Here is a 47,127-nt window from a genome sequence, read left to right as displayed (position 1 = left end):
GCGACCGCCTGCTACCGGCGGGTCGATCAGATCGCCCAGGGGATCGCCGCGCACCGAACGACCGAGGACACCCGCGGCGGGAACGAGTCGACCGCGCGCGATCACCGACGCGGCCTGCTTCAGTCGCTGGACTCTGATGCTGACCGCGTAGGTGTGGATGCCCGGGATCCGCGCCAGGCGGGATGTCAGGTAGTCCTAGAAATCCTCGACGCCGCGACAGATCGCGATGGCCATCAGGTTGTCGCGCCCGCTTGTGGCGCCCACGACGCCCGGGTCATGACCGCGCTGGGAGACTCCTTTCTCGACGGCCTGCACCTGTGCCTGCTGGTAGCCGCGGTGCTCACCCTGATCGCGGCCGTGGTCGCCCTCGTAATGCTGGGTCGCCCGAGCCCCGCGTCGATCGGCACGGCGCAGCGGACAGGCCCCGGCAGCGAACCCGTCCGGGATACCGTGCCGAGCGCGCGTCCCTGATCAACCGACCGGCGCGGAACGGGGGCCGGGGGTGAAGGTGATGGGGAGGTGCAGGGGCGCCCGGGTGAGGGTCGAGTGGAAGTGGATGTCGGCATCCTCGCGGAGGCGGATGTCGTCCATCCGCCGAAGCAGCTCCTCGAGGGCGATCCGCATGTTCAGCCGGGCGACGTTCGAGCCGAGGCAGCGGTGCGGCCCGGCGCCGAACGCGAGATGGCGGTTCGGCGAGCGGTCGATGTCGAAGGTCTTCGGGTTCGGGAACTCGGCGTCGTCGTGGTTGGCGGAGGCCCAGTAGATGAGGACCCGGTCGCCCTTGCTGATCTGCCTGCCGTTGAGCTCGATGTCCCGGGTGGCGGTCCGGGCGATCGCGATGAACGGCCCGTCGAGCCGCAGCAGCTCCTCCACCCCGGCGGGAATCCGCTCGGGGTGCGCGCGCAGGTAGGCGGGGATCTCCGGCTGCCGGCTGAAGCGCAGCAGCATCAGACCGAGCGCTCCGGCCGTCGTCTCGAGCCCGCCCAGGATGACGAGCTGGACGATGCCGACGATCTCCTTCTGGGTCAGCGGGCGGCCCTCGAACTCCGCCTTGAGCAGGGCGTCGACGACGTCACCGCGGGGCGGGCGCTGCCGCCGCTGCTCGATGAAGCCGTTGATCCACTCGGAGAGCCCGGCCCAGCACTCCTTACCCAGCGGATCGTTGGGCAAGGAGGCCTTGGACGCGAGGAAGGAGACTTTGTCGAGATCCTCGGTGGGGGCGTCCAACGCGAACTTGAAGAACGACAGGCTCGGGAACGGGCGGGCGAAGTCGTCCATGAACTCGCACTCGCCGCGCTCGATGAACTCGTCGATCAGGTCGGTGACGAGCGCGCGGGCCGGGGCCTCCCAGCCCGCGATCGCCTTCGGCGTGAAGTGCGAGTTCACCAGCTTCTTGTAGACGCGCTGCTCCGGCGGGTCGACCTCCACCGGGATGTTGCGGACGTGCGTCGTGCTCGGCGGGATCGCCAGGCCGTAGGCGGAGCTGAACGACTCCCAGTCCTGGGCGACGTCGAGGACGTCCCCGTACTTCGTCACCACCCAGAAGCCGCCGTGCTGCCCGGTGTGCGTGACCGGGCATAAGGTCCGCATCCGGTCCATCGTCTCGGGAAAGACGGCCGCGAGGTCAGTGGAGAGGTGGTCGAAATCCTTCAGGCACCATTCGTCGGGCATCGGAGCGGCGGCGGCAGGCGTGGGCATCTGGTTCATCATTTTCTCCGAGACGTTCACGGGTGGTTGTGTCGTTTCCGTAGGCGCCCGCACCCGGCCGCCCGGATCAGGCCATGTCGATCCAGACCGACTTGACGTTGAGGTACTCGTCGAGGGCCTGGTGTCCCATTTCTCGGCCCCAGCCGCTGGTCTTGTATCCGCCGAAGGGGACGGCAGGGTCCATGAGGTTGAAGTTGTTCACCCACACCGTTCCGGCCCGCAGGTCGCGCGCCAGCCGGTGGGCCTTGCCGACGTCCCTGGTCCACACCCCGCCGGCCAGGCCGAACTGGGTGTCGTTGGAGCGGGCCGTCACCTCTTCGATCGAGTCGAAGGGCAGCACGCAGGCGACGGGACCGAAGATCTCCTCCCGGACCACCCGCATCTCGTCGTGCACGTCGGTGAGGACGGTCGGCGCGACGAAGTACCCCCGGGCCAGGTCGTCGGTCTCGATGCGGGCACCGCCGGCGGCGGCCCGCGCGCCCTCCTCCCTGGAGAGGTCGAGGTAGCCGACGACGCGCTCGAGCTGCTCGGCCGAGACCAGCGGCCCGATTCTGGTCTTCGGGTCGAGGCTGTTGCCGACCTGCAGGTTCGCGGCGAACGTGGCGATCCGCTCGACGAACTCGTCGTGGATCGACCGCTCGACGAAGATGCGGGTTCCCGCGCAGCAGATCTGGCCGGAGTTCGTGAACACCGCCATCGCCGCGCCGGGCACCGCCCGATCCAGGTCCGCGTCGGCGAAGACCACATCGGGCGACTTGCCGCCCAGCTCCAGGGAGACCCGCTTCAGGTTGCCGGCCGCCGCCCGCACGATGTGCTGCCCGGTCGTCGTGGACCCGGTGAAGGCCACCTTGTCGACGTCCGGGTGCTCGGACAGGGCCGCGCCGGCCGTCTCCCCGGGGCCGGTCACGATGTTCACCACGCCGGGCGGGATCCCGACCTCGGTGAGCAGCTCACCGAGCCGCAGCGCGGCGAGGCTGGCCTCCTCGGCGGGCTTGAGCACCATCGTGCACCCCGCCGCCAGCACGGGCGCGATCTTCCAGACGGCGTTGCTGACCGGCCGGTTCCAGGGCACGATCGCGGCTACCACCCCGATCGGCTCCTTGAGCGTGTAGCTGAGGACCTGGCGCGGGATCGAGTTGGGGATGGTCTCCCCGTGGATCTTGGTAACCCAGCCGGCGAAGTAGCGCAGGACGCCGGCCTCCCAGGACGAGCCCGGCTTCGTCCCGGGGCGGCGGCGCCCGATCGGCGCGCCCATGTCGAGCGCCTCGAGCAGCTTCAGCTCCTCCTGGTGGGCCGTGACCGCGTCCGCGAACGCCCAGATCAGGTCCTGCCGCTCACTGGGGAGCATGCGCCGCCACGGGCCCTCGAAGGCCGCGCGGGCCGCGGCGACGGCCCGGTCGACGTCCTCGGCGCCGCCCTCGGCCAGTTCGGTCAGCGTCTCGCCGGTGGACGGGTTGATGCTGGGAAAGGTCCGGCCGGAGGCCGCGTCAGTCCATTCGCCGCCGATCAGCAGCTGCCGCGGCCCGCCGTCGAGGAACGGGAGCGCCACCGCGTCGGGGGGCGTGAGTGTCGACACCGGTTCTCCTCTTTACGGCTAGTCGATGAGCTCGTAGAAGGTCCGCAACGGCGGCGGGTCGGTCTGCAGGGAGGTGCTGCGCCGGACGCGACCCTCGTTGGAGCTGGTCCGCAGTGCCTGCAGCGGCGTGGCGAGGTCGTCAGCCTCGATCTCGTAGATGGTGATGTACTCGGGCGTCGCCGGATCGGCCGTCACGTCGCCGGTGTCGTGAACCCGGTAGCGGCGCGCGCCCACAAATCCGGGGATCTTGAGGATGTCGGGCACGTGCTCCTCGGAATACCACTTGTTGTACTCGTCCTCGCGCTCGGCGGAGACGGGACGGGTCTGCACGACCAGAATGCCCTTCGGCACGAGATCCTCCCGGTGTCGTTGGCGGCTGCCCGGGATGGTTCTCCGCGGCGGAAAGCGTTGGCATCCCGGACGAAGTGGATGCTAAGCCGTGCTCTCCCGGCATGAGACGTTTCCCGGACCTGTCGGGGCGGCCCGCCGGAGGCCCCGCCGACGGCGGCACCCCCGGCGGCCCGCACCCGGTGTCACGGGGTCGGCTGGGACGCTGCCACGAGCGCGGCGGGAAGACCGATGCTGCGGGTCTCCAGGAAGCCGGCCAGGCCCTCGGGGCCGAGCTCACGGCCGAGACCGGACTGCTTGAACCCACCGAAGGGCACCAGCGGAAACGGCGGATAGGCGCCGTTGACGGCCACGCTGCCGGTGCGGATGCGCCGGGCGACCTCCACGCCGCGTGCCGGGTCGGCCGACCACACACCGCCGGACAGCCCGTACTGGGAGTCGTTCGCGATGCGGACGGCGTCGTCGAGGTCGTCGTAGGGGAGGAAGCAGAGGACCGGCCCGAAGATCTCCTCCCGGGCGATCCGCATGTTGTTGTCGACGTCGCCGATGATGGTCGGCGCGACATACCAGCCCCGCGGCAGGTGCTCCGGGCGGACGCCGCCGGCGACCACGCGGGCGCCGTCGCGCACCGCGCCATCGATGTAACCCTCGACCCGCGTCCGCTGCCGCTCGGCGACCAGGGGGCCGACGAAGACGGAGGGGTCGTGCGGGTCGCCGACCGAGACGCCCACGGCGGCCGCGGCGGCGATCTCGAGCACCTTCTCGTAGCGCGAGCGCGGCACCAGGACGCGGGTGTGCGCACCGCAGACCTGGCCGGAGAGGTGCATGCCGCCGCGCACGACAGTCGGGACGACGGTGTCGAAGTCGGCGTCGTCGACCAGGATCGAGGCCGACTTGCCGCCCAGCTCGAGGGAGACCCGCCGGACGGCCTCGCCGCACAGGCTCATGATCCGCTGGCCGGCCGCCGTCGACCCGGTGAACGCGACCTTGGCGACGTCCGGGTGGGTGACCAGGTACTCGCCGACCTCGCGGCCGCCGGGGACGACGTTGACCACGCCGGGCGGCACACCCGCCTCGTCCATCGCGTCGGCGAGGATGAAGTTGCTCAGCGGGGCCTCGGGTGCCGGCTTGAGGACGACCGTGCAGCCGGCGGCCAGCGCCGGAGCGGCCTTCCACGCGGCCAGCGTGACCGGCGCGTTCCAGGGAACGATCGCGGCGACCACGCCGACCGGTTCCTGCGTCACCAGGGCGCCGCGGTCACCAGCCACCACGGTCCGCTCGAACTCGTAGCTGCGGGCCAGCTCGCTGTAGTACTCGAAGACGGGGGCGACCAGGCCGGTCTGGGCGGCCTTGGCCTGGCTGGTCGCGCAGCCCATCTCGTCGGTGGTGACCTGGGCGATCTCGGCTTCGTGCTTGCGCAGGGCCTCGGCGGCCCGGGCCAGGACGTCGGCTCGCTCGGCCGCGGACATCCGGGGCCAGGGGCCGTTCTCGAAGGCGTCGCGCGCGGCGCGGACCGCTCTGTCCATGTCCTCGCGGGTGGCTTCGGGTAACGCGCCCACGATCTCTTCGGTCGAGGGCGACATCACGTTCAGAGTCCCGGAGCCGGCCGGCGCGGCCCAGGTGCCGTTGATATAGAACGCATCCCTGTACATCAGCCGGTCACGCACAGTGCCTCCCTGGGGGTGACTCTCGGCGGAGCCTAACACCATGAGCGAGTGCTCGCTAGCTTTAGTTGATCTTCGTTGGTGTGGTCCGCGCTGGTCGTTGACCTTATCAACCATGTGAGTGCTTACTTGCTACCAACGTGCCAGATCGTCGGGCCAGGCGCTGGCCAGGGCGATTCGACGAGCCGGGGTGGCCGTGCCCTCACAGGCCCTCACAGGTATTCCGGGCTGGCGCGGCCGGCCGGCCGGCATCCGACCGTCCGCCGGCGCTCGGAGGCCGGCGCTCGGGGGCCGGCGAGTGAAGCGAGTTGACTCAGCCATCCTCTTGATCGCACACACAGCTCACTTCGGCGCTGACACCGCAGCGGGCGCAGGCGTCAGCTGGGAGGTGGGGCGATCGGCCGGGTGGGGTCAGCGGCCGGGTGGGGTCAGCGGCGGCGGCGGGAGGGCTCGATGACCGGGAAGAAGCCCTTGATCGTGCTCTCGCTGATCAGGGCGACCGCCCGATCGCGGTTGAACAGATCGTTGTGGCGGCTCTCCATGGCCAGGACGAGGGCGATGCCCATCACCGCGCGGGCGGAGAGGTCAGGCGACTCGAACTCGAATCCGTAACGGTCCTCGACATCACGCCAGGCATCGGCGAGCCGGTCCATCGCGACCGCGAAGTGCTTGCGGTAGAACCGCCGGCCGACCTTCGGATCGCCGAAGAGCACCAGGCCCAGCAGCGGGAGGACTTCCTCCAGGGTGGAGATGAGCTGGCGGTAGAGGCCGTTCATCGTCTGCAGCTGCCGCTCGGGGGTCAGCGGCTCCTCGAGATCGACGACCTCGGTCGCGGCGACGAGCTCGTCCACGGCCTCGCGCAGCGGCTCGACCACGGCCTCGTAGAAGAGCTGGTCCTTGCTCTCGAAATGGCGGTAGATCACGCCTTCGCTGATTCCGCCACGCTCGGCGATCGCCTTGATGGTCGTGCCGTTCATGTCGCCCGTCTCGATGAAGGCCTGGCGGGCGGCCTTGAGGATCGAGCGCTTGCGGGCCTCGGCGGTGAGCCGCCGAGGCCGTTGTGACCCGGCGGCGTCGGGGGAGTGGGCTACCTGCTCGGCCATGGTTCCTCCCGGCGCGCCTAGTACCACAGCTAGTGAATGAACGTACACTACTTCAGCTGGGTGAATCGCCGGCGCCGAGAAACGCCGCGTCCTCGCGATTTCGGTGTCATGTGCGTCACTGCCGTCCGTGGCATTGTTGTCCGTGCCACCGCCTGGCGGGCACAGCTCGGCGGTCGTAGATCATACGGGCTGCGGGTCGTCGGCGGCGGGTGCCCGGCTCCGGCGATCCACGAGCGGCGTCCGTGCCGCTTGACGGGACACAGCCAGCCTCCCTAGCATTTTTGATGAATGAGGGCTTACTCATCAGTCGACCGCCCGTCCGGCGGACCGGAGGAACGGATGCCATGCACGACATCGTGATCTATGGCGGCGAGGTGGTCGACGGGACGGGTTCGCCGCCCCGTCGCGCGGACGTGGCGATCGACGGGGAGCGCATCACCGCGGTCGGTGAGGTGAGCGAACCCGGCCGCCGTCGGATCGACGCCCGCGGGCGCCTGGTGACCCCGGGATTCGTCGACATCCACACCCACCTCGACGCGCAGCTCTTCTGGGACCCGGTGGCCAGCCCGTCCTCGTGGCACGGCGTGACCAGCATCGTCCTGGGCAACTGCGGCGTCACGTTCGCGCCCGTGCGGCCCGGCGAGCAGCGTTACCTCGCCGAGATGATGGAGTCCGTCGAGGACATCCCGGCCGACACGATCATGGACGGGATCGACTGGAGCTGGGAGAGCTACGGCGACTACCTGAAGGCGCTCGGCCGCCGGCAGCTCGGCGTCAACGTCGGCGGCATGATCGGCCACTGCGCGCTGCGCTACTACGTCATGGGCCCACGTGGCCTGGACGAGGCCCCCGCCACCGACGAGGACATCGCGAAGATGGCGGCGGTCGTCGGCGAGGCGATCGACGGCGGCGCCCTCGGCTTCTCGACGTCCCGCAGCTTCATGCACACCGTGCCGGACGGCCGCGCCGTCCCGGGCACCTACGCCCTGCAGGCGGAGCTCGCCGCGATCGCCGGGGCCCTCGCCTCGCGCGGGCGCGGCACGATCGAGGTCGTCCCCCGCATCGGCGAGCGGGACGGACCGGAGCGGCAGAACTCCGTCGCCGAGCTGGCCTGGATGGAGGAGGTGAGCCGCGCCTCGGGCCGCCCGCTCACCTTCGCGATCATGCAGAGCGACCGCCGGCCCGGCCTGTGGTCCTGGGTGATGGACGAGGTGGCCGCCGCCCGCGGCCGCGGCGCCGACCTGCGTCCGCAGACCGCGGCCCGGGGCAGCGGCATCCTCTACGGGCTCGTCGGTCGCACCCCCTACGACGCGCTGCCGGGCTGGGCGAAGTTCATGGAGCAGCCGTGGGCGGAGCGGCTGGCGGCGCTCCGCGACGCCGAGGTGCGCCGCGCACTGGTCGAGGAGGCGGAGAACCCGGTCGAGCTGTCGGGCCCGCTGGCGCCGAAGGACCCGTCGAAGCTGTACCTGCTCCCGCCCGGCCCGGCGCGGTACGACGTCGACCCGGGTAACAGCCTGGCGGCCGAGGCGGCTCGCCGCGGGGTCAGCCCGGCGGCGGCGTTCCTCGCCTGCACCCTGGAGACCGACGGCCGCGGGCTGCTCTACTACCCGGTGCTCAACCAGGACCTCGACGCCGTCGCCGCGATGATCACCAACCCGGACGTCGTCGTCGGGGTCGGGGACGCCGGCGCGCACGTGGCCCTCACCATGGACGCGGGCCAGCCCACCTTCCTGCTGCGGCACTGGGTGCGCGACAAGGGCCTGTTGGACGTCGGCACGGCGGTGCGCAAGCTGAGCGCCGAGGGGGCCGAGCTGTTCGGCCTCGCCGACCGGGGCATCCTCACGCCCGGCGCCTTCGCCGACGTCAACGTGATCGATCTGGATCGCCTCGACCTGGACACCCCCGAAATGCTCGCGGACTTCCCGCACGGCGCGAACCGGTTCGTCCAGCGGGCGCGGGGCTACGACTACACCCTCGTCAACGGCCGTGTCCTGATCGAGGGCGATGAGTTGACCGAGGAGCGTCCGGGACGGATCGTGACCGCATGACAGCGGTTCCCGACCAGTTCGGGTTGTTCGACTTGTTCACCCTCAAAGACCGGGTCGCGGTGGTGACCGGGGCGTCGTCCGGCCTGGGCGCGGGCATCGCGCGCGCGCTGGCCGCCGCCGGCGCCCGGGTGGCCGTGGTGGCGCGCCGCCGCGACCGGCTCCTCGCGCTCGCTGACGAGCTGGGCGGCCTGGCCGTCGGCGCCGACCTGCTCGACCCCGCGCAGGTCGACGCCGTGGTGCCGCAGGTCGCCGCCGAGCTCGGTGGCCCGGAGATCCTGGTGAACGCCGCCGGGGCCCGTCTCACCGAGGAACGCGCCGAGAGCGAGCCGATCGACGCCATCAACCGGACCCTGGCGCTGAATCTGGTGGCTCCGCTCCGGCTCAGCCAGGCGGTGTTCCCGCACATGAAGGCGGCCGGGCGGGGCGCGGTGGTCAACATCTCGTCGATCAGCGGCATCGTCGGCATCCCCGGCATCCCGCAGGCGTCGTACGCGGCCAGCAAGGCGGGGCTGTCCGGGCTCACCGCCGAGCTGGCCGTCCAGTGGGCGCGGCACGAGATCCGGGTGAACACCATCGCCCCGGGCTTTTTCCGCAGCGAGATCACCGACAGCCTCTACGACACCGAGAGTGGCCAGAACTGGCTGCGGCGGAACACCCCACTGCCCGGCGACGGCCGGGTGGAGGATTTCCTCGGCGCCGTCCTGTGGCTGGTCAGCGACGCGGGCCGGTACGTGACCGGCCAGACCATCGCGGTGGACGGCGGCTGGACGGCCCGCTGACCGCCCACGCTCGACGTGCTGGCCCGGGCGCGCCGTACCGCCCGGGCTAGACGCGCCAGATGGGGTTCGGGACGGCGTCCGTCTGCCGGGATCTCGCGTCGGTGACGGTGACCACGCTGTCGTCGAACCGGTCGAGGAGGTAGGCCTGTGAGGCGGTGAGGTGGGCGCGGGTGATGCGCTCGGCCGCCGGCGCGCGGCCGGCCGTGATCTCGGTGAGGATCCGCCGGTGCGTACGGACGACCTGCTCGGCCTCGACTTCGGCGGGGTACGCGCCCCTGCTGGCGGCCGACTCCGCCCAGGCCTGCTCCTGGGCGGACCACAGCGCCACCAGGCTGCTCACGATGTGGCGGATCGTGGCGTTCGGGGTGAGCGCGACGACGAGTTCGTGGAACTCGCGGGCGGCGTGCGTGAACGCGCTGCCGGTGCCCACGAACCCGGCCGTGGCCTCGACGTTCGCCCGCAGCACGGGGACGATCCGCTCGTGCCGGTCCGGCGCCGCCGCGCACTGTGCGGCGCACAGCGGCTCGAAGGTCTGCAGCCCGGTGGCCAGGTCGCCCAGCGTGACCCGGCCGGCCTGCAGCGCGAGCCCGAGATGGTAGGCGGCGGACGCCTCGTCGGGGCGGTGCACCTCGGCGCCGCCGACCTTGCCGCGCCGCACGGTGACCAGGCCCTCGGTCTCCAAGATCCGGATGGCCTCCCGCACGGACGGATAGCTCACCCCGAACTCCTGGACGAGCTGGTCCTGGGTCGGGAGCTGGTATCCGTCCGTCCCGTCGCCGGCGAGGATGCGCGCGCGCAGGGCCGCGGCAACGGTCTCGGCGATCCGAACCTGCGAGACGCGCCCGCGGCGGCTGATCGACACCCCGCGAGCATACCGCTCGTTATCCTTATAAGTATTGAAGGTTGACGCGATTCGGACTACTTTTCCGGTCCATGGAGTACGAGATGGGCGAGGGCGTGGCGACCCTGCGCCGGGAGCTTCGTCAGCTGGTCCGCGAGCACGTGCCACCCGACTTCCTCGGTGCCTTCACCGCCGACCCCGCTGACCTCGAGGTCGCCCAGGCGTTCTGCCGGACCCTCGCGGAGCGCGGCCTGCTGTGCATGGCCTGGCCCCGCGAGTTCGGCGGGCGCGAGTCGTCGCCGTGGGAGCAGATGGCCGTCCGCGAGGAGATGTGGGCCCTGCACGAGCCGCGCGGCGCGCAGTACATGGGCGTCAACTGGGTCGGCCCGACGATCATGCGGCACGGCACGGCCGAGCAGCAGGCCCGCCACCTGCCTCCGATCTCCCGCGGAGAGGTCATCTGGTGCCAGGGCTTCAGCGAGCCCGAGGCGGGCTCCGACCTCGCCTCCCTGCGCACCACCGCCCGCCGCGACGGCGACGGCTGGCGGGTCACCGGCCAGAAGGTCTGGACCTCCTACGCCACGATGGCGCAGTGGTGCTTCCTGCTGGCCCGGACGTCCAAGGGTGCCCGCCGCCAGCAGGGCCTCACCGTCTTCCTGGTGCCGATGTCCGACCCGGCGATCGAGGTCCGTCCCATCGCCAGCATGATCGGCCCGCACCATCTCAACGAGGTGTTCTTCGACGAGCTGCGGGTGACCGAGGCGGACGTCCTCGGCACCGTGGACGAGGGCTGGTCGCTCGTCCAGGAGGTGCTGGCCTTCGAGCGGGTGGGTATCGCCCGCTACGCCCGGGTCGAGCGGCTGCTGCACGAGGCTCCCGCCGCCCTCGGTGACCAGTGGGAGAAGCTCCCCGAGGAGCTGCGCGGCCGCTGGGCCCGGATGCTCGTGCACGCCCGCCGGGCCCGGCTGCTCGCCTACCGCGTCGTGGCACTGCAGGCCAGCGGCCGGATCAGGCCCGACGACTCGGCCGCCTACCGGATCGCGGTGACCCGGCTGGACCAGGAGAGCGCGGAGGTGCTCATGGACATCGTCGCCGAGGCGTCCCTGCCCGACGAGGCGGGCCGCCGGTTCCGCCGCGCGGTCGCCGACCACCGGCGCTACTCGGTGTCGGCCACCGTGGCCTCGGGCAGCGTGGAGATGCAGCGGATCCTGATGGCGCGCGCCCTGCTGGCGGCGTCATGACCGCCGTCCTGGGCGCGGCCACGAGCACGGGCATGAACACCGAGCTGAGCGACGAGGCCGCCGAGTACGGCCGGACGGCCCTGCGCGCCTTCGAGGCGGCCGGCGGCGACGAGCTCGTCCAGGCCGCCGAGCGGGAGCCGGAGAAGCGGGCCGGCCTGATCGAGCCGCTGCTGGACGAGATCGGCGCCTGGGAGCTCGACCCGCGTGCCGGCGGCGACGAACTGGAGGCCGCGGCCGCGCTGTGCCGGGCCGCCGGCTGGTGGGCGCTGCCCTACCCGCTGGCCGAGCGGCTGTGCCGGCCGGCGGACGGCTCCACGGCCGGCCTGGTCCTCGCCGCCGGGACCGGAGCCGGCGTCGGCACCGGCCCGACCCCGGCGGCCGCGGGCGCCGGGGTCGGCCAGCGCTGGTCGACGGTCACCCTGGACGGGCGCCGCGGCGTGGCCACCGCCCGCCCGCCGGCGGAGGGGCCCCGCTACGGCGCGTTCATCGCCGAGCTCGACCCCGAGCCGGCTTTGACGTCCGCCGGCACCGGCACTGGGACCGGCACCGAGGAGGGCACCGACGGCGACACTGACGACGGCCGTGCGGATGCCGCGCTCGCGCTGGTGCTGCCGTGCTGGACGCTGCTCGGCATGCTCGACCGGGCGCTCGACCTGACCCGGGCGCACGTCCTCGCCCGCCAGCAGTTCGGCCAGCCGCTCGCCCGGTTCCAGGGCGTGCAGTTCCAGCTGACCGACGCGGAGGTCGAGCGGGTCGGGGTCGAGGAGCTGGCCAAGTTCGCGCTGTGGAGCATCCAGACCGGCCACGATGACGCCGTCGAGGACGCGCTCGCGCTGCGGCTCGCCGCCCTGGAGGCGGCCGACCTGGTGTTCCGGGTGACCCATCAGCTGCACGGCGCGATGGGCTTCTGCGACGAGACCACGCTGTCGTGGATCTCCCGCTACAGCCAGCCCGTGCGCCGCCATCCGCTCAGCCTGTCGGCCACCCGTGACCACCTGACCCGCCGGATCGGCCGGGCGGGCCTGTCCGGCCCGTTCGCCGGGCCCGCGGGAGCCGTGGGAGCCGCGGCCCGTGCCGGCGCGGGTTCCGAAGCGGGTCTCGGCGCGGTCTCCGGTGAGGAGGGACAGCCGCGATGACCACGTCCACCGAGGACCTGGCGGAGTTCCGCGCCGAGGTCCGCCGCTGGTGCCGGGAGCACGTGCCGGCCGACTGGCGGCGCGCGCAGACGCTCGCCGGCGACGCCGAGTTCGTGGCCTTCCAGCAGGCCTGGTTCCAGGAGCTGCGCACGGGCGGCTACGCCGTCCCGCACTGGCCCGCCGAGTGGGGCGGCGGCATGCCGGCCGCCCAGCAGGTGGTGCTCTACCAGGAGCTGGCGGCCCACGACGCGCCGCGGCTGGTGCTCGGCTTCGTCTCCATCCACCACGCCGCCTCGACGCTGCTCGTCGCGGGCACCGACGAGCAACGGGCGCGGCACCTGCCCGCGATCCTCGACGGCGAGATCTGGGTGCAGGGCTTCTCCGAGCCCGAGGCCGGATCCGACCTGGCCGGCCTGCGCACCACCGCGCGCCGTGAGGGCGACGGCTTCGTCGTCGACGGGCAGAAGCTGTGGGCCAGCGGCGCCGCGCACGCCGACTGGTGCCTGCTGCTGGCCCGCACCGATCCCGCCGCGCCCAAGCGGCGCGGGATCTCCTACTTCCTGATGGACATGCGCTCACCCGGGCTGGACGTCCGTCCGGTGCGCAACGCGGCCGGCGAGTCGCACTTCTGCGAGATCTTCCTCAACGGGGTGGTGATCCCGGCCGAGAACCTGGTCGGCCCGGTGAACCAGGGCTGGCAGGTGGCCCAGGCGACGCTCAGCGCCGAGCGGGGGATGACGATGCTCGAACTGGCCGAACGGCTGGGCAACGCCGGGTTCCGCTGGCTGGTCGAGGCGTGCCGGGGGCCGGCACCCGGCGGGGGTCGGCTCGTGGACGATCCCCGGGTGCAGGATCGCCTCGCCGAGCTGGAGACCGAGATCGTCGGCCTGCGGGCGCTGTGCCTGGGGCTGGTCGAGCGGCACGAGGCCGGCACCGCCGGCCCGGCCGACGCCTCGGTCGTCAAGCTCTACTACAGCGAGCTGCTCCAGCGGACGATGGACTTCGCGGTCGAGGTCGCCGGGCTGCCGGCGCATACCGAGCTGCGCAAGCCGGCGTCCAGCGGCTGGGAGTCGGGGGCCTGGGTGCTGGACTTCATCGGTTCCTGGGAGTGGACGATCCCCGGCGGCACGAGCGAGATCCAGCGCACGATCATCGGTGAGCGCGGGCTCGGCCTGCCCCGTGAGCCGGTGGTGCCGGCATGAGCGCCGGTCCGGGCACCGCGGGCGCGGCGGGCACGCCGCAGGATGTTGACGACCTGCGTGAGCTGCACCGCGAGCTGCGTGACGTGGCGCGCGACATGCTCCGCAAGACCACCGGGCGCACCGGCGACGACGAGGCGCCCGTCCCGGTCGACTGGTCGCTGCTGGCCGGCTCGGGCTGGCTGGGGCTGGAGGTGCCCGAGGAGCTCGACGGCGCCGGCGCGACCTTCGCCGAGGTCGCGGTCGTGCTGCACGAGATCGGCCGGGCCGCAGCCAGCAGCGGTTACCTCGGCTCGGCCGTGCTCGGGGTCGGCGCGCTGCGCCTGCTCGAGCCCGGCGCCGGCCGGGACGAACTGCTGGCCGCGGTGGCCGCCGGCGAGCAGCGCCTCGCCGTCGCGCTGCCGGCCGGTGACGACGTCACCATCCCGTTCCACGTCCGCCCGGCGACGCCCGGCGACGTACCCGATGCCGGAGGGGGGGTGCGGGTCGACGGCGTCGCCGGCTTCGTGCTCGACGCGGCCGAGGCCGACCAGCTGCTCCTGGTGGCCCTCGACCCGGCGGGCGTGCCCGTCGTGGTGCGGGTCCGCCCGGACGGCCCCGGGGTCACCGTCACCGGGCAGCCGGTCGTCGACGAGACCCGCAGCCTGGGCATTGTCACCGTGGACGGCGCGGTGGTCGACGCCGGGTCAGTGTGGCAGTTCGGAACGGATCCGCAGGAGTCCGTCCGTCGCCTGCTGGACCGCGCGGCGCTGGCCGTGGCCTGCGACTGCCTCGGCCTGGCCGAGGCGATGCTCGAGGCCACCGTCGACTACGCCGGCACCCGGCGGCAGTTCGGACGTCCGATCGGGTCGTTCCAGGCGGTGAAGCACGCCTGCGCCGACATGTTCGTGCGGATCTCGGTGGGCCGGGAGCTGCTGGCGGCGGGGGTGGCCGCGGTGGCGTCCGACGACCCGCAGGCCGGGGTGGCCGTGTCGCGGGCGAAGTCCTACGTCTGTGTCGCGGCCGTCGACGTCGCCGGTCGGGCCATGCAGCTTCACGGCGGCATCGGGTACACCTGGGAGGGCGGCGTCCACGTCTACCTCAAGCGGGCGCTGCTGGGCCGGGCGCTGTTCGGCGCGCCCGCCGCGCACCGTGCCCGTCTCGCCGCGCGGTTCGCCGAGTCGGCGGACGACCCGCTCACCGAGTAGACCGCTCACCGAGTAGGCGGACTGGCGGGCCTGGCGGCCCGGCCGGCGGGCTGGTCCCCGCGCCGGCCGGGCTCGCCGCCGTGCCCGCCCGCGGCGTTGGCGCAGGTAGCGGACCGTTCGTCGACCAGCCCGGCGGCTTCACTGGTGCTCCGGCCGCGCACTGAGCTACCATATACGTGAGCGTTCGCTTTCTTGCGCCGAAGTCAGGGAGGACTTGTGTCGTTCAGCTGGTTCATTTCGGTCGACGACCACCTCATCGAGCCGGCGCGGCTGTGGCAGGAGCGCCTGCCGCAGCGCTGGCGCGACACCGGGCCCCGCATCGTGCGGGACGGGAAGTCGGAGTTCTGGGTCTACGAGGACCGCCAGATCGTCACCACCGGCCTGAACGCCGTGGCGGGCAAGACGCGCGAGGAGTTCTCGCCGGAGCCGATCTCGTACGACGACATGCGCCCCGGCTGCTACGAGCCCGCGGCCCGGGTGGCCGACATGAACCAGGGCAACGTGCTGTCGTCGATCCTGTTCCCGTCGTTCCCGCGGTACTGCGGCCAGGTCTTCCACGAGGCCAAGGACAAGGAGCTCGGGCTGCTCTGCGTCCAGGCGTGGAACGACTTCATCCTGGAGGAGTTCGGCGCGGCCTACCCCGGCCGCTTCATCCCCATGATGATCATTCCGCTGTGGGACCCGGTGGCCGCGGCGGCCGAGATCCGGCGGACGGCGGCCCGCGGCGGCCGGTCGATCGCCTTCTCGGAGAATCCGACCAAGCTCGGTCTCCCGTCGATCCACACCGACTTCTGGGAGCCGATGTTCGAGGCCTGCAACGAGACCGGCTACGTGATCTCGATGCACGTCGGGTCGTCGTCCAACCTGATCCGCACCTCGCCGGACATGCCGACGCTGGCCTTCATGGCCTACTCGGCGGCGGCGAACCAGGCCGGCACGTTGCTGGACTGGCTGTTCAGTGGCATTTTCGACCGGTTCCCGAACCTCAAGATCGCTCTTTCCGAGGGCTCGATCGGCTGGATTCCGTACTTCCTGGAGCGGGCTGAGCAGGTCATCGACAAGCAGCGGTTCTGGGCGTCGCGGTTCGATATCGACATGAACGCCTCCCACGAGCGCGGTGAGGCCAAGGGCGAGGCGAAGTTCAACCTCGACACCAACATTCGCCAGCTCTTCGCCGACCACGTTTTCGGCACCTTCATCGAGGACCAGGCCGGCGTCCGCCTGCTCGACATCATCGGTGAGGACAATGTGATGCTCGAGTGCGACTACCCGCACTCGGACTCCACCTGGCCGGACACCGTGAAGCTGGCCGGCGGCTGGCTCGGGCACCTTTCCGACGAGGTCCAGCACAAGATCACGATCGGGAACGCGGCCCGCGTCTACAACTTCACGCCTGCTGACCCGGCGACCATCACGCTGTGAGCTCGGTCGGCGTCTCCCGGACGGGAGTCGCCGGCTGGCGGCACCGGCAGGCGGCATCGGCAGGAATCATCACGACCGCGGCCTCGTTCCGGTCACGGGATTCAGCACCCGCGGAGAATCTTTCAGAACGATGGGAGTGACCGTGGACAGAGAGGCTTTTGACCACGAGCTGGTGCGCCGGCTGATCGAGCACATCGAGAACCGGACCACCGACCAGGCCGAGTCGGTCCTCGAGGTGTCCACGGACATCTACTCGGCCGAGCACTACCGCGAGGAGGTCGAGGCGCTCTTCCTCGACCAGCCGCTCGTGCTGGGCCTTTCGGGCGCTCTCGTCGGGCCGGACTCCTACCGGACCGTCGACATCCTCGGGACGCCGATCCTGCTGACCAGGGACGCCAGGGGCCAGGTCCGGGCGCTGACGAACGTCTGCCGCCACCGCGGCGTGCGGCTCGTCGACGGCGCGGGCAAGGCCGCGCGGTTCAGCTGTCCGTTCCACTCCTGGAGCTACGACAACGAGGGCAGGCTGGTCGGGGTGCCCTCGTCGGAGTACTTCGAGGGGATGTGCCTGGAGGACAAGGGCCTCGTCGAGCTCCCGGTCGCCGAGGGCTACGGGCTCATCGTCGGGCGGCTGCGCCCCGGCCAGCCGCTCGACATCGACGACTACCTCGGCCCGGAGCTCGCGGGCGAGCTCGAGATGCTGGACTTCGCCAACTGGGAGCAGCACAGCGAGCCGCACCCGCACGAGGTCGTCGCGAACTGGAAGGTCACCCTCGACACCTTCCGGGAGAACTACCACTTCAACTATCTGCACCGGAAGACGCTGCGCACCTACGCCTATGGCGGGGTGCTGACCTTCGACCCGCTCGGGCGGCACCTGCGCAACGCCTCGGCACTGCGTTCCATCGACGCGCTGCGGGACACCCCGGAGAGCGAGTGGGGCGACGTCACGCAGCACTTCAGCCCGCAGTACTCGCTGTTCCCCAACACCTGCCTGACTTTCGACAGCCGGCACGTCGAGCTGTGGCAGATCCTGCCCGTCGACAGCACCACATCGCGGGTCCTGCACTCGGTCTACCTGCGTCCCGGGCTGTCCCCCGAGGAGCGGGCCAAGGCCGTCGACATGGCGCCGTGGATCTGCGAGACGGTGGTGGACGGTGAGGACTTCTGGGTCGCCGGCCGCACGGAGCCCGGCATCCGGGCCGGGATCGTCGACACGGTGGTGTTCGGGCGTAACGAGCCGGCTCCGCAGCACCTGCACCACGGTTTCACCGAGACGATCCAGGCGTACCGGGAGCGCAGGGCCGCGCAGGCCGGCGAGTCCGCCCCGGCTGGGAAGTGACGTGGGCGCCGAGGACAAGGCGACCGAGGAGAAGGTGACCGAGCCGGAGTTCGACCCCGGGGACTCCGCCGCGCTCGTCGAGGAGCTGGCGCGGCGGTTCCTCTCCGCGGACATGGACGGCGCGTTCGCGCTGTTCGACCCGGAGATCCGGATGCAGCAGCCGGCGTCCCTGCCGCACGGCGGCTGGTACGAGGGCCACGCCGGCGCGCAGCGGATGGGCGCCGAGTTCGGCAGGTACTGGAGTCGCGTCATCAGCCCACCCAGGATCGTCGGGTGCGGTGAGCTGGTCGTCCAGCAGACCACCCAGACCTGGACGGCGAAGTCCACCGGCCGTTCGGCGACGGTGGACGTGGTCGAGCTGTTCACGGTGACGGGCGGACTGGTCCGCGAGATCCGTGTCTTCCAGCAGGACACCCATCTGCTGATGGGGACGCTCGACGCCAGCTGAGGCGGACCCGGCCGGGACCGCGGTCCGCGCAGACCCGAAGAAGCCCGCCGGCACATCACGTGCCGGCGGGCATCTCCGGTCTGGCGACCTCAGTCGCTGACGGTGATCGCACGCTCCGGGCAGTTGCGGGCGGCGTCCGCCGCCTGCTCGGCCAGCTCCGCCGGGACCTCCGGCAGGATGACCGTCCCGTGGCCCTGCTCGTCCAGCTCGAAGACGCTGGGGCTGATGTCCCAGCAGCGAGCGTGCCCCTCGCACCGGTCCGGGTCGACCTCGATACGCACGGGTTCTCCTTCACTCGTGGTCCGGCGGCAGCCCTGCCGCCGGACCGGTCGGAAAGCGTGGTGGTGCTCTCTGATCAGTGGTGTTCTCTGATCAGGTTGTGGTCGCTGGTCAGAACGTGGCGGACAGGGCCCACGGCCCGTCCGGGAACGGCCTGCCAAGGTATTCCATGCTGTAGGTGATCCGCCCGGTCAGCTCCGCGGGGTTCCCGCTGCACAGCAGCAGGGCCGCGTCGGCCATGGCCTCGTCCGGTTCCACCGGGGCGTTGTCCGGAGTGTGCGGCGAGACGGCGGCGACACCGGGCGTCATGACCAGCCCGGACGTCCCGAGTGCGTTCACGGCCACCCCGGTGCCCTCGAGCTCCGCGGCCAGGCCGGTGGTCAGGCGGTCCAGCGCGGCCTTGCACATGCCGTAGGGGACGCACCCGTCGCTGGCCCACTCCGGGTAGGGCGGGCCGATCGGGTGCCGGGCCTGCTTGGACGTGATGTTCACGATCCAGCCCTGCCCGCGGCCGACCATCCCGGGAACCACGAGCTGGCAGAGCCGGAACGGGGTGTGGACCATCATCTGGAACATCAGCCCGTAACGGCGCGGCGGGATGTCGAGCGCGGGTCCGTAGAAATTGACCCCGGCGTTGTTGACCAGAATGTCCGCCGGGCCGACGGCTGCCTCCGCACGTTCGATGATCGTCTCGACGTCGTCGGGCGCGGTGAGATCGGCGGGAATGGCGACGGCGTGACCGCCGCCGGCCTTGATGTTCTCGATCACTTCGGTGATCGAGCCTGGCAGCCGGGAAGTACCGGGGTCGACCGTGCGCGCGACCAGAGCGACCGCCGCTCCTTCCGCGGCCAGGCGCGCGGCAATGCGCGACCCGATACCGCGACTGGCGCCGGTGACGATTGCTACGCGGCCATCCAACGATCCCACGAAAACCTCACGATCGACGTCGTCGCGCCGGGCTCGGCACGCCATGGGACGGATCCGTAGGGCGCCATGCTAACAGGGTGCTCACATACTTACCTGCCTCGTGCGGGGCTGATCGCAATGCAGAACAGAGCTGCTGGTGGACCTCTTGTGGAGTGAGCGGTTACTGAAATACCCTCGGCGTTGCGCGCGGCCCCCCTCACGGTCCCTGGGTCGGCGGTGCTGATGGGAGGTTCGCCAGTGCGGGTCGCTGTCGCGTACGAGGCCGAGAAGCCGCTGGTCGTCGAGGATCTCGACCAGCCCGCCGTGGGCCCGCGGGATGTGCTCGTGCGCATCGCCGCGAGCGGTATCTGCCACACCGACCTCCACGTCATCAACGGGCACTCGCCGCTGCCGCTTCCGATCGTTCCCGGTCACGAGGCATGCGGTGTGGTCGAGGAGGTGGGCTCCGAGGTCCGCCGGGTGAAGGTGGGCCAGCGGGTGCTCGCCGCCGTGTCGCCGGCCTGCGGCACCTGCTGGTGGTGCGTCAACGGCATGTCGAACCACTGCGAGCTCGGCGGGCCGGTCAAGGCGGCGCCGCGGTTCAGACTGGCCGACGGCCGCACGGCGGCCGCCGTGTGCGGCTGCGGCACGTTCGCCGAGGCGATGGTGGTCGACGAGGCCTCGGTCGTGCCGACCAACACCGACCTGGCCGACGAGGAACTGGCGCTGCTCGGCTGCGGGGTGACCACCGGGCTCGGCGCGGCGCTCATCACCGCCGGCGTGACGCCCGGCTCGTCCGTCGCGGTGATCGGCTGTGGCGGGGTCGGGCAGTCGGTGATCCAGGGCGCGCGCATCTCCGGCGCGGCCACCATCATCGGCATCGACCTCGTGCCCGCCCGCCGCGAGGCCAGCCTGCGGGCCGGCGCGACCCATGTGGTCGACCCGGCGGAGGCCGACCCGGTCGAGCAGGTGCGCGCGCTGACCGAGGGGCGCGGGGTGGACTTCAGCTTCGAGGTCGTCGGCCTGCCCAACCTGATGGTGCAGGCCTTCGACATGGCCCGTAAGCAGGGGGCGGTCACGCTGGTCGGTATGCCGACCACGACCGCGACCCTGACCCTGCCGGCCATCTCGGCGATCTTCTCCGGCAAGCGTCTCGCCGGTTCCGTGGTGGGCGGCGCCCAGATCCTGCGCGACATGCCCAGGTTCATCCGGCTGGCCGAGACCGGCCGGCTCGACCTCGGCGGCATGGTGTCCAACCGGATCCGGCTGGACGACATCAACGAGGGCATCGCACTGCTCGACCGTGCCGAGGGCACCCGGACCGTGATCATCTAGCGGTCGTCGGAGGGCGCCGTCCGAAGGTGGCGCTGGGGGCCGGCGGCGGGTGACCCTCGGAACGGGGAAGCCGCCGGGGTCGGCGGACTCACCGCCGACGTGTCGGGAGGGAACGCGAACATGGCCGAGCGCACTCTGATCAGGAACGCGAAGATACTCACCTGCTCCGCGCCGACTCCGCGGGCCGCGCCCACCGCACCCGGCGGCGGTCCCAGTGCCGGGACCAGCGCCGGGACCAACGCCGACTCCGGGCAGGACGTCATCGCCGACGGCGACATCCTGATCGAGGGCGACCGGATCGCGCAGGTGCGGGCGGGGCGGATCGAGGTCGACTCCGGCTCGGCCCGCGTCGTCGACCTGCACGGGGCGGCCGTCTTACCCGGCCTGGCTGACGCGCACGTGCACATGAGCTGGCCGCTCGACTTCGTCTTCGACCACGTCTCCGTCGCCAACGCGCCGGCCGCGCCGCACGCGCTCGACGTCGCCGCCGTGGCCCGGACGTTCCTGGAGAGCGGCTACACGCTGATCATCGGGGCCGGGGTCTCCCAGCCGCTCGACGACGTGCGCACCAGGGACGCGATCGAGCGGGGCCTCATCCCCGGCCCGCGGGTCATCCCGAGCGGCACGATGATCACCGAGCGGGGCGCGATCAGCGCGGACACCGGGATGACCTCGGTCGTCTCCGACGCCCGGGACATCCGCGAGGTCGTCTCCCGCCAGTGCGACACCGGCGTCAGGGCGCTGAAACTGTTCGTCTCCGGGGACGGCATCGTCCCCGAGTACCCCTCCGACGACCTTTACATGAACGACGAGATGCTGTCCGCGGCCGTAGCCGAGGCCGACCGGTACGGGGCGTTCATCACGGTTCACGCCCGCGGGTCGGACAGCGTCGCGATGGCGGCGCGCAACGGGGTCCGGGTCATCCACCACGCCTGCTTCCTCGACGACAAGGCGGTGCACGAGCTCGAGGCCCGCCGCGACGACGTCTGGGTGTGTCCCGGCCTGCACTACCTCTACGCGATGGTCAGCGGCCACGCCGAACCCTGGGGCGTCACCCCGGAGAAGATCGAGCGGTCGGGCTACGAGAAGGAGTTCCGCGCCCAGGTCGAGGGCATCGGCATGCTGCGCGAGGCGGGCATCCGCATCCTGGCCGGCGGCGACTTCGGCCACCAGTGGACCAGGCACGGCACCTACGCGGCTGAGCTGCAGCGTTACGTGGAGCTGGTCCACATGTCGCCACAGGAGGCGATCAACACCGCGACCCGGAACATGGGTCCGCTGGTAGGCCTGGACGTCGGCCAGATCCGCGCGGGCTACCTCGCCGACCTGCTGATCGTCGACGGCGACCCGCTCGCCGACATCACCGTGCTGCAGGACCCCGACCGCCGCCGCGCGGTCGTCAAGGGCGGGCAGTTCGCCTACGTCAACCCGCGGATGTTCCCGTGATCGGGGCTACCGGCGAGCGGGCGGCGTCCGGCGACGTGATCGAGGCGCCCCCGCTGGACGGCCCGCCCGCCGCTGATCCGCCCGCGGCCGGGGCCCCGGTGCCCGCCCCGGCCGCGGCGGCGCTGCTCTCCGGAGTGGAGACCCTGGCGCGCCTGCTCGTCGTGCGCGAGCGGCTGGATGCCAAGGACGGCCTGACCACCGGGACGATGGTGTCGGGCTACCCGGGCTCGCCCCTGGGCACGTTCGACCTGACTCTGGACAGGCTCGGCGACCAGCTGGCCGAGCACCGCATCCTGCACCGGCCGGGGCTGAACGAGGAGCTCGGCGCGGCCGTCGTGTGGGGCAGCCAGATGGGCGCCGTCAACGGCTACGCCGGCGTCGACGGCGTCGTCGGTGCCTGGTACGGCAAGACCCCGGGGCTCGACCGGTGCGGGGATGTCCTGCGGCACGCCAACGCGATGGGCGCCGGCCCGAACGGCGGCGTCGTCATGTTCTGCGGCGACGACCCGACCGCCAAGTCGTCCACCCTGCCCTGCGACAGCCAGTACACGTTCGAGGACGCCTGCGTCCCGGTGCTGTTCCCCGGTGACCAGCAGGAGGTCCTCGACCTGGGCGTGCACGCCTATCGGATGTCCCGGTACTGCGGCTCCTGGGTCGGGATGAAGATCGTCACCGCGGTGGCGGACGGCATCGGCAGCGTCGACCTCGACCTCGACCGGCACACGCCGGAGGACCCCGAGGACATCCTGGTCGAGGGCCTGCCGTGGCGGCACCGGCCGCAGGCCAAGGTCGGCCCGCACGCGGTGCCCGGCCAGGAGGCGCTCGTCGTCGACCACCGGCTGCGCGCCGCGCAGGCCTACGTCCGGCACAACGGCCTCGACCGGGTGGTCGGCGCGCAGGCGGGCGCGCCGCTGGGCATCGTGTGCGCCGGCAAGACGTACTTCGACGTGGTCCAGGCGTTCTCCGATCTCGGTGTCCGCCCCGCCGACCTCGCCGCCGCCGGCGTCCGCGTGCTCAAGCTCGCGATGACGTACCCGGTGGTCGAGAGCACCGTCGTCGAGTTCGCCCGGTCGGTCGAGGAGATCCTCGTCGTCGAGGAGAAGCGGCCGTTCATCGAGACGCAGCTGCGGTCGATCCTGCACCAGGCGGGGATCATGGTGCCCGTCGCGGGCAAGAAGGACCTGGACGGGCGCGCGCTGCTGTCGACGGTCGGCGAGCTGGACCCGGCCGCGGTCGGCAAGGCGCTGACCCGGGTCCGCCCGGCGCTCGCCGCCGGCCGGCGCGACGAACCGCGGCGGACGTCGCTGCCGCTGCTCGCGCTGCCGTCCCGGCCGCCGGGCTTCTGTAGCGGCTGCCCGCACAACCGCTCGACGATCTTCCCGGACGGTGCGCTCGTCGGCGGTGGCGTCGGGTGTCACGGGATCATGTACTTCGAGACCCGGCACCAGGGCATGACCAGCCTGCCGCCCACCCCGATGGGCGCCGAGGGCGTGCCCTGGATCGGGCTGGCGCCGTTCGTCGACGAGCCGCACCTCATCCAGAACCTCGGCGACGGCACGCTGAGCCACTCCGGCATCCTGGCGATCCGGGCGAGCGTCGCCGCCGGCGTCGCCGTCACGTTCAAGATCCTGTACAACACCGCGGTCGCGATGACGGGCGGCCAGGACGTCGTCGGCCTGATGGACGTCCCGGCGATGACCCGGGCGCTGGAGGCCGAGGGCGTGCGCCGCGTCGTGGTGTGCGCCGAGGACCCGAAGCGCTACGGCCGCCGCGCCCGCTGGGCGCCGGGCGTCAGGGTGCTCGGGCGGGACCACCTCCCGGAGGTGCAGGAGGAACTGCGGGGCGTGGCCGGCGTCAGCGTGATCATCTACGACCAGCGTTGCGCGGCGGAGTCGCGGCGGCTGCGCAGGCGCGGGCTGCTGCCCGAGCCGCCCCGGCGGGTCGTCATCAACGAGGCCGTCTGCGAGGGGTGCGGCGACTGCGGCACCAAGAGCAACTGCCTGTCGGTGCTCCCGGTGGAGACCGAGCTCGGCGTGAAGCGGCGCATCGACGACCTGTCCTGCAACCGCGACTACACCTGCCTGGACGGCGACTGCCCGTCCTTCGTCACCGTGCAGCCCCGGTCGCGGACCTGGCCGTGGACGAGGTCCCCGGCGAAGCGCCGGGCCCGCAGGGCGAGCGCCGAGCAGGCCGCGGGTGCGTCCGCCGGGACGGGCGAGTCGGCGCGGCCGACCCTGCCCGCCGGCACCCTGCCGGCGCCCGCCAACCCGGGTGTCGACGGCCAGTACGGCATCTACGTCACCGGCATCGGCGGGACGGGCATCATCACCGCCAGTCGGATCCTCGCGGCCGCGGCCGAGTCGGCCGGGCTCGTCGTCGGCGGCGTGGACCAGACCGGCCTGTCGCAGAAGGCCGGGGCCGTGGTCTCCCACCTGCACCTGGCGGCGACCAGGGCCGAGATCGGCTCGGCGACGGTCGGCCCCGGCGGGGCCGACCTGTACCTCTCCGGCGACATCCTGCAGGCCGCCGGCGGGCCCCAGCTGGAACGGGTCCGCCCCGGGCACACCGTGGCGGTCGTCGAGACCGAGCTGATCCCGACCACGTCGATGCTCCAGGGCGGCGCGACCGCGCCCGCCGACGAGGATCTGCGCAGGGTGATCACCGACCGGGTCGGCCCCGAGCGGGTCGCCTTCATCGCCGGGCGGCAGATCGCCGAGCAGGTGTTCGCCGACCAGCTCCTCGGCAACGTCGTCCTGCTCGGCGCCGCCTTCCAGCTCGGCGGGCTGCCGTTCACGCTGGACGACGTCGAGAACGCGATGCGCCGGCAGGGTAAGGCCGCGGCGAAGAACCGGGAGGCCTTCGAGTGGGGCCGCTGGGCCGCGCACGACCCGGCGGCCGTCGAGGCCAGCCTCGGCGGGCCCGTCGAGGCCACCGGCACCGGCGCGGCGGGCCTGAGTTCGGCGGGTCTGAGTTCGGCGGGCCCGGGTTCGGTGAGTGCCGGGTCCGCGGGCCCGGGTTCGGCGGGTGCCGGGTCCGCGGCCGGCGAGACCATCGGCGCTCGGCCGGCGACGGTTCGGCGGCCCAGCCTGACCGACCCGTCACCGGCGGCGCTGACCCGCGCGGCGGCGCTCGTCGCCGCGCGCCCGCTGCCCCCGGCGCTGCGTGACCTGCTGGTCCGCCGGGCCGCCCAGGTGATCGACTACTCGGGTGACTCTCTGGCGCGGCGCTTCCTCGGCCTGGTCGAGCAGGCGTCCGCGCGGGACGACGAGGCCAGCGGATGGGAGCTCACCCGGGCGGTCGCCGAGTCCTGGCACCGGATCCTGACCTACAAGGACGAGTACGAGGTCGCCCGGCTGCACCTGAAGACGGACTACGACGAGGTCGCGCGTGGCCTCGGCATCGACGGCCCGTACAAGGTGACCTACCACCTCCATCCACCCGCGCTGCGCCGGCTGGGCGTGTCGAGGAAGCTCCCGATGGGCCGGCCCTACGCCGTCGCCTTCCACGGCCTGCGGGCGATGAAGCGGCTGCGCGGGACGCCCTTCGACGTCTTCGGCTACGACCCCGACCGCCGCACCGAGCGCGCGGTGATCGCCGAGTACGAGGCGCTGATCACCGAGCTTGTGCGGCCGGTGCCGGCCGGGTCCGGTGTCTCCTACGAGACGCTGGTCCAGGCCGCCGAGTCCGTCCAGGTGGTCAAGGGCTATGCGGAGATCAAGGAAGCCGCGGTGCGGCGCTGGCGTGCCGAGGTCGCTCAGCTGCGGCGTGAGCTGGTCCCGCCCGCCGCTGGTACCGGTGGCGGCACGGCACCCTGACCTGATGTTCCCTCGCGTCGTGGGGAACCGGGGTGCATGACAGCCCGTTTCGCAAAGATTGATCGACCACGGGGTGTCGTGTCCGGCTCGAGCACCCCCTCCGGTTCGAGCACCCCCAGGGAAACCATGATCGGCCGTGGTCCGTGGTGGCCGTGTCCGGGCGCGCGGGGTGCGCGGGGGATCATCGGGTCCCCAGCACGGTCCGGGCCCGATAGGTATGCGTACCAGGCCGGCCGCTATGCACGGCGGCGCGGAACCGTGGCGGGTGAGGGGCAGCCAGGACTCTCTCACCCGCCGCACATCACCCGATGGCGGAGACTCAGGGTGCATAACCGGCTCGGGGAGGAGGTGCCGGGCCTCGGTCTGGGTCCTGTTCCGCGGGAGGCACCAGCCGGCCACCCCGACCCGGGTCCCGACACGACATCCCACTCCTGATCGATCCACTCCTGGCCGATCTTTGTGAAACGAGTCGTAAGTCGTAGGTCGTGGGGCCCGTCCGCAGGCGTCTCGTGAGCAGTGCCTCGTGAGCAGTGCCTCGCGAACTCGATAAGTGAGCGAGTATTTGCTATCTTCTGGGAACTATCGTTGCCGCGGGCGACCGATCGGAGTTTCGATGGATCTGCTGCTGCGCCACGCCTCGTTGATCGACGGGACGGGTGCCCCGGCCCGCGCCGCGGAGGTCGCCGTCAGCGGTGGCCGCGTGGTCGCCGTCGGCGCCCCCGGCGAGCTCACCCCGACGCCCGACTGCGAGGTCGTCGACCTCGAGGGGCTCACCCTCGCCCCCGGCTTCATCGACGTGCACACCCACTACGACGCCCAGATTCTCTGGGACGGCGACCTCACGCCGTCGAGCTGGCACGGCGTGACCAGCGTGATCATGGGCAACTGCGGCTTCGGGGTGGCGCCGACCAGGCCCGAGCACCGCGACATCATCATGCGCCTCCTGGAGAACGTCGAGGGGATGTCCCTCAGCGCACTCGACGCCGGCATCTCCTGGTCCTTCGAGACCTTCCCGGAGTACCTCTCCGCCCTCGACCAGCGGCCCAAGCGTCTCAACGTCGGCGCCTTCATCGGCCACTCGCCACTGCGCGCGTTCGTGGTCGGCGGTGAGGAGCGCACGGCGACACCGGCCGAGCTCGAGCGGATGCGCGAGATCGTGCGCGAGGCCCTCGAGGCCGGCGCCATCGGGTTCTCCACCTCGCGCCAGCCCGCCCACCAGGGCGCCTACGGCCGTCCGGTGCCGAGCCGCTTCGCCGAGGTCGACGAGGTCTACTCGATGGTCTCGGTGCTCGGCGAGCTCGGGCGCGGCGTCGTCCAGGTCTCCATCGGCCCGGGCCTGTTCGTCGACCAGTTCTCCGAGCTGGCCACCCGCTTCGGCGTCCCGGTGACGTGGACGGCGCTGGTCGCCCGCGCGGACAAGCCAGGCGCGGCGATGCGCACCGTCGAGCGGGGCGGGGCGCTGCCCGGCGAGGTCTACCCGCAGATCGCCTGCCGCCCCATCGTCATGCAGATCACGATGGACGACCCGGTGCCGCTCGCCGAGATCGACGAGTGGAAGGAGGCACTGGCGCGGCCCCGCGAGGAGCGTGCCGACCTCTACCGCGACGCCTCCTGGCGGGAGCGGGCCCGCCCCGCGACGCTGAGCGCGTGGAGCCACCGCTGGTCCAAGATCGATGTCGAGGAGACCGGCGCCCACCACGACGTCGTGGGCATCCCGCTGGACCGGCTGGCGCAGGAGCGGGGTACCACCCCCTTCGACGTCATGCTCGACCTCGCGCTCTCGGACAGCGTCCCCACCCGGTTCCGGGTGGTGCTGGAGAACGACGGTGACGCCGAGATCGCCCAGCTGCTGGCGGACAAGCGCACCCTGCTCGGGCTCTCCGACGCCGGCGCCCACGCCAACCAGCTCTGCGACGCCTGCTACTCCACCCACCTGCTCGGCCACTGGGTGCGCGAGCGCGGCGCGATCTCGCTGGAGGACGCGGTCTGGCGCCTCACCGGTCATCCCCACCAGGCCTTCCGGGTGGACGGCCGCGGGCTGGTCAAGGAGGGCTTCCACGCCGACCTCGTCGCCTTCGACCCGGCCACGGTGGGCACGACCCCGGTCGAGCGGGTGTACGACCAGCCCGGCGGCGCCGACCGCCTGGTGGTGCGCAGCACCGGCATCGAGCACGTGTGGGTCAACGGCGTAGCCACCCGTTCGTACGGTAAGGACATCCCCGGCGTCACGCCCGGCCGCCTGCTGCGCGCCCGGGGCACCGGGGAGGACACCCCGCGGTCCTGACCACCGCACCAACCCCGCGCCCGGGTAGCCATTTCGCGGTGGCCGCCCGGGCGCTTCCGCGTCCACGGGCTCTCTGTCTCTGCCGCTCAGGGCCGAGCCGGGCCCGACCCGGGGGCCGGGGCTGGTGTCCTACGGTGACTATCCATACGCGGACTGTCCTACGCGGACTTGGCGGTCTCCTTGTCGGGGATCCGGAGCAGGTCGGCGGTGTTGCTGCGCAGCACCTTGCGCCGCGTGACCGGGTCGCAGTCGTCGAGGCGCTCGACGTAGTCCATGGGCTGGCGGAGCCCCTCGGGGTGCGGGTAGTCCGAACCGAAGAGGACCTGGTCCGGGCCGAGCACGCTGATGAGGTCGTGCACGTCGTCCTCGGGGAACGGGCAGACCCACAGGTGCTCGGCGAGCATCTCGCTGGGCTTCGCCGAGAGCGTGCCGCCGATCATCGGGCCGCGCCGGCCGAGCGCGGCGGCCTTGTCGACCGTCTTCAGTAGCGGTCGCACCCAGTTGCTGCCGTTCTCGATCGAGATGATCTTGATGTTGGGGTGTCGGCCGAAGAGGTTGTGCAGGGTGAGCGCGCTGAGCGTGTCGACGATCGGCCGCTCGGTGTTGCACAGCGCCCACTGCAGCGGCGACTGCAGGTGTGACGGGTTGCCCTCGTCCTCGGACCAGAGCCGGCCGTACGCCGCGTTGTAACCGCTGTTGGAGACGTGGAACACGACCCCGGCCCCGGCCTCGGCCGCCATCGCCCAGAACCGGTCGAAGTCGGGGTGCGCGGGGGAGCGGCCGCCGACCGGCCCGGGGCGCAGGTGCACCAGGCGCGCGTCGGCGTCCAGCACCCGCTTCAGCTCGGCCACGGCGTGGTCGATGTCGAGCAGGGAGAGCATCGGAACGGCGAAGATCCGGTCCTGCTCGGCGTAGCCCCAGTCCTCCTCGAGCCACCGGTTGAACGCGCGCAGGCTGGCGTAGGTCAGCTCGACGTCGTCCGCCATGTCCTGCTCGACGGCCACGCCGAGGGTGGGCAGCATGATGGTCGCCTCGACACCCTGGTCGTCCATCAGGTCCAGCCGTGCGGGCCGTTCGATGAACGCGGGGTGGTCCTTCGCGTTCAGGACCTCGCGGTGGGTGAAGCCGTCCGCCACCTCGCCGACGAACAGCCCCTGCAGCGCGCCGGGGGCGGACGCGTAGTCCCCGGGCATCACGCTCATGAATGTGCGGCGGTCGCCCAGATAGACCCGGCCCAGGCCGTCGGCCCCGCGCTCGACCCGTACGGTGCGCTCCTTGAAACCGGCCTCGATATGCCGGGAGAAGCAGTCGTCGGGCTCGTAGTAGTGGCCATCGGCATCGATCAGCTGGTAGTCCACCGCGTGCCACCTCCGGGAAAACGGTTCAGTGAATACTCGCTGCGCCGGTCGAAGTGCCGGGACCTGCGCGCGGTGCACTGGCTGGCCACGAGGTGCGGGTCATCTCCGGGCGCCGGGCGGGCCACGAGACGGATCGTCGTGGTCACCTGGCTGCCTCCTCCGCCTGTCGCGGTTCTGTCGCCTGTCGCGGTTCCGTGTCGCTCGGCGGCCTGCCGCACAGATCGCGGGCCGGTTCGCACGGCCTCAGTCATAGTAAGTGAGCATACACTTTTTCCCTGTCGGGCGCAGGGGAGTTCGCGGGTGGCAGGCTGAATGCCCGCCTTCCCGAAGGCGGGCGATCTCGTTCTCACCGGTAACGCCCGGAACGCCGCCCAGGCAGTTCTCCGGGATCTACGGCGGTGCCGCCCCGAAAGGCGGGTGATGAATGCGGACGCCGGCCAGGACGGGCCGGCGTCCGAGGGGATTCCGCGGTGCTTCCGGGATCCGTGAGGGTCAGGTCTGTCCGCCGGCAGGTCTGTCCGCGAGGGGGTCAGGCCTGGCGGACGGCCTTGGCGGCCAGGAGGGCGTCGATCTCCGCCGGGGGGAAGCCGAGGTCGGTGAGCACGGCGACGCTGTGCTCACCGACGCCCGGAAGCATCGGCGTGACCGGGTCCGCGTCGACGCCGGTCGGGCCGTACCGCGGCAGGGCCCCGATCTGCTCGAACCAGCCCCAGTCGGCGACCTCGTACGAGGCGACCCGGCCGAGCTGGCGGTTGACCGGGTCGTCCAGCACCGCGCGGCGGAAGCCGTCCCGGTCGAGCGGTTCGATGAGGTCGGCGAGCAGGCCGGCCGCGCGCAGGCGGGCCACCCACTCGGCCGCCGGCGCGGCGGCGAACACGGCCTCCAGGACGGACTCGGCCCGGCGGGCGCTCGCGTCGTCCGAGCCCCCACGCAGCGGCGCGTAGGACTCCGGCAGGCCGCCGGCGGCGGGTGCCGTCAGCTCACGCAGGCGGGCCCACGCGGCGCGGTCGGGCAGGACGAGCGCGAACCAGCGGTCGTCGCCGCCGGCGTAGATGCGGTAACCCGGGCCGTACCCGGTCTGGGTCGAGTCGAGCGAGGGCGTCGGGACGCGCTCGCCGTCGCGCTGGAACACCCCGCTCTGCAGGAGCATCCCCGCGCCCAGCAGGCTCGTCGCCACCCGCTGCCCGCACCCGGTCGACTCCCGGGCGTACAGGCCGGCCAGTATGCCGGTCGCGGCCACCCAGCCGCCGCTGACGTCCAGCGGAATCCAGGTGGGGGCGACCGGATCGTTGCCGGTGCCGCCGACGGCCTGCTCCAGGCCGGTCAGCGCCTGCATCAGGGCGTCGTTGCCGGGGTACTTCGCCCGCGGACCCGTCGGGCCGAAGGCGCTGGCGTGGCAGTACACGGCGCGCGGGTTGAGCCGGGCGACGGTCTCCGCGTCGATCCGGAGCCGTTCGGCCACCCCGACCCGGAAGTTGTGCACGACGACGTCGGCCCACCGGATCAGCCGTTCCACGACGGGCCGGGCTTCGGGGGCGCCCAGGTCCATCGCCAGACTGCGCTTGCCACGCTGGCAGGCCGCCACCGCGTAGGCGGCGGCCCGCATGGCCTCGCCCTCGGGCGGCTCTACTTTGACGACCTCCGCGCCCAGGTCGGCGAGGATCTGGGCGCCCAGCGGACCGGCCACGAACGCCGAGAAGTCCAGGACGCGAACCCCTCGCAGGAGACGGCCGGACGTCCCGGCCGCGCTCGCGGCGGGGGCGCCGTCCGCGGGCGCGGGTCGGACGGGTCGGACGGAGATCGGCGAGCCGACGACGACGTCCCGCCGGCCGGACTCCGAGCGGGTCACCGCCAGGCCGACCTCGGCCAGGTGCGGGTCGGCCAGCGCGTCGCCGGGGCGCAGCACCGGCTCGCAGGCGATGCCCGCCTCGCGCAGCCGGTTCAGCCAGTCCTCGCGCGGCCGCAGCGCGAACGGCGAGCGCCAGCGGCGGGCACGCTCGTTGAGCGCCCCGGTCATCTGGTCGGCGTAGTAGCCCTCGTCGCTGGGGGTGTCGCCGAGAACGTCGATGAGACGGGAGTACATCCCCTTCCCACCGAACCAGACCTGCAGCAGCTCGCCGTCGGCACAGCGGTACAGGAAGTTCGGGAAGGTCGATCCCTTCTCCCAGTAGGACTCGATCTCCGTCGCGGCGCGCTCGGAGCGCCCGATCATGCACCCGAGGGTGGAGAGCAGCCCGTCGTAGAGCGACGTCTCGGCCCAGCCGCCGGTGCCCGTCTCGACCCGGCGGCGCAGCAGTGCGAGCGCGGACGTCGTGAGCAGGAAGGCCGTGCCGCTGCCGGACGCCTGCGCGTCGACGAAGATCGGGCCCGGCCGGTGCCCGGCGAGCTGGGTGCAGAACCCGGCCCGCGCCTCCACCAGCAGCCCGAAGTCCTCCCCGAGGCCCTTGGACGTCCGGCTGGGCCGGCAGCGGGCGTACACCAGGCCCGGATTGGCCGCCTGGAGGTCGAGATGGCCCAGGCCGCGCCGCTCGACGAGCGCCTCGGGTCCGTAGACGAACGCGACGTCCGCGCCCCGGAGCAGTGCGCGTATCTCGTCCGCGTCGTCGGTGACGACGAGTTGCTTGTCGCGGTGCCAGACCTCGCCCCAGGCCACGTGCTCGTCGATCGCCGGCGCCGACGTCCCGACCACCCGGGCGACTCGCGCGCCCAGGTCGGCGAAGATCATGCCGGGCACGCCGCCCGCCAGGCCCAGGCCGAGGTCGCTGGTGCCGACCGCGACCTCGACGACCGACAGGCCCTCGCAGGGACGTCCGGCGGGGGCGGTGCTCACGGCGCGACCTCGTCCGCCGGCAGCCCGTCCGCCGGCAACCCGTCCACTGACAGCCCGTCCGCCGGCAGCGTGAGGCGGGGCAGCACCTCCCTGGCCGCGAGAGTGATCACCTCGAGGGTGTCCTCGTGCGCCGCCGGGGAGATGATGAAGTGGCGCACCCCCGCGTCCACGTACTGCTGGAAGCGGGCGGTGACCTCCTCGGGCGTGCCGGCCGGGGCGACCCGCTCGAGCATGCCGCCGGGCTTGTTCCCGTAGGCGCCGCCGAGGAACGACGCGACGTCGTCGCGGGCACGGTCGCCGTCGGGGCGGATCGAGCAGTAGACGTACATCATCCACTCGAAGTCGGACTTCTCCAGGTCGCGGCCGGCCGCGGCGGCGTGCTCGCGGACGGTGTCGACCGTGCGGGCGTAGGCGTCCGGTGACATCAGGTAGGGCATCCAGCCGTCGCCGACGCGGGCGGCGCGGCGCATGGCGGGCCCCTTGCGGCCGGAGATCAACAGCGGCGGCCCGCCGGGGCGCCCGCCCGGCCGGTCCGCGCCGCGCAGCTCGACCGGGACGAGCTGCGCCTCGTCGAGGTGGAAGAACTTCCCGTGGTGGGTCACCGGCTCGCCGGACCACAGCGCCCGGAGGATGTCCAGGGTCTCGTCGGTGCGCGCCCCGCGCTCGGCGACGGGCACGCCGACGGCGTCGAACTCCTGGGGGAACTCGCCGCCGACGCCGACCCCGACCGAGATCCGGCCGCCGCTGTGGACGTCCAGGTCGGCGAGCTGCTTGGCGATGATCACCGGGGGGTAGAGCGGGGCGAGCAGGATCGAGGTGCCGACGCGGACGCGCTCCGTCCACGCGGTCATCAGCGCCAGCCGGGTGATCACCTCTCCGGTGCCCGTCCGGGGGAGGATGTGGCCGCCCTGCCAGACGGACTCGATCGGGAGGCGCTCCGCGGCGGCGAGCCACGCCCGGTCCGGCTCGGGGAGGGCCGCTGCTCCGAAGACGATGCGATTGCCTGGCAACCAGGGCTCCTTAACGGACGACCGGCCGGAGGGCGCGACCAGGCCCTCCGGGTCGGGGAGCAGACTCGGCGGCTGTCCGCGCGCGTGTCCGGGCTTGCGTGGCAGAATAGCGGAGTGAGCGTACACTCCTCTTCCCTGTGAAGGGAAGCCGAGCAGGGAAGCAAGGGGGAGAGGCTTGACCGCGATCGTGGGTATACCCCCGGCCGTGACCGAGGAGACCGAGCCGTTCTGGACGGCGGCTCGTGAAGGCCGGTTGCTCGTCGAGCACTGCCCGGCCTGCGGGTCCGACTCCTTCCCGCCGTACGGGGCCTGCCGGGTGTGCCGGAGCCGTCCGGTCGAGTTCGTGGAGATCACCGAGCGCGGCCGGGTGTACAGCTTCACGGTCAACCACCAGCGCTGGATGCCCGGTCTCGAGGTGCCCTACGCGATCGTCCTCGTCGAGTTCCCGGGCCATCCGGGCGTGCGGGTGGCCGGCCGGCTGCGCGGCTGCCCCCCGGAGGCCGTGGAGATCGGGATGGCGGTCGAGGTCGGCTTCGAGCCGGGGCCCGGCGACTTCGCCGTCCCGAGCTTCGTCGCCGTCGACCGCGCCTCCGGGAGCGGCGCCGGGGCGACCGCGTGACGGGCACCGAGCACTTCGAGAAACGGGTCGTGCTCTCCGGCGTCGGCCAGTCGGCCGTCGGGCGGCGCATCGACCGCTCCGGGTTCCAGCTGACCCTCGACGCCGTTCACGCCGCGATCGAGGACGCCGGCCTGCAGGTCGACGACATCGACGGCCTGGCCATGTTCCCCGGCGGCGGCAAGGCCAACCTGCCCGGCTACGCCAACGGCAACCTGTACGAGATCCAGGACGCCCTGCGCCTCACCACCACCTGGCGGCAGGGCCAGGTCGAGGGCATGAGCCTGCCCTTCTACGGCCCGGCGCAGGCGATCGCGACCGGCCAGGCCCGCCACGTCGTCATCTGGCGGACGGTGAAGGAGGGCAGCGCCGCGCGCAACGCCGGCGGCCGCCCCGCCTACGGGTCGATCCACCCGGCGGCCGAGGGGCCGCTGGCCTGGCTGCTGCCGATCGGCGCGCTCTCCCCGGTGTGCCAGGTGGCCCCCTACGCCACCCGGTACATGCACGAGTACGGCGTCACCCGCGAGCAGCTCGCCTGGATCCCGGTGACCCAGCGCGCGCACGCCGCCCTCAACCCGGACGCGGTCTACCGCGACCCGCTGACCGTCGACGACTACCTGGCGTCGCGCATGATCTCCACGCCGATCTGCCTGTACGACTGCGACGTTCCCGTCGACGGGGCCACCGCGATCGTCGTCTCGGCGGCGGAGACGGCCCCCGACCTGCGGGCACCGGTCGCCATCGAGGCGATGGCCGGGGTCGTGGACGGACGTCCCTCGTGGGAGCAGTGGGAGGACATGGGCCGGGTCGGCCACGCCACCGCGGCGGCCCTGTGGAACCGGACCGGTCTGCGGCCCGCCGACGTCGACGTCGCCCAGCTCTACGACGGCTTCACCATCGAGGCCGTCTGGTGGCTGGAGGCGATGGGATTCTGCGGCACCGGCGAGGCGGGCGCCTTCGTCGAGGGCGGCAAGCGGATCGCGCTCGGCGGAGACCTGCCGCTCAACACCTGGGGCGGGCAGCTCTCCGGCGGGCGTCTGCACGCCTCCTTCGGCCACACCGCCGAGGCGATCCGCCAGCTCAGGGGCGAGGCCGGGGCCCGGCAGGTGGTCGGCGCGGAAGTCGCCGCGGTGACCAACGTCGGCGGATACGAGGCGGGCGCGGCCCTTCTGACGCGCTGGCGTGGCTGAGAGAGGAGACGTCGGATGGCACGAAGTTCTGGACGGGTCGAGGGAAAGGTCGCCATCGTCACCGGAGCCGGCTCCACGCCGGGCGACGGGATAGGCACCGGGAAGGCCAGCGCCGTGGTGCTCGCCCGGGAGGGCGCGAGCGTCCTGCTCGTCGACCTGTACCCCGAACGCGCCGAGCTGACCTTAAAGATGATTGAGGAGGAGGGCGGCAAGGCGAAGGTGTTCGCCGCCGACGTCACCCAGGCGGACCAGTGCGAGGCGATGGTCGCGGCGGCCGTCGAGAACTTCGGCACGGTCGACATCCTCGTGAACAACATCGGGCTGGCCTCCCTGGGCACCGTCGTGGACCTCTCGGAGGAGGCCTGGGACCGCGCCCTCAACGTCAACCTGCGCACGGTCTTCCTGGCGTCGAAGTACGCCGTGCCGGTGATGGCCGCGCAGGGCTCCGGCTCGATCGTCAACATCTCGTCGATCTCCGCGCTGCGCGGCGACGGCACGATCGCCTACTCGGCGGCCAAGGGCGCGATGCTCGCCATGACCGTCGACATGGCCTACTCGCACGGCCGGCAGGGCATCCGGGTCAACGCGATCGCCCCCGGGCACATCACCACCCCGATGGTGAACTCGGTCTCCGGGCAGGACCCGCGGGCCGACTTCCGCACGAAGCTGCGCAACGAGGCCGGCCTGCTCGGCACCCCCGGCACCGGCTGGGACGTCGGCTGGGCGGTGGCCTTCCTCGCCTCCGACGAGGCACGCTGGATCACCGGCATCACCATGCCGGTGGACTCCGGAGTCCTCAGCATCACACCGCTGTCGATGGCGCAGTACCTGCGCGCCATCCCGGATTGACATCCTCTCCGCCCTGAAGGGCGGCGATTCCCGCCTGCTACGCCGCTGTGGGCGTGAGCTTCGGGTGGGTTCCCGTTTCGCCGCGCGGTGCCGGCAGGGGCGCCGGTCTTACCTGCGCTCCACGGGCTGACACCGCCAGTCCAGCGGCCGCAGCGACGTTGACCGCCGCGTTGATGTCCCGATCCAGGACGGCCCCGCACGCCCGACATGTCCAGACACGGACGTGCAGGGGCTTGGGGCCGTCTTTCACGCCGCACGCCGAGCACACCTGGCTGGTCGGCTCGAACCGGCCGATGCGCACGAAGGTGCGCCCGTACCGTGCGGCCTTGTACTCCAGCATGCTCACGAACGCCGACCATCCGGCGTCGTGCACGGACTTGGCCAGGCGTGTGCGGGCAAGCCCCTTCACCACCAGGTCCTCCACGGCGACCGCTTGGTTCTCGCGGATCAGTTTCGTGGAGAGCTGGTGGTGAAACTCGCGCCGCGCGTCGGCCACCCGCGCATGCACGCGGGCAACCCGAAGCCGGGCCCTGCCACGGTTCTTCGAGCCCTTCTCTTTGCGAGAGAGGGCTCGCTGTGCCTTCTTCAGCCGCTTCTCCGCACGGCGAAGGAACCGAGGAGAGCCGATCTTCGTGCCGTCCGAGAGGACCGCGAAGTGCTTCAACCCGAGGTCGACACCGATTTCGGTGGGCGCATCCGGAAGAGCCTTCTCCGCGCCGGTGTCGACGACGAAGCTCGCGAAGTACCGGCCCGCGCTGTCCTTGACCACTGTCACCGTGGACGGGGTGGAAGGCAGGCGGCGGGACCATCGCACCTCGACGTCGCCGATCTTCGGCAGTCGAAGCTTCCCACCGGGGGTGAGCGCCCAGCTGGCGTTCGCGGTGAACCGCACCGCCTGCCGGCTGTCCCGCTTCGACTTGTACCGGGGCGCGCCCATACGCGGGCGCTTCCCTCTCAGCCCCTCGAAGAAGTTCCGGTAGGCGGCGTCGAGATCCCGCAGGGACTGCTGAAGGACCACGGCGGACACCCCGCCCAGCCATGCCCTCTCCGGCGTCTTCTTCGCCTCGGTGATCAGCAGCCTGGACAGCTCCCCCGCCTTCGGGAACGGCAGCCCCTGCGCACGTGCGGTCTCCCGGGCGTGGAGCGCGTCGTTGTAAACCACCCGCGCGCACCCGAACGCCCGCGCCAACGCGACCCGCTGACCAGCGCCCGGGTACAGACGAAAGCTGTACCGGAGCCGCACGATCACAGCCTAGCATTGGTTTATCGCCGACAATCCGAGCATCCATACAGGTAGATAATGCGTTTTCGCGTTGCACGCTCACTTGGTTTTTGTCACGAAGTACCGGCATCGGCTGTTCGACGACCAGCACCTGACCCGCCTGGAAGAAATCAGGCGGGCGTTGTGCGTCGACGTCGAGACCGACCTCGTCGAGTTCAACGGCGAGCGCGACCACGTCCACCTGCTGGTGAACTTCCCACCGAAGGTCGCCCTGTCGAAGCTGGCCAGCGGCCTCAAGGGGGTGCCGTCCCGGCGGATGCGGCAGGAGTTCCCCGACCTGCCCGGCACTACTGGCGAGCGAACCGGCTGCGGTCGGGCTCCTACCTCGCCGGGTCCGTCGGTGGTGCGCCGCTGACCGTGCTCCGTCAGTACATCGAGCAGCAGACCCGTTCGGTCTAGAGCACGCCCGGGCCTGGCGGCCCTCCCGTGCGGGCCCTCACCCCCGCCCTGAAAACCGGAGCACTGGCCCGCGACTTGGTAGCAGTCGCTTCGCGACGGGGGCTGACCGCCCCCGGTTCGCCCGCCGGGACGGAACGACGCTGTTCCGTCCCGGCGGGCCGGCTTGCGGTTACCGCAGGATCACTTCAGCGCGAGGACCTTCGACGCGGCGAACTTCCCGCCGTCGGCGGCGCTTCCGTCGAACCCGTACATGATGTGCGCGAAGAAGTTGAACCCCGAGGCGCAGACAGGGTCGCCGAGGTTGCAGTACTCCTTGGCCTTCGGGCCGTAGAGCGGACTCGCCGTGGTGATCTTACCGGCGGTCAGTGCCAGCGGGTTGCCGAACACGACCACCGCCGCGACCCGCGGGGCGAGTTCCTTCGGAATGGTCTCGCCCACGCCGAGGAACGTCGGAATCCCGATCGAGATGTCCGTGACGCTGGCGCCCTGCGAGTACCCGCCCAGCACGAACTTCGTGTTCGGGCAGGCGGCCGCGGTCGCCTTCACGTGCCGGGTCATGTCGGTGGCCCCAGGGCCGGCCGACGTCTGCGCGTAGTCCGCGGCGTAGTTCACGGCGTACGAGGCGACCGTCTTGCCGGGCAGGTTCTGTTTCACGGCGTTGACGAACGGGCCGCCGGTGATGCCCAGGCCGGGCAGCTCACCGCTGCCCCGGGCGAACACGACCTCAACGTCGGAACAGGTGGCCGCCTGCGCGGGCCCGGCAACGATGCCACCGCCGAGGGTGCAGGCTGTCGCGGCGACGGCGAGCGCCAAAGCGCGGCGTTTCCAGGAGCCGACAAATCTCATGCGCGAATCTCCTCGCGTAATCGACCAGCGCAGTGCGGCTGGTCTGTTGTCCCACCCCCTCCCCTTGTCAAGCTTTGGTGCGTTTTGGACGCTATCGTCCGGTCTGCCCGTGGGCAACGAGTACCTGATCGGGTTCACCCGAAAGTGCCACCGGAGCGCCACGCAGGGACACCGTCGTCGCCCGTGGGGCCGGCGCTCGGTGTCCCGTGTCCGTGCCGCGTTCCCTGTCCCGCAGGCCTTTTCGTGGCCGCACTCAACCTGGCGGCGGGCGGCGGCGTTCAGGAGGGCAGGAGCACGGAAGGGACGTATCGGGTGCTGGAACGCGAGGAGCGGGCGTTCGAGGAGTTCGTCGCACGCACGGGTGATCGACTGGTGCGCTGCGCCGTGCTGCTGGTCGGCGACCGGGGGGCGGCCGAGGACCTGGTCCAGGGAGCGTTGGAGCGCACCTACCGGCACTGGGCGCGGGTGTCCGCCGGGCACCCGGAGGCGTACGTGCGCCGGGCGCTGGTCAACGCGGCGGCCAGCCGGTGGCGCCGGTTCCGGATCCGCGAGGTGCCGTGGGGCCCGGACATCGAGATCGGCCTGCCGGACCAGGTCAACCTGCCGGACCACGCCGACCGGCTGTCGGTGCGCGACGAGCTCGTCCGTGCCCTGATGACCTTGCCCGTGCGACAACGCGCGGTGCTGGTCCTGCGCTACCTCGACGACCTGCCCGAGGCGGAGGTCGCGGCCGTGCTCGGCTGCAGCGTCGGCTCGGTCAAGAGCCAGGCCTCGCGCGGCCTCGCCCGGCTGCGGGCCAGCGCGCACCTCGACGACGTCCTGCCGGCGGAAAGGAGGACTCCGTGACCATCGACGTCGAACGGGATCTACGGGCTGCCCTGCGGGCCGTGACGGCCGAGGTCACGGCCCGCCCGGACACCGTCCGCCTGGTGCGCGAGCGGTTCCGCCTGCGTCGGCGCAGGCGGCGGGCCGCGCTCGCCGCGGCGGTGGCGGTGCTCGTGGTCGCCATCCCCACGGGTCTGGGCCTGGCCCGGTCGGACTCCGACACCGTCGAGGTCAGGCCGGCCCGCCCGTCACCGACCGCCAGTCCGGCCGCCGGGCCGACGTCCGCCCCGACCGCCGGTCCGGGTTCCGGGCTGGGGCCTGGTCGGGACGTGGGGGGCGTCGGCATCACCTGGATACCCGCCGGGATGACTTTCGAGGAGGACGCGAGCGGTGCTGGCACCGGCGAGCCCACCCCGGACACCACCGCCTACAGCTCGTCCTTCAACGCGATGATGGGTGAGCAGATGGCGTTCGTCATGGTCACGGTCAGCTGGGGGCCGGTACCGACCCTCGACGCCGTCGAGTCGAGCATGCGCGGCGTGCAGCCGGCGCGGACCTTCGCCCGCACGACGGTCCGGGGCCGGCCGGCCGTGTTCACCCGCATGGACCCCAAAGGGGAGTTCGCCCTCGTCTGGGCCGAGCAGGACGGGCTGCTCATCGAGGTGGCCGCCGGCACTCCTCTCACCGAGGACGAACTGCGCCGGGTCGCTGACGGGCTGGTGGTCGGAGCCCGGCCGACGCTCGACCCGAGGACCGAGCAGGCCGTCCGCGAGGCCGTCACACGGGCGTACACCATGGACGGGCCTGCGGACCGGGCGCTCGCGGCGGTCGAGAACGGGCCGGGCCTCGCCGAGACCAGGAGTCGCTTCCTCGCAAACCATCCTGGGTTCGCACACACCCTGCGGGTGACCGTGCAGGACGTGGTGCTGCGGGACCCGGAGCACGCCGTGGCCTCGTTCACGCTGAACTTCACCGACCCGACCATTCTGAGGCCGTTCACCGGGCAGTGGGACGAGCCCCGCTCGTACTCCACGAGCGGCAAGGTCATCCACACGGCGGGCGGCTGGAAGGTCAGCCGCGCCAGCTACTGCATGACCATCCTTGACGACTGCCCGATCGAGACACCTGCCACCCCGGCGGGCGGGCCCTCATGACCGCGCCGGAGCGGCCGGCGCGTCGATCAGGGCAGGACCGCGACGAAGCGCCAGTCGAGGACGTCCCGGTCGGGTTCCTGGCCGGGTCCACCGTCGCCGGGCTCGCCGTCGGCGCGGACCCGCGAGCGCAGGCTGACCAGGCCGCCACCCGCGGCGAGCGGGGTGAGGTCCTCCACCGTGACGTCGCTGCGCAGGGTGTCGCCCTCGTACACCGGGCCGACATGGTCGCACCCGTGCCAGCCCGCGACGGTGACCAGCCGCGGCAGCGCCCGCGTGACCTGGGCGAACGCGAGGCCGATGGTGTGGCCGCCGTAGACCAGCCGGCGCCCGCCGCCGGCCCGGGTGTCGTGGTGCACCTGGGCGATGTTCAGGGTGAGCCGGGCCAGCTCGGGGGCGCCGGACACGACGTCGCCGCCGCCGACCCGCCAGCTCTGCCCGACCTTGAGATCGGCGAAGCCCGCCCCCTCGGTCGCGGCCGCGAAGCGCCCGAGGTCCCAGCCCTCGACGACGGCCCCGAGCGCCGCCGGGCCGGGCCCGGTCCCGGTCGTCCCGGCGGCGCCGGTCGTCCCGATGGCGTCGATGTCGTCGTGGTGACCGGTGGTCCGCTCGGGGTCGCGCAGCGGGAGCATCGCGCACCGCCAGAAGTCCAGGACGGGCCGGTCGAGCTGGTCGACGGTGGTGATGCGCAGCACCGCCAGCCCGGTCGGCCGGCGCCCGGGCCGGACGCTGTTCTGCCGCAGTGCGACGACCTCGGTGGACGTCCGCAGCGTGTCGCCGATCTCGGGGGCGCGGCGGAAGACCAGCCCGCGGTAGAACAGGTTGGCCTTCACGTGATGGGTGACCACCGTGGACTGCCCGATGGCGACGTCCCAGACGACGTTCGGCGGGGCGAGCGCCGCGGCGCCGGTCACCTCGGCGCACAGCGCGGTGTCGAGGGCCAGGGCGAGCCGGCCGCCGACGATCGAGCGGTGGACGTCCGCGAGGCCGGTGGTCAGCGTGACCCCCGGCGCGGAGCGGAACCGCTGCCCGACGGCCAGCTCGTCGAAGTACGGCCCCTCGGCGACCGATCCGATCGTCATCCCGCCCGTCCCGTCGTCTCACTCGCCCCGCCGGCCCCGGCTGATCCGGACGCCGGACCTGCCGCGCCGGTGCCGGTGGGCGGAGGCGCGATCACGCCGGTGTCGATCAGCCGGCCGATCTCGGCATCCGTCAGGCCGAGTATCTCGCCCAGGACGGGCGCGGTGTCCTGGCCGAGGCGCGGTGCCTCACCGGGCGCGCCGTACTCGCCGTCCCAGCGCATCGGCGAGCGCGCCGTGATCGCCGTGACGGTTCCCGAGGACGGCTCGTGAGCCGGCAACCGGACCTCCGCGAGCAGCGGGATCGGGTCCGCGGCGTGCGCGGCGACGACGTCGGACATGCCCCGGTACCGGCCCCACAGCACGCGGGCGGCGTCGAGCTCGTTGCTGACCTGCTGGTAGTCACGGGCCGCGAACCAGGGACGCAGCACCGCGGCGATGGTCTCGCGCAGCCGGTACCGGTCGGCCTCGTGGGCCAGGTCGGCGTCCAGCGCCGTTTCGAGCGCGGCGAACACCTCGCCGGTCTTGGTCACCGAGCACAGCGCCGCCCACTGGCCCTCGGTGAGTGCCACCACCATCACCCGGTTGCCGTCGCTGCAGGTGAAATCGACGCCGAAACTGCCGTAGACGTGGTTGCCGTGCCTGGGCCGCTCGGTCCCGCGGGCCGCGGCCTCCGACAGCCAGCCGAGATTCGCCACACCGCTGAGCGCGACGTCGGACAGCGCCAGCTCGACGAACGCCCCGGCCCCGGTGCGGTCGCGGTCGCGCAACGCGGCGAGAACCGCCGTCGACACGGTCAGCCCGGTGATGAAATCCCAGGCCGGAAGCACATGGTTGACCGGGGCGCCGCCCTCCTCCCGACCGGTGATTCCCGGCAGGCCGACCTCGGCGTTGACCGTGTAGTCGACGGCGGGCCGCCCGTCCGGATAGCCCTGGACGCGCATGTGGATGAGGTCGGGCCGGCGGGCGGCCAGGGTGTCGTAGGACATCCAGCGCCGCCCGACGACGTTGTCGACGAGGACACCGCGATCCGGCCCCGGCGCGGTGATCAAAGCTGTGACCAGCTCCTTGCCCGCGCCGGAACGCAGGTCGACCGCGACGGACCGCTTCCCCTTGTTGAGGGACGTCCAGTAGTAGCTCTCGCCGGTGGGTGCCACCGGCCAGCGCTGGTAGTCGCTGCCGCCGCCGATCGGGTCGACCCGGATCACGTCGGCCCCGAGCTGCGCGAGCGTCATCCCGCCGGTGGGCCCGGCGACGAAGCTCGCACACTCCACGACCTGCAGTCCCGCAAGCGGCCGCCGAGTCATGACGCCGCCCGCCCGAACTCCGGGGCGAGCTGCCCAAGCCCCGGGGCGGGACAGCGCCCGCAGCCGAAGCGCTCCCATGCCCTGCCCTGGCCGGACTCCGCGTACATGCAGCCACCGCCATACCTAGCCGTTAATCAATATTCAGCTCAGAGCATAAGCACGCCTGGATGTCCTGGTCGACGGAACGCGGCCCATCACTCACCCGGAGACTTTGTGCGCGCGAGTGTGCACGGAGAGATACTTCTGGGTGTCGCGGGTCGTCTGATGTGCCCGTAGACCGTGCTGGGGAGCGTGGTCTCCATGACCAGTGGATACCCGCGCGGGTCAGATGGTGGGGGCAGGTGCTTTCTGTTTCTGTTTTCGCAGGTCAAACACCTGGCACGGTCATTGCTTCGGCCGAGGGCTGGGGCAGTGGAAATTCCCGGCCCCGGGAAGAGGGTGAATCCGACATGGGCTACGATATCGATCGTTACCTTTCGTCGGTGCTCGGCCTGTGGTGCCGCTCGAGACCGATACCGACGCGTTCTCGTTCTCGTTCTCGTTCTCGTTCTCGTCGCGTGGCTTGCTTCTGCATTTTTCGGCCAGGGAGGTTGAGTGCGGGTGGGAGTAGGTGCGTCGGCGCGGGAGAAAACGCCGGCTGAGCGGGATGGTCTGCCCTTCGACCTCCGTGGCGGTCCACCACGACGGACCCCGTCCGACCGCCTGTTCCGTGTACTCGGCGCGCTGGTCTCCGTCGTGGTCTTCGTTGGCGCGACGGGCGGCTGGGCGGCGTACACCTACTTTGACAACAAAATCAACAAGGTGTCGATCGGAGGTCTGGGCGGCGACCGCTCGCCGTCCGGCGGAGAAGCCACGAATTTTCTCCTGGTGGGGACCGACAGCCGCGCGGGCACCGGCGGCGCCTACGGGGACGCTCCCGGCCAGCGGTCGGACACGACGATTCTCGCGCACGTCGGCGAGGACAACAAGGTAACCATGGTCTCCTTCCCCCGTGACACCTACGTTCTCATCCCGGAATACACCGACGCCGACGGCGTCGCCCGCCGCGCCCGCAAGGACAAGTTCAACTCCGCGCTCTCGAAGGGCGGGCCGTCCCTTCTGGTACGGCTCGTAAAGTCGCTGACCCACGTGCCCATCGACCACTACATCTCGATAGACCTCGAGGGATTCAAGGAAATCACCGACGCGATCGGCGGTGTGGACGTCTGCATTCTCCGGTCCGATGTTCGCGAGAAAATAGACGGCCGTTGGAGTACCAACACGAACGACCCGATGAGCGGGTTCGTCGGTGGCCCCGGAACCGTCACACTCGACGGCCGGAACGCGCTGGCATTCGTCCGCCAGCGCTACGCGCTACCGGGCTGGGACAGCGGCCGCATCCAGCGTCAGCAGCATTTCATGGGAGCCGTTGTCACCAAAATAACGCGGGGCGGTGTGCTGGCCAACCCGGTCAGGCTCGAAGGCCTGCTCTCGAGCGTGACCTCGGCACTCACCTTCGACAAGGGCACGGACATGCTCGACCTGCGCAAACTCGCCTCCCGGCTGCAGGGGATCTCCAGCGGATCTCTCGCAATGCAGACCCTGCCCATCCACACCCTCACCCGCGCCGAGGGCGCAGACAACGACAAAGGCCTCGTTCCCGGCGTGGGAGAGGTGCAGGGCTACAACCCGGCTGATCTCAAGGCCCTCTTCGCGCCGCTCGGCGGCGATTTCGACGAGGATTCCGCGGATGTCGGAGGCGACGCCGCCGATCCCGTCAAGATCTCGGTCCTCAACGGGAGCGGGATCGCCGGGATGGCGGCGCGTACCGTAAAGCAGCTGACCGCGAAGGGAATTCCTGCCGTGGTCGCGGGCGATGCCGCCGGCAGCCACGCGACGTCCCGCATCCTGTACGGCTCCGGCGGAGAAACAGCCGCGAAGCGGCTGGGGGCGTACATCCCGGATGCGGAACTGCTCCCCGACACCTCCATCGACGGCGTCCACCTGATCGTCGGCTCGTCCTTCGGCGGCCTGACCGACGCCCCATCCCAGGCCGCGACGCCGCCGACGGGTACGACAACAGCGGCACCGGCGGCCACCGGGACGAATCCGCCACCTGTTCCCGCGCCGCCTACCGTGGCCCCGTCTGCTCCGAACTGTGTGTACTGAGCCCGGAGCCGAGAGACGCGCCCTGACCTGCATAAGTCTCGTCCCCGGGCTCGCCCCCGCGGGCCCCCACGGCCTCGGCGGCCTCAACAGCTTCGGTCGGCCGGTCGTGCGGGCTGCGCTGGTCGGGAACGACGGAGGTGGGTGCGGCCGACTTGCGGGCCGGGATGGCGAGGGCTACCAGGAAGGCCACCAGTGCGGCGCCGGCGCCGATCAGGAAGCCGACGCGCAGGCCGGTCAGCGACGGGACCTGCGCCGTCCCGAAGGAGATGGTCATGTTCGCCAGCACGACGCCGATCACGGCGCTGGACGTCGACGTCCCGATGGAGCGCATCAGTGTGTTCAGACCGTTGGCGGCGGCGCCCTCGGAGGCGGGCACCGAGGCCATGATCAGGGTCGGCATCGCCGCGTAGGCGAGGCCCACGCCGGCGCTGATCGAACAGGCGATGACCATGACGCCCGCGGGGCTGCCCATCAGCCCGAGCGCGGCGACGTAGCCGACGGTCATCACGGCCGTGCCGGAGAGCAGGGCGGTCTTCGGCCCGCGGGCCGTGATCAGGCGCCCGGCGAAGGGCGAGACGACCATCATCATCAGCCCGGCCGGCGCCATCCACAGGCCGGTGGCGAGCAGTGACTGACCGAGGCCGTGTCCGGTGGCCTTCGGCAGCTGCATGATCTGCGGGCAGATCAGCGACATCGCGTACATCGCGAAGCCCAGCACGGTGGAGGACAGGTTCGTCAGGAGCACCGGGCGCCGGGTCGAGGTGCGCAGGTCGACCAGCGGGGCCTTCGTGCGGGTCTCCCACCGGCCCCAGGCCAGCAGGACGGCGACCGCGCCCCCGAACAGCCCCAGGGTGGTGCCGCTGCTCCAGCCCCAGGTGCTCCCCTTGGACACGGCGAGCAGCAGCGCGACGAGGCCCGCGGAGAGGGCCACCGCGCCGGGCAGGTCGAAGCTGCCGGAGCCCCGGACGGGGGACTCGGGAACCACGATCGTCACCAGCCCCACGAGGACCAGGGTGGCGATGGCCGAGCCCCAGAAGAGCACGTGCCAGTCGAAGTTCTGCGCGACGATCGCCGCGATCGGCAGGCCCAGCGCGCCGCCGATGCCGAGCGACGAGCTCATCAGGGCCATGGCCGGGATCAGCCGCTTCGACGGGAGGAGGTCACGCATGATGCTGATGCCCAGCGGGATGATCGCCAGCCCGAGGCCCTGCAGGGCCCGGCCGGCCACGATCGGCACCAGGGAGTCGCTCAGGGCACAGACGAGGCAGCCGGCCACGAGGATGTAGCCGGAGAGCAGCAGCATGCGCCGCTTGCCGAAGAGGTCGCCGAGCCGGCCGAAGACCGGGTTCGCGACGGCCCCGGTGAGCAGGGTCGCCGTGATGGCCCAGGAGGCGTCGCCCGCGTTGGTGTGCAGGAGCTTCGGCAGCACCGGGATCAGCGGCACCATCAGCGTCTGCATGAGCGAGACCACGACGCCGACCGCGGCCAGGACGGCGACGACGGCGCTGGCTCGTGACGGAGCGTCCGTCCCGGCTCCGGAGTCCGGGCCGGGGCCCGGGCTCGCTCCGTTCGAGACTTCGCTGGCGTCCATGTGCACCCCAAGATTAGCTGTACAGTACAACTATATGTATCACGCACATCGACGTGATGTCCGTGTACGACCGGTGGGTTCTTGGTCACACCTCGCGCGGAGAGGTTGTCATCTCCGCCGTCGGCTGAACTTTTCGTGCTGTTTGCCCATATTTGGTGCTGGTCGATTGCGCCGACACCAGGGCAATGGGCGCAAAGGTGCAGGTCACGCGCGAGACTTCCGATGTCCCGGGTGGAACAGCCGTCTCCCGGGCGCACCTGCAACGTCCTGGGGGGCTTCACATGAACCTTGTAAGGCGCCTGGCGGCCGGTCACGTCCGGGGCGACTATCTCGATGGCATCGCGGTATTCAGCGGGATCCCCTACGCCGCCCCGCTGGACGGCCCCGCCCGCTTCGCCGCCCCCCGCTTACCCGAGCGGTGGACGGGCACCCTGGACGCCACCAGGTTCAGCCCCAGCCCGCCGCAGACCTCGTGGATGGGAGGGTCGGAGTCGCTGTGGCATCCCGGCGACGGCACCGACTGCCTGAGCGTGAACGTGTGGA

Annotated in this window: 36 protein-coding genes and 2 pseudogenes (1 of these 38 cut by a window edge); 22 read left to right on the top strand and 16 right to left on the bottom strand. The window is 71.8% G+C overall.

Translation table 11 applies throughout. From position 1 onward, the window contains the following. Window positions 1-471: pseudogene (locus MXD62_RS11285) on the top strand (hypothetical protein); the annotation flags it as partial. On the opposite strand, the gene MXD62_RS11280 reads toward MXD62_RS11285, so the two are convergent. From MXD62_RS11280 to MXD62_RS11260, 5 genes are all read right to left on the bottom strand, one after another. Beyond that, window positions 472-1,707 carry a cytochrome P450 gene (locus MXD62_RS11280; protein WP_248829248.1) on the bottom strand — a complete coding sequence of 412 codons (1,236 nt, stop codon included), beginning with the start codon at window positions 1,705-1,707 and terminating at the stop codon, window positions 472-474. Window positions 1,708-1,774: 67 nt separating this feature from the next. Next, window positions 1,775-3,283 (bottom strand): aldehyde dehydrogenase family protein, encoded by a 1,509-nt coding sequence (locus MXD62_RS11275; protein WP_248829240.1) that lies wholly within the window; start codon window positions 3,281-3,283, stop codon window positions 1,775-1,777. A gap of 18 nt (window positions 3,284-3,301) precedes the next feature. Continuing rightward, complete coding sequence (locus tag MXD62_RS11270; protein ID WP_248829239.1) at window positions 3,302-3,634, bottom strand: DUF4286 family protein; 333 nt, start codon at window positions 3,632-3,634, stop codon at window positions 3,302-3,304. Window positions 3,635-3,816: 182 nt separating this feature from the next. Then, entirely contained in the window at window positions 3,817-5,298 is a 1,482-nt protein-coding gene (locus MXD62_RS11265) for an aldehyde dehydrogenase (RefSeq protein ID WP_248829238.1), read from the bottom strand. Window positions 5,299-5,723: 425 nt separating this feature from the next. Beyond that, window positions 5,724-6,398, bottom strand: a complete 675-nt coding sequence (locus tag MXD62_RS11260; protein ID WP_248829237.1) for a TetR/AcrR family transcriptional regulator — start codon at window positions 6,396-6,398, stop codon at window positions 5,724-5,726. A 344-nt stretch (window positions 6,399-6,742) separates the two neighbouring features. On the opposite strand from MXD62_RS11260, the gene MXD62_RS11255 reads away from it, so the two are divergent. Both MXD62_RS11255 and MXD62_RS11250 read left to right on the top strand, forming a co-directional pair. Further along, entirely contained in the window at window positions 6,743-8,446 is a 1,704-nt protein-coding gene (locus MXD62_RS11255; RefSeq protein WP_248829236.1) for an amidohydrolase family protein, read from the top strand. After that, window positions 8,443-9,225 (top strand): SDR family oxidoreductase, encoded by a 783-nt coding sequence (locus MXD62_RS11250; protein ID WP_248829235.1) that lies wholly within the window; start codon window positions 8,443-8,445, stop codon window positions 9,223-9,225. The genes MXD62_RS11255 and MXD62_RS11250 overlap by 4 nt, the downstream gene beginning before the upstream one ends. Before the next feature lie 46 nt (window positions 9,226-9,271). Here the strand turns inward: MXD62_RS11250 and MXD62_RS11245 are convergent, their stop codons facing one another. Next, the gene (locus MXD62_RS11245) at window positions 9,272-10,087 is read right to left on the bottom strand and encodes a FadR/GntR family transcriptional regulator (protein WP_071067133.1); all 816 of its coding nucleotides are present in this window, start codon (window positions 10,085-10,087) and stop codon (window positions 9,272-9,274) included. A gap of 71 nt (window positions 10,088-10,158) precedes the next feature. Here MXD62_RS11245 and MXD62_RS11240 point away from each other — a divergent pair, with 71 nt between their 5' ends. From MXD62_RS11240 to MXD62_RS11210, 7 genes are all read left to right on the top strand, one after another. After that, a complete protein-coding gene (locus tag MXD62_RS11240) occupies window positions 10,159-11,307 on the top strand; it encodes an acyl-CoA dehydrogenase family protein (protein WP_041255109.1) in 1,149 nt (382 codons plus the stop codon). Beyond that, window positions 11,304-12,443, top strand: coding sequence for an acyl-CoA dehydrogenase family protein (locus MXD62_RS11235; RefSeq protein ID WP_248829233.1), 1,140 nt, complete (start codon window positions 11,304-11,306; stop codon window positions 12,441-12,443). The genes MXD62_RS11240 and MXD62_RS11235 overlap by 4 nt, the downstream gene beginning before the upstream one ends. Continuing rightward, window positions 12,440-13,645, top strand: coding sequence for an acyl-CoA dehydrogenase family protein (locus MXD62_RS11230; protein ID WP_248829232.1), 1,206 nt, complete (start codon window positions 12,440-12,442; stop codon window positions 13,643-13,645). Before MXD62_RS11235 ends, MXD62_RS11230 begins: the two co-directional genes overlap by 4 nt. Beyond that, the gene (locus MXD62_RS11225) at window positions 13,642-14,829 is read left to right on the top strand and encodes an acyl-CoA dehydrogenase family protein (RefSeq protein ID WP_248829231.1); all 1,188 of its coding nucleotides are present in this window, start codon (window positions 13,642-13,644) and stop codon (window positions 14,827-14,829) included. The genes MXD62_RS11230 and MXD62_RS11225 overlap by 4 nt, the downstream gene beginning before the upstream one ends. Before the next feature lie 216 nt (window positions 14,830-15,045). Continuing rightward, window positions 15,046-16,251 carry an amidohydrolase family protein gene (locus tag MXD62_RS11220; protein ID WP_020464248.1) on the top strand — a complete coding sequence of 402 codons (1,206 nt, stop codon included), beginning with the start codon at window positions 15,046-15,048 and terminating at the stop codon, window positions 16,249-16,251. A 142-nt stretch (window positions 16,252-16,393) separates the two neighbouring features. Beyond that, a complete protein-coding gene (locus MXD62_RS11215; protein ID WP_248829247.1) occupies window positions 16,394-17,590 on the top strand; it encodes an SRPBCC family protein in 1,197 nt (398 codons plus the stop codon). Window positions 17,591-17,624: 34 nt separating this feature from the next. Continuing rightward, entirely contained in the window at window positions 17,625-18,038 is a 414-nt protein-coding gene (locus MXD62_RS11210) for a nuclear transport factor 2 family protein (protein ID WP_368862393.1), read from the top strand. A gap of 89 nt (window positions 18,039-18,127) precedes the next feature. Here the strand turns inward: MXD62_RS11210 and MXD62_RS11205 are convergent, their stop codons facing one another. Both MXD62_RS11205 and MXD62_RS11200 read right to left on the bottom strand, forming a co-directional pair. Then, a complete protein-coding gene (locus tag MXD62_RS11205; protein ID WP_020464245.1) occupies window positions 18,128-18,319 on the bottom strand; it encodes a ferredoxin in 192 nt (63 codons plus the stop codon). A 109-nt stretch (window positions 18,320-18,428) separates the two neighbouring features. Continuing rightward, complete coding sequence (locus MXD62_RS11200) at window positions 18,429-19,244, bottom strand: SDR family NAD(P)-dependent oxidoreductase (RefSeq protein WP_248829229.1); 816 nt, start codon at window positions 19,242-19,244, stop codon at window positions 18,429-18,431. 237 nt (window positions 19,245-19,481) lie between these two features. Between MXD62_RS11200 and MXD62_RS11195 the strand changes: the two genes are divergently transcribed. From MXD62_RS11195 to MXD62_RS11180, 4 genes are all read left to right on the top strand, one after another. Continuing rightward, window positions 19,482-20,558, top strand: coding sequence for a Zn-dependent alcohol dehydrogenase (locus tag MXD62_RS11195; RefSeq protein ID WP_248829228.1), 1,077 nt, complete (start codon window positions 19,482-19,484; stop codon window positions 20,556-20,558). Between the two features lie 120 nt (window positions 20,559-20,678). Next, complete coding sequence (locus MXD62_RS11190; protein ID WP_248829227.1) at window positions 20,679-22,004, top strand: amidohydrolase family protein; 1,326 nt, start codon at window positions 20,679-20,681, stop codon at window positions 22,002-22,004. Continuing rightward, window positions 22,001-25,819, top strand: coding sequence for an indolepyruvate ferredoxin oxidoreductase family protein (locus MXD62_RS11185; protein ID WP_248829226.1), 3,819 nt, complete (start codon window positions 22,001-22,003; stop codon window positions 25,817-25,819). Before MXD62_RS11190 ends, MXD62_RS11185 begins: the two co-directional genes overlap by 4 nt. Before the next feature lie 613 nt (window positions 25,820-26,432). Further along, on the top strand, window positions 26,433-28,103 hold the full coding sequence (locus MXD62_RS11180; protein WP_248829225.1) for an amidohydrolase family protein: 1,671 nt from the start codon (window positions 26,433-26,435) through the stop codon (window positions 28,101-28,103). A 158-nt stretch (window positions 28,104-28,261) separates the two neighbouring features. On the opposite strand, the gene MXD62_RS11175 is transcribed toward MXD62_RS11180, so the two are convergent. The 3 genes from MXD62_RS11175 to MXD62_RS11165 all read right to left on the bottom strand — a co-directional run bounded on the left by MXD62_RS11175 (window position 28,262) and on the right by MXD62_RS11165 (window position 33,301). Next, window positions 28,262-29,461, bottom strand: coding sequence for an amidohydrolase family protein (locus MXD62_RS11175; protein ID WP_248829224.1), 1,200 nt, complete (start codon window positions 29,459-29,461; stop codon window positions 28,262-28,264). 529 nt (window positions 29,462-29,990) lie between these two features. Then, window positions 29,991-32,291, bottom strand: coding sequence for a CoA transferase (locus MXD62_RS11170; RefSeq protein WP_248829223.1), 2,301 nt, complete (start codon window positions 32,289-32,291; stop codon window positions 29,991-29,993). Beyond that, window positions 32,288-33,301 (bottom strand): LLM class flavin-dependent oxidoreductase, encoded by a 1,014-nt coding sequence (locus MXD62_RS11165; RefSeq protein WP_248829222.1) that lies wholly within the window; start codon window positions 33,299-33,301, stop codon window positions 32,288-32,290. The genes MXD62_RS11170 and MXD62_RS11165 overlap by 4 nt, the downstream gene beginning before the upstream one ends. 175 nt (window positions 33,302-33,476) lie before the next feature. Here MXD62_RS11165 and MXD62_RS11160 point away from each other — a divergent pair, with 175 nt between their 5' ends. Genes MXD62_RS11160 through MXD62_RS11150 form a run of 3 tightly spaced genes read left to right on the top strand, consistent with a single transcriptional unit; the run spans window position 33,477 to window position 35,956 of the window. Further along, window positions 33,477-33,920, top strand: a complete 444-nt coding sequence (locus tag MXD62_RS11160) for an OB-fold domain-containing protein (RefSeq protein ID WP_248829221.1) — start codon at window positions 33,477-33,479, stop codon at window positions 33,918-33,920. Next, entirely contained in the window at window positions 33,917-35,107 is a 1,191-nt protein-coding gene (locus MXD62_RS11155; protein ID WP_071059555.1) for a thiolase family protein, read from the top strand. Before MXD62_RS11160 ends, MXD62_RS11155 begins: the two co-directional genes overlap by 4 nt. A 15-nt stretch (window positions 35,108-35,122) precedes the next feature. Continuing rightward, entirely contained in the window at window positions 35,123-35,956 is an 834-nt protein-coding gene (locus tag MXD62_RS11150) for an SDR family oxidoreductase (RefSeq protein WP_248829220.1), read from the top strand. A gap of 37 nt (window positions 35,957-35,993) precedes the next feature. Here MXD62_RS11150 and MXD62_RS11145 read toward each other — a convergent pair whose 3' ends face one another. After that, window positions 35,994-37,199: an RNA-guided endonuclease InsQ/TnpB family protein gene (locus MXD62_RS11145; protein WP_368862392.1), complete on the bottom strand. Its 1,206-nt coding sequence runs from the start codon at window positions 37,197-37,199 to the stop codon at window positions 35,994-35,996. 70 nt (window positions 37,200-37,269) lie between these two features. Between MXD62_RS11145 and tnpA the strand changes: the two are divergent. Further along, window positions 37,270-37,637: pseudogene (tnpA, locus tag MXD62_RS11140) on the top strand (IS200/IS605 family transposase). Window positions 37,638-37,817: 180 nt separating this feature from the next. On the opposite strand, the gene MXD62_RS11135 reads toward tnpA, so the two are convergent. Continuing rightward, window positions 37,818-38,483: a cutinase family protein gene (locus tag MXD62_RS11135; protein WP_248829218.1), complete on the bottom strand. Its 666-nt coding sequence runs from the start codon at window positions 38,481-38,483 to the stop codon at window positions 37,818-37,820. A 243-nt stretch (window positions 38,484-38,726) separates the two neighbouring features. Between MXD62_RS11135 and MXD62_RS11130 the strand changes: the two genes are divergently transcribed. Both MXD62_RS11130 and MXD62_RS11125 read left to right on the top strand, forming a co-directional pair. Then, the gene (locus MXD62_RS11130) at window positions 38,727-39,329 is read left to right on the top strand and encodes a SigE family RNA polymerase sigma factor (RefSeq protein WP_308301236.1); all 603 of its coding nucleotides are present in this window, start codon (window positions 38,727-38,729) and stop codon (window positions 39,327-39,329) included. Next, a complete protein-coding gene (locus MXD62_RS11125) occupies window positions 39,326-40,462 on the top strand; it encodes a hypothetical protein (protein ID WP_248829217.1) in 1,137 nt (378 codons plus the stop codon). Before MXD62_RS11130 ends, MXD62_RS11125 begins: the two co-directional genes overlap by 4 nt. 26 nt (window positions 40,463-40,488) lie before the next feature. On the opposite strand, the gene MXD62_RS11120 is transcribed toward MXD62_RS11125, so the two are convergent. Both MXD62_RS11120 and MXD62_RS11115 read right to left on the bottom strand, forming a co-directional pair. Then, a complete protein-coding gene (locus MXD62_RS11120; protein ID WP_248829216.1) occupies window positions 40,489-41,541 on the bottom strand; it encodes a MaoC family dehydratase in 1,053 nt (350 codons plus the stop codon). After that, window positions 41,538-42,845 carry a CoA transferase gene (locus MXD62_RS11115; RefSeq protein ID WP_248829215.1) on the bottom strand — a complete coding sequence of 436 codons (1,308 nt, stop codon included), beginning with the start codon at window positions 42,843-42,845 and terminating at the stop codon, window positions 41,538-41,540. Before MXD62_RS11115 ends, MXD62_RS11120 begins: the two co-directional genes overlap by 4 nt. A gap of 600 nt (window positions 42,846-43,445) precedes the next feature. Between MXD62_RS11115 and MXD62_RS11110 the strand changes: the two genes are divergently transcribed. Beyond that, window positions 43,446-44,993 (top strand): LCP family protein, encoded by a 1,548-nt coding sequence (locus tag MXD62_RS11110; RefSeq protein WP_248829214.1) that lies wholly within the window; start codon window positions 43,446-43,448, stop codon window positions 44,991-44,993. Here MXD62_RS11110 and MXD62_RS11105 read toward each other — a convergent pair. Continuing rightward, window positions 44,956-46,584, bottom strand: a complete 1,629-nt coding sequence (locus MXD62_RS11105; RefSeq protein ID WP_248829213.1) for an MFS transporter — start codon at window positions 46,582-46,584, stop codon at window positions 44,956-44,958. The two genes, MXD62_RS11110 and MXD62_RS11105, sit on opposite strands and share 38 nt — an antisense overlap. Before the next feature lie 281 nt (window positions 46,585-46,865). Here MXD62_RS11105 and MXD62_RS11100 point away from each other — a divergent pair, with 281 nt between their 5' ends. Continuing rightward, window positions 46,866-47,127: the 5' end (the start) of a carboxylesterase/lipase family protein gene (locus MXD62_RS11100; RefSeq protein ID WP_248829212.1), read on the top strand. The gene runs 1,157 nt beyond the window's last position; only the first 262 of its 1,419 coding nucleotides appear in the window; its start codon is at window positions 46,866-46,868; its stop codon lies off the right edge, out of view.

This window comes from Frankia sp. Mgl5 (assembly GCF_023242985.1).
GTDB lineage: Bacteria > Actinomycetota > Actinomycetes > Frankiales > Frankiaceae > Parafrankia > Parafrankia soli.
This window is presented reverse-complemented; position numbering and strand designations above follow the sequence as displayed.

Excerpts from the sequence above, each read along its gene's own strand:
- MXD62_RS11115 (WP_248829215.1), bottom strand. The coding sequence starts at position 42,845 with ATGACTCGGCGGCCGCTTGCGGGACTGCAGGTCGTGGAGTGTGCGAGC.
- MXD62_RS11105 (WP_248829213.1), bottom strand. The coding sequence starts at position 46,584 with ATGGACGCCAGCGAAGTCTCGAACGGAGCGAGCCCGGGCCCCGGCCCG.
- MXD62_RS11230 (WP_248829232.1), top strand. The coding sequence starts at position 12,440 with ATGACCACGTCCACCGAGGACCTGGCGGAGTTCCGCGCCGAGGTCCGC.
- MXD62_RS11150 (WP_248829220.1), top strand. The coding sequence starts at position 35,123 with ATGGCACGAAGTTCTGGACGGGTCGAGGGAAAGGTCGCCATCGTCACC.
- MXD62_RS11190 (WP_248829227.1), top strand. The coding sequence starts at position 20,679 with ATGGCCGAGCGCACTCTGATCAGGAACGCGAAGATACTCACCTGCTCC.
- MXD62_RS11120 (WP_248829216.1), bottom strand. The coding sequence starts at position 41,541 with ATGACGATCGGATCGGTCGCCGAGGGGCCGTACTTCGACGAGCTGGCC.
- MXD62_RS11240 (WP_041255109.1), top strand. The coding sequence starts at position 10,159 with ATGGAGTACGAGATGGGCGAGGGCGTGGCGACCCTGCGCCGGGAGCTT.
- MXD62_RS11255 (WP_248829236.1), top strand. The coding sequence starts at position 6,743 with ATGCACGACATCGTGATCTATGGCGGCGAGGTGGTCGACGGGACGGGT.
- MXD62_RS11225 (WP_248829231.1), top strand. The coding sequence starts at position 13,642 with ATGAGCGCCGGTCCGGGCACCGCGGGCGCGGCGGGCACGCCGCAGGAT.
- MXD62_RS11235 (WP_248829233.1), top strand. The coding sequence starts at position 11,304 with ATGACCGCCGTCCTGGGCGCGGCCACGAGCACGGGCATGAACACCGAG.
- MXD62_RS11280 (WP_248829248.1), bottom strand. The coding sequence starts at position 1,707 with ATGAACCAGATGCCCACGCCTGCCGCCGCCGCTCCGATGCCCGACGAA.
- MXD62_RS11135 (WP_248829218.1), bottom strand. The coding sequence starts at position 38,483 with ATGAGATTTGTCGGCTCCTGGAAACGCCGCGCTTTGGCGCTCGCCGTC.
- MXD62_RS11180 (WP_248829225.1), top strand. The coding sequence starts at position 26,433 with ATGGATCTGCTGCTGCGCCACGCCTCGTTGATCGACGGGACGGGTGCC.
- MXD62_RS11250 (WP_248829235.1), top strand. The coding sequence starts at position 8,443 with ATGACAGCGGTTCCCGACCAGTTCGGGTTGTTCGACTTGTTCACCCTC.
- MXD62_RS11260 (WP_248829237.1), bottom strand. The coding sequence starts at position 6,398 with ATGGCCGAGCAGGTAGCCCACTCCCCCGACGCCGCCGGGTCACAACGG.